At 41.7% G+C, this 57671-nt stretch carries 50 protein-coding genes, 1 other RNA gene and 1 pseudogene (2 of these 52 cut by a window edge); 15 read left to right on the top strand and 37 right to left on the bottom strand.

Going from position 1 to position 57671, the window contains the following annotated elements; translation table 11 throughout:
* From EKM82_RS00960 to EKM82_RS00940, 5 genes are all read left to right on the top strand, one after another.
* Window positions 1–654: the 3' portion of a manganese-dependent inorganic pyrophosphatase gene (locus EKM82_RS00960; RefSeq protein ID WP_125766463.1), read on the top strand. 276 nt of this gene lie to the left of the window's left edge; 654 of the gene's 930 nt are visible here — the last part of the coding sequence; the start codon falls outside the window, past its left edge; the stop codon is at window positions 652–654.
* A gap of 794 nt (window positions 655–1448) precedes the next feature.
* On the top strand, window positions 1449–2894 hold the full coding sequence (locus EKM82_RS00955) for a glycoside hydrolase family 1 protein (RefSeq protein WP_125766462.1): 1446 nt from the start codon (window positions 1449–1451) through the stop codon (window positions 2892–2894).
* 43 nt (window positions 2895–2937) lie between these two features.
* Window positions 2938–3384: a GNAT family N-acetyltransferase gene (locus EKM82_RS00950; protein WP_125766461.1), complete on the top strand. Its 447-nt coding sequence runs from the start codon at window positions 2938–2940 to the stop codon at window positions 3382–3384.
* A gap of 24 nt (window positions 3385–3408) precedes the next feature.
* Complete coding sequence (locus EKM82_RS00945) at window positions 3409–4293, top strand: metallophosphoesterase family protein (RefSeq protein WP_125766460.1); 885 nt, start codon at window positions 3409–3411, stop codon at window positions 4291–4293.
* A 298-nt stretch (window positions 4294–4591) separates the two neighbouring features.
* On the top strand, window positions 4592–4876 hold the full coding sequence (locus tag EKM82_RS00940; RefSeq protein WP_164508033.1) for a 2'-5' RNA ligase family protein: 285 nt from the start codon (window positions 4592–4594) through the stop codon (window positions 4874–4876).
* A gap of 298 nt (window positions 4877–5174) precedes the next feature.
* On the opposite strand, the gene EKM82_RS00935 is transcribed toward EKM82_RS00940, so the two are convergent.
* The 14 genes from EKM82_RS00935 to EKM82_RS00875 all read right to left on the bottom strand — a co-directional run bounded on the left by EKM82_RS00935 (window position 5175) and on the right by EKM82_RS00875 (window position 21116).
* A complete protein-coding gene (locus tag EKM82_RS00935) occupies window positions 5175–7304 on the bottom strand; it encodes a glycoside hydrolase family 65 protein (protein ID WP_164508032.1) in 2130 nt (709 codons plus the stop codon).
* Window positions 7305–7371: 67 nt separating this feature from the next.
* Window positions 7372–8193: a carbohydrate ABC transporter permease gene (locus EKM82_RS00930; RefSeq protein WP_125766457.1), complete on the bottom strand. Its 822-nt coding sequence runs from the start codon at window positions 8191–8193 to the stop codon at window positions 7372–7374.
* Window positions 8193–9053 carry a carbohydrate ABC transporter permease gene (locus EKM82_RS00925; RefSeq protein WP_125766456.1) on the bottom strand — a complete coding sequence of 287 codons (861 nt, stop codon included), beginning with the start codon at window positions 9051–9053 and terminating at the stop codon, window positions 8193–8195. Before EKM82_RS00925 ends, EKM82_RS00930 begins: the two co-directional genes overlap by 1 nt.
* Window positions 9054–9090: 37 nt before the next feature.
* The gene (locus tag EKM82_RS00920) at window positions 9091–10323 is read right to left on the bottom strand and encodes an ABC transporter substrate-binding protein (protein ID WP_125766455.1); all 1233 of its coding nucleotides are present in this window, start codon (window positions 10321–10323) and stop codon (window positions 9091–9093) included.
* A 12-nt stretch (window positions 10324–10335) separates the two neighbouring features.
* Window positions 10336–11355: a nucleoside hydrolase gene (locus tag EKM82_RS00915; protein ID WP_164508031.1), complete on the bottom strand. Its 1020-nt coding sequence runs from the start codon at window positions 11353–11355 to the stop codon at window positions 10336–10338.
* Window positions 11336–12241 carry a ribokinase gene (rbsK, locus tag EKM82_RS00910; RefSeq protein WP_125766453.1) on the bottom strand — a complete coding sequence of 302 codons (906 nt, stop codon included), beginning with the start codon at window positions 12239–12241 and terminating at the stop codon, window positions 11336–11338. Before rbsK ends, EKM82_RS00915 begins: the two co-directional genes overlap by 20 nt.
* Window positions 12242–12253: 12 nt before the next feature.
* A complete protein-coding gene (locus tag EKM82_RS00905; RefSeq protein WP_125766452.1) occupies window positions 12254–13228 on the bottom strand; it encodes a LacI family DNA-binding transcriptional regulator in 975 nt (324 codons plus the stop codon).
* A 318-nt stretch (window positions 13229–13546) separates the two neighbouring features.
* Complete coding sequence (locus tag EKM82_RS00900) at window positions 13547–14833, bottom strand: solute carrier family 23 protein (protein WP_125766451.1); 1287 nt, start codon at window positions 14831–14833, stop codon at window positions 13547–13549.
* Between the two features lie 471 nt (window positions 14834–15304).
* Window positions 15305–15976, bottom strand: coding sequence for an HAD family hydrolase (locus EKM82_RS00895; RefSeq protein WP_125766450.1), 672 nt, complete (start codon window positions 15974–15976; stop codon window positions 15305–15307).
* Between the two features lies 1 nt (window position 15977).
* Window positions 15978–16790: an aminoglycoside adenylyltransferase domain-containing protein gene (locus tag EKM82_RS00890; protein WP_125766449.1), complete on the bottom strand. Its 813-nt coding sequence runs from the start codon at window positions 16788–16790 to the stop codon at window positions 15978–15980.
* 258 nt (window positions 16791–17048) lie between these two features.
* Window positions 17049–17222 (bottom strand): hypothetical protein, encoded by a 174-nt coding sequence (locus EKM82_RS11180; RefSeq protein WP_164508030.1) that lies wholly within the window; start codon window positions 17220–17222, stop codon window positions 17049–17051.
* A 640-nt stretch (window positions 17223–17862) separates the two neighbouring features.
* Complete coding sequence (locus EKM82_RS00885) at window positions 17863–19554, bottom strand: oleate hydratase (protein WP_125766448.1); 1692 nt, start codon at window positions 19552–19554, stop codon at window positions 17863–17865.
* A 150-nt stretch (window positions 19555–19704) separates the two neighbouring features.
* Window positions 19705–20574 (bottom strand): DegV family protein, encoded by an 870-nt coding sequence (locus tag EKM82_RS00880; RefSeq protein WP_125766447.1) that lies wholly within the window; start codon window positions 20572–20574, stop codon window positions 19705–19707.
* 107 nt (window positions 20575–20681) lie between these two features.
* Complete coding sequence (locus EKM82_RS00875) at window positions 20682–21116, bottom strand: MarR family winged helix-turn-helix transcriptional regulator (protein WP_125766446.1); 435 nt, start codon at window positions 21114–21116, stop codon at window positions 20682–20684.
* Window positions 21117–21278: 162 nt separating this feature from the next.
* Here EKM82_RS00875 and EKM82_RS00870 point away from each other — a divergent pair, with 162 nt between their 5' ends.
* Both EKM82_RS00870 and EKM82_RS11930 read left to right on the top strand, forming a co-directional pair.
* Complete coding sequence (locus EKM82_RS00870) at window positions 21279–23000, top strand: Rqc2 family fibronectin-binding protein (RefSeq protein WP_125766445.1); 1722 nt, start codon at window positions 21279–21281, stop codon at window positions 22998–23000.
* Between the two features lie 327 nt (window positions 23001–23327).
* Window positions 23328–23429 (top strand): type I toxin-antitoxin system Fst family toxin, encoded by a 102-nt coding sequence (locus EKM82_RS11930; protein ID WP_164508055.1) that lies wholly within the window; start codon window positions 23328–23330, stop codon window positions 23427–23429.
* A 310-nt stretch (window positions 23430–23739) separates the two neighbouring features.
* Here the strand turns inward: EKM82_RS11930 and EKM82_RS00860 are convergent, their stop codons facing one another.
* The 5 genes from EKM82_RS00860 to lspA form a co-directional block, all read right to left on the bottom strand.
* Window positions 23740–26928, bottom strand: a complete 3189-nt coding sequence (locus tag EKM82_RS00860) for a carbamoyl phosphate synthase large subunit (RefSeq protein WP_125766443.1) — start codon at window positions 26926–26928, stop codon at window positions 23740–23742.
* Entirely contained in the window at window positions 26928–28010 is a 1083-nt protein-coding gene (locus tag EKM82_RS00855; RefSeq protein ID WP_125766442.1) for a carbamoyl phosphate synthase small subunit, read from the bottom strand. Before EKM82_RS00855 ends, EKM82_RS00860 begins: the two co-directional genes overlap by 1 nt.
* A 48-nt stretch (window positions 28011–28058) precedes the next feature.
* Window positions 28059–28571 carry a bifunctional pyr operon transcriptional regulator/uracil phosphoribosyltransferase PyrR gene (pyrR, locus tag EKM82_RS00850; protein ID WP_125766441.1) on the bottom strand — a complete coding sequence of 171 codons (513 nt, stop codon included), beginning with the start codon at window positions 28569–28571 and terminating at the stop codon, window positions 28059–28061.
* 290 nt (window positions 28572–28861) lie between these two features.
* Window positions 28862–29773, bottom strand: coding sequence for an RluA family pseudouridine synthase (locus EKM82_RS00845; RefSeq protein WP_125766440.1), 912 nt, complete (start codon window positions 29771–29773; stop codon window positions 28862–28864).
* Window positions 29770–30237, bottom strand: coding sequence for a signal peptidase II (gene lspA, locus EKM82_RS00840; RefSeq protein WP_125766439.1), 468 nt, complete (start codon window positions 30235–30237; stop codon window positions 29770–29772). Before lspA ends, EKM82_RS00845 begins: the two co-directional genes overlap by 4 nt.
* A gap of 547 nt (window positions 30238–30784) precedes the next feature.
* Between lspA and EKM82_RS11175 the strand changes: the two genes are divergently transcribed.
* Window positions 30785–31030 carry a hypothetical protein gene (locus EKM82_RS11175; protein WP_164508029.1) on the top strand — a complete coding sequence of 82 codons (246 nt, stop codon included), beginning with the start codon at window positions 30785–30787 and terminating at the stop codon, window positions 31028–31030.
* Here the strand turns inward: EKM82_RS11175 and EKM82_RS00835 are convergent.
* Both EKM82_RS00835 and EKM82_RS00830 read right to left on the bottom strand, forming a co-directional pair.
* Window positions 30962–32629: a formate--tetrahydrofolate ligase gene (locus tag EKM82_RS00835; RefSeq protein WP_125766438.1), complete on the bottom strand. Its 1668-nt coding sequence runs from the start codon at window positions 32627–32629 to the stop codon at window positions 30962–30964. The two genes, EKM82_RS11175 and EKM82_RS00835, sit on opposite strands and share 69 nt — an antisense overlap.
* Window position 32630: 1 nt before the next feature.
* Window positions 32631–33023 carry an EbsA family protein gene (locus tag EKM82_RS00830; RefSeq protein ID WP_125766437.1) on the bottom strand — a complete coding sequence of 131 codons (393 nt, stop codon included), beginning with the start codon at window positions 33021–33023 and terminating at the stop codon, window positions 32631–32633.
* Between the two features lie 248 nt (window positions 33024–33271).
* Between EKM82_RS00830 and EKM82_RS00825 the strand changes: the two genes are divergently transcribed.
* The gene (locus tag EKM82_RS00825) at window positions 33272–33673 is read left to right on the top strand and encodes a reverse transcriptase-like protein (RefSeq protein ID WP_125766436.1); all 402 of its coding nucleotides are present in this window, start codon (window positions 33272–33274) and stop codon (window positions 33671–33673) included.
* A 111-nt stretch (window positions 33674–33784) separates the two neighbouring features.
* Here the strand turns inward: EKM82_RS00825 and EKM82_RS11875 are convergent, their stop codons facing one another.
* Together EKM82_RS11875 and EKM82_RS00820 are read right to left on the bottom strand one after the other, a co-directional pair.
* Entirely contained in the window at window positions 33785–33910 is a 126-nt protein-coding gene (locus tag EKM82_RS11875; RefSeq protein WP_263853112.1) for a hypothetical protein, read from the bottom strand.
* Between the two features lie 239 nt (window positions 33911–34149).
* Window positions 34150–34752 carry a nitroreductase family protein gene (locus EKM82_RS00820; protein ID WP_125766435.1) on the bottom strand — a complete coding sequence of 201 codons (603 nt, stop codon included), beginning with the start codon at window positions 34750–34752 and terminating at the stop codon, window positions 34150–34152.
* A 267-nt stretch (window positions 34753–35019) separates the two neighbouring features.
* Here EKM82_RS00820 and EKM82_RS00815 point away from each other — a divergent pair, with 267 nt between their 5' ends.
* Window positions 35020–35895, top strand: a complete 876-nt coding sequence (locus EKM82_RS00815; RefSeq protein ID WP_125766434.1) for a DegV family protein — start codon at window positions 35020–35022, stop codon at window positions 35893–35895.
* A gap of 27 nt (window positions 35896–35922) precedes the next feature.
* On the opposite strand, the gene EKM82_RS00810 is transcribed toward EKM82_RS00815, so the two are convergent.
* Entirely contained in the window at window positions 35923–36210 is a 288-nt protein-coding gene (locus tag EKM82_RS00810) for a hypothetical protein (protein ID WP_125766433.1), read from the bottom strand.
* 199 nt (window positions 36211–36409) lie between these two features.
* Here EKM82_RS00810 and EKM82_RS11170 point away from each other — a divergent pair, with 199 nt between their 5' ends.
* The 3 genes from EKM82_RS11170 to EKM82_RS00800 all read left to right on the top strand — a co-directional run bounded on the left by EKM82_RS11170 (window position 36410) and on the right by EKM82_RS00800 (window position 38819).
* Window positions 36410–36622: a hypothetical protein gene (locus EKM82_RS11170; protein ID WP_164508028.1), complete on the top strand. Its 213-nt coding sequence runs from the start codon at window positions 36410–36412 to the stop codon at window positions 36620–36622.
* A 97-nt stretch (window positions 36623–36719) separates the two neighbouring features.
* Window positions 36720–37730: a lipoate--protein ligase gene (locus EKM82_RS00805; protein ID WP_125766432.1), complete on the top strand. Its 1011-nt coding sequence runs from the start codon at window positions 36720–36722 to the stop codon at window positions 37728–37730.
* A gap of 171 nt (window positions 37731–37901) precedes the next feature.
* Window positions 37902–38819, top strand: coding sequence for a magnesium transporter CorA family protein (locus EKM82_RS00800; protein ID WP_125766431.1), 918 nt, complete (start codon window positions 37902–37904; stop codon window positions 38817–38819).
* An 81-nt stretch (window positions 38820–38900) separates the two neighbouring features.
* On the opposite strand, the gene EKM82_RS00795 is transcribed toward EKM82_RS00800, so the two are convergent.
* The 5 genes and pseudogenes from EKM82_RS00795 to EKM82_RS00780 all read right to left on the bottom strand — a co-directional run bounded on the left by EKM82_RS00795 (window position 38901) and on the right by EKM82_RS00780 (window position 42303).
* Window positions 38901–40037: a THUMP domain-containing class I SAM-dependent RNA methyltransferase gene (locus EKM82_RS00795; protein ID WP_125766430.1), complete on the bottom strand. Its 1137-nt coding sequence runs from the start codon at window positions 40035–40037 to the stop codon at window positions 38901–38903.
* Window positions 40038–40124: 87 nt separating this feature from the next.
* An RNA gene (gene rnpB, locus EKM82_RS00790) (RNase P RNA component class B) lies at window positions 40125–40482 on the bottom strand.
* A gap of 124 nt (window positions 40483–40606) precedes the next feature.
* Window positions 40607–40918 (bottom strand): annotated as a pseudogene (gene gpsB, locus EKM82_RS00785) (cell division regulator GpsB); the annotation flags it as partial.
* Window positions 40919–41049: 131 nt separating this feature from the next.
* The gene (locus EKM82_RS11165) at window positions 41050–41256 is read right to left on the bottom strand and encodes a hypothetical protein (RefSeq protein WP_164508027.1); all 207 of its coding nucleotides are present in this window, start codon (window positions 41254–41256) and stop codon (window positions 41050–41052) included.
* 486 nt (window positions 41257–41742) lie between these two features.
* The gene (locus tag EKM82_RS00780; RefSeq protein WP_125766659.1) at window positions 41743–42303 is read right to left on the bottom strand and encodes a DUF1273 domain-containing protein; all 561 of its coding nucleotides are present in this window, start codon (window positions 42301–42303) and stop codon (window positions 41743–41745) included.
* A 71-nt stretch (window positions 42304–42374) separates the two neighbouring features.
* Here EKM82_RS00780 and recU point away from each other — a divergent pair, with 71 nt between their 5' ends.
* Both recU and EKM82_RS00770 read left to right on the top strand, forming a co-directional pair.
* Window positions 42375–43013 (top strand): Holliday junction resolvase RecU, encoded by a 639-nt coding sequence (gene recU, locus EKM82_RS00775; protein WP_125766428.1) that lies wholly within the window; start codon window positions 42375–42377, stop codon window positions 43011–43013.
* 8 nt (window positions 43014–43021) lie between these two features.
* A complete protein-coding gene (locus EKM82_RS00770) occupies window positions 43022–45313 on the top strand; it encodes a PBP1A family penicillin-binding protein (RefSeq protein WP_125766427.1) in 2292 nt (763 codons plus the stop codon).
* Window positions 45314–45475: 162 nt separating this feature from the next.
* On the opposite strand, the gene EKM82_RS00765 is transcribed toward EKM82_RS00770, so the two are convergent.
* The 8 genes from EKM82_RS00765 to EKM82_RS00730 form a co-directional block, all read right to left on the bottom strand.
* Entirely contained in the window at window positions 45476–46000 is a 525-nt protein-coding gene (locus EKM82_RS00765; protein ID WP_125766426.1) for a hypothetical protein, read from the bottom strand.
* A gap of 45 nt (window positions 46001–46045) precedes the next feature.
* Window positions 46046–46693 carry an endonuclease III gene (gene nth / locus EKM82_RS00760; protein ID WP_125766425.1) on the bottom strand — a complete coding sequence of 216 codons (648 nt, stop codon included), beginning with the start codon at window positions 46691–46693 and terminating at the stop codon, window positions 46046–46048.
* A 254-nt stretch (window positions 46694–46947) separates the two neighbouring features.
* Window positions 46948–47565, bottom strand: coding sequence for a DnaD domain-containing protein (locus EKM82_RS00755; RefSeq protein ID WP_125766424.1), 618 nt, complete (start codon window positions 47563–47565; stop codon window positions 46948–46950).
* 87 nt (window positions 47566–47652) lie between these two features.
* On the bottom strand, window positions 47653–48951 hold the full coding sequence (gene asnS / locus EKM82_RS00750) for an asparagine--tRNA ligase (protein ID WP_125766423.1): 1299 nt from the start codon (window positions 48949–48951) through the stop codon (window positions 47653–47655).
* Between the two features lie 18 nt (window positions 48952–48969).
* Window positions 48970–49443 carry a cell wall elongation regulator TseB-like domain-containing protein gene (locus EKM82_RS00745; RefSeq protein WP_125766422.1) on the bottom strand — a complete coding sequence of 158 codons (474 nt, stop codon included), beginning with the start codon at window positions 49441–49443 and terminating at the stop codon, window positions 48970–48972.
* Between the two features lie 836 nt (window positions 49444–50279).
* On the bottom strand, window positions 50280–53045 hold the full coding sequence (locus EKM82_RS00740) for a helicase C-terminal domain-containing protein (RefSeq protein WP_164508026.1): 2766 nt from the start codon (window positions 53043–53045) through the stop codon (window positions 50280–50282).
* Window positions 53046–53081: 36 nt separating this feature from the next.
* Window positions 53082–56873: a helicase-exonuclease AddAB subunit AddA gene (addA, locus tag EKM82_RS00735; protein WP_125766420.1), complete on the bottom strand. Its 3792-nt coding sequence runs from the start codon at window positions 56871–56873 to the stop codon at window positions 53082–53084.
* Window positions 56866–57671, bottom strand: partial view of a PD-(D/E)XK nuclease family protein gene (locus EKM82_RS00730; RefSeq protein ID WP_225419632.1) — the end only. 2764 nt of this gene lie beyond the right edge of the window; only the last 806 of its 3570 coding nucleotides appear in the window; its start codon lies beyond the right edge, outside the window; the stop codon is at window positions 56866–56868. The genes addA and EKM82_RS00730 overlap by 8 nt, the downstream gene beginning before the upstream one ends.

Below are 57671 nucleotides of genomic sequence, written 5' to 3'. Positions count from 1 at the left end.
CACGTGGTTGATCATCACCGGATCAGTAACTTTAATACGGCTAATCCGTTATACTATCGTGCTGAACCAGTTGGTTGTACCAGCACAATTTTATGGGAAATGTACAATGAAAAAGAAATTGCGATCCCAACTAAAATTGCTGGTTTAATGTTGTCAGCAATTATCTCTGACACATTACTGTTGAAGTCACCAACAACAACTGATGTTGATCGCCAAGCAGTTGAAGCCTTAGCTAAAATTGCGGGTGTTGACTATCAAAGTTATGGCCTTGATTTATTGAAGGCTGGTACTAATCTTGATAGCAAGTCCGAAGCAGAATTGATCGATATGGATGCTAAGAGTTTTGACATGAACGGCAAGTCAGTTCGCATCGCTCAAGTGAACACCGTTGATATCGACAGTGTGCTGGCTCGCAAGGCGGCTTTTGAGAAAGTGATCAACCAAGAAATTGCTGACAAGAACTATGATCTGTTTGTTTTGATCATTACCAATATTCTGAACAGTGATTCTGAAGGCTTGATTTTAGGTTCAGCTACTGGCCAAGCAACTTTTGAAAAAGCTTTCGGCAAGAAATTAGCTGATAACTTGGTTGCTTTACCAGGCGTGGTTTCCCGGAAGAAACAAGTTGTCCCACCACTAACTGAAGCATATTAATAAAAGATTATTTTTCCAACATTACAAGCGAACGCTGAATCTAGAATTGATCTAGATTCAGCGTTCTTTTTTGTTTTTTGTTGCTGATTTGGTCGCGCCATATTTGAGAACGGCAGGGGCCCAGCGATTTTATGGGCGTGGAACATGGTGGACATCGATCTGAGCTTATTGCTAACGCAACAATCTCAGATACGAGTCTTATTCTAACCGCTGAAGCGGCAAGAATAATTTCACCATTGACGCCAATCGCTGGGCCCCTGCCTGGATTAAACTAACAGAATTGAGCACCACTACTTGGCCGAACCAAATTGTGGTGATATAAAACCGGTGTGACAATCTTTACTGAGAAGAGAGTTGTCACGCCGTTTTTATGTCACCGTTCAACTATTACTATTGATTGAAATGAGCTACTGGATCTCGCAACACTGTCTTAAGCACTAACAATTATTAAATGCACTACCTCAACTCCAGACGGAATGGAGGAATCTTGGCGTCAGCCGCCAAATTATCGTTGGTGCTTTAGCACTTACGATAAGACCTGTATTGAAGACTTTTGAAAAAAGGCTTCAATCAGCGTCGGCCGCGTTCCACGCCAAGCAGCCCGGAATGCAGTCAGACTCAATTCCGTTTCAACAGCTTCATTAATGTTCCAACGTTTTTGAACTTTACCTGACGTAGTAGATCGAAAGGCCCTAAATCAATTTGGTCGAAGTCAAAAAGCGTGTTAAGATTAAGCATAGCTTATCGTGATGATTATCAAATAAGCCGTGATCGAATCGAAGGGAGTTAGTTTGATGACAACAGAATTTCCGAAGAACTTTTTATGGGGCGGGGCGACCGCTGCGAATCAATTAGAAGGTGGCTATCAGGAAGGTGGTCGTGGTTTATCGATCGCCGATGCCTTACCAGGCGGGCCTGATCGGTTTAAAATCGTTCAACAACCCGATTTTGATTGGACAATTGATGAGACGAAATATCGCTATCCTAATCATTTAGGCATCGATCATTTCCATCATTTTCGTGAAGACATTGCCTTGTTTGCCAAAATGGGGTTCAAATGTTATCGCTTCTCGATTTCCTGGTCACGGATCTTCCCACAAGGTGACGAAACAACACCTAACGAAGCAGGCTTGCAGTTTTATGATGCTGTCATTGCTGAATGCCTGAAGTATCAAATTGAGCCAGTGATTACGATTTCTCATTATGAAATGCCGCTTAATTTAGCTAAAAAGTATGGTGGTTGGAAGAACAAAGCTTTAATCAAATTCTACCAACGTTTTGCGGAAACTGTCCTGACACGTTACCACCAGCAAGTGAAGTATTGGCTGACTTTCAACGAAATTAATAGTGCCGCTCATTTTCCAGTCATGGGCCAAGGTTTAGTGCCAGCTAATGGTGCCAATGAGCAGCGGAATATTTTTCAAGCTTGGCATAATCAATTTGTTAGCAGCGCGCTAGCTGTTAAAATTGGCCATCAATTAGATCCTAATTTAAAAATTGGCTGTATGATTCTTTATGCCACCAGTTATGGCTATGATGCCAATCCGGTCAATCAACTGGCAACACTACAGCAGAATCAAGATTTTAATTTCTTCTGTGGTGATGTTCAAGTGCGTGGCCAGTATCCAGCCTATACGAAGCGCTTATTAGCTGAGTACAATTTAAAGTTCAGTGATCTCGATTGGACTGATGAAGAATTGGCATTGTTGAAGGCTTATCCAGTTGATTACATCGGTTTCAGTTATTATATGTCGACGACGATCGAAGTCACGCAGCAGGATCATGCTACTGCTAACGGTAATTTAGTTGGTGGCGTTAAGAATCCTTTCTTGAAAGCAAGCGACTGGGGTTGGCAGATTGATCCAATGGGTCTCCGAATTGCTTTGAATCAGCTATACGATCGTTACCAGAAGCCATTATTCGTCGTTGAAAATGGTTTAGGTGCTGTGGATCAACCTGATGCGAAAATGCAGATCAATGATGATTATCGCATCGATTATTTACAGGCGCATATTAAAGCTATGGCTGGGGCCATCGATGATGGCGTTGACTTAATGGGCTACACACCCTGGGGTTGTATCGACCTAGTCAGTGCCTCGACGGGGCAAATGTCCAAGCGCTACGGCTTCATTTATGTGGATTTAGATGACGCTGGTCAAGGCTCTTTGAAACGTTATCCCAAGAAATCATTTTATTGGTATCAAAAAGTGATTCAATCAAACGGTCAAAATTGCTTATAAACTAAACAAACAGTGATACTGGTGATTTATAGGAGGTTCATTGATGGTCGAAATTGTTAGTTTAACCACACCAACAGCAAAAGAATTAGATCAACTGATGCAAATTTGGTTGTCGGGGAATTTAACGGCTCATGATTTTGTGTCCCGAGATTATTGGTTGAGTCATCAAGATCAGGTCCGTGAATTATTACCAACCAGTCAATTAATCGTGGCTAAAAATAATCAAGTAATCGTTGGCTTCTTAGGTTATGTGGCTGAAAGTCATGAGATTGCTGGTTTATTCGTCGCACATGATTGGCAACATCAAGGTATTGGCCGGCAGCTAATGGCTGCCCTTAAGGCTGAGAAACCGGTTTTGGTTTTATACGCATATGAGCGCAATCAAGCGGCTTGTCAATTTTATCAGCAACAGGATTTTAAAATTACTCGCCGTCAATTAGATGAAACAGTTGGTCAGGTTGAACTAGAATTTAGTTGGTCAGCTAAGTAAATCAACAGAAGGAAGTTGACCATAATGCAACAACGAATTGCTTTAATTTCTGATGTTCATGGTAATCAAACTGCTTTAGCGGCAGTATTGGCTGATGCCGAACGTCAAGGTGCTACTGAATACTGGTACTTAGGTGATTTATTAATGCCAGGTCCGGGCACCAATTCATTATTTGAATTATTAGATCAGGTTAATTTAACGGTTTTGATCAGAGGCAATTGGGATAATTTTGTTTTTCAAATGACTGATTTAGGCAGTGCCACAGTTGATTTAACCAACACTCAAGATGTTTACATTGCCGCCTTGGTCCAATATGTTAAGCAAACGCTGAAGCCGGCTTACTATCGCCGATTATCACAAGCGCCTATTCAGCGAACCGTTCAACGTGCCGGTCTAACTTTTTCATTGACACATAATTTGCCCTTGCGGAATTACGGTCATCAGTTGTTGCCATTTCAGGAGCAGGCGAACTTTGACCGCTTATTTAGTGAAGCGCCTAAGACAAAAAATAGGGTGGATATTGCGATTTATGGTCATACTCACCATCAAATTATGCGAACTAGTCATTCAGATCAACTGGTAATCAACCCAGGTTCGATTGGTCAGCCATACAGTGCTTGGTCTCACTTATTTACAGATCATCGTTCACAATATGCGTTGCTAAGTCTGGATGAACATGGTTATGATGGTCTTGAGTTTAGAAAAGTCAGCTATGATTTAGCGGCTGAGTTGGCAATCGCTCGGCGGCAACAGTTACCGTATTTTGAGTTGTATCAGCAAGTCTGTGAAACTGGTTTGGCTAGTACTCATAATCCAGTCGCCTTAGATCAACTGAATCAACGGTATGGTTATGTGGCCCAAGTTCATCAGTTTTTGCAGCAATTGGATCAGCAACTAAAAAATAATTAGTGGCCCAATAGTACTTTTGTGAGCAATTAAAAGGTTAGAGTTGGTGCTTAAAATGGCGCAGTCATATTCAATTATTATTTTCCCGTAACTGCAACAAGCGCAACGCGTTGCTAAGATTCGCCGGCAATACGATCCCTTAGCAACTAAATTCGACCGCATATTTCTTTGGTATTTCCATTTGCACCAACTGATTTAACTGCAGGTGCCTTAACACAATTGGTTGCCGATAAAATTGCGAATACAGCGTCCTTTAATATCCGCTTGGCTAAGTAAGCTCAGTTGGCAGGCAGATTCGTATTTGTATTGGCAATTGACGACTGGTTGTCAGGCGATTCAACGATTACATGATCAGTTGTATGCTGGAACGTTGGCATCATACGAGCAAAAGCAATATCCATATCAGCCACATTTAACATTGGGTCATTTAAGTTCCAGCGCTGGCGCAACGTTAAATAAAACAGCTGTTATTAATCAGTTAAACCAACAATTACAACCAGAAACAGTTTTGGTCGATCGAATTACCATTGAAGCGATTCAACCTGATGAAAGTAGTCAAGTTATTGCTGAATTTAATTTAAAATGAAAATTAGCCACCAAAAACAAAATTAATTGTTTGAGGGGGCTTTTTTGTCGAAAAATGACTTATTTGAAGTAGATTTAAAAAAATCAGGGCGGTTTTAAACGACTAGTAAATTTAAACCCTTCTTACGATAATATATATTATGTTAACTTGCGTTAACATAATATAATTTCAGCTTGTAGCTCGGCCATATATCGTGGTTAATGCTGCTACTCTCTTCTCTTCAGTTGTTTCTCAAAAAAATTTAGGTTTGATTGCAAAAAAACTTCCTGAAATGATTTCTTCAGGAAGTTTTTTTAAATTAATTGCTGATTAATTTAAGTTCAGCATGCTGATGATCAACGTCGATTTGATATTGGCGTTGCTGAAAATGAATTTGAAACGACAACTTAGTGATTGCTTTTGGTAAGTGTGGCTGAACTGTTAAATGCTGGCCGTTGATTTCAAGACCGCAGAAACCAAATAAGATCGTCATAAAAGTGCCGCCCATAGAGGCTGTGTGAATTCCATCTTTGGTATTATGATGTGAATCATCAAGATCAATTCGAGCATTTTTTTGGAAATAATCATAGGCTTTTTCAGTTTGTCCTAATCTGGCGTAAACAATCGAGTATGCGGAATACGACAAAGTTGAATCATGAGTGGTAATTTGGTCATAGTATTTTGTAGAGGCTGTGACGATTGGTTCAGGCTGCTCATGTGGATATAACATTAACGCCAGTACTGCGTCAGCTTGTTTAGTGATTTGGTAGCGATAAATGGTTAACGGATGGTAGTTTAATAACAGTGGATATTTTGTTTCCGCTTTGCTATACGGCCAAGGTGCTTTTTGGAGAAAATCCCGGTCTTGAGCAATGATGCCTAGTTCTTTGTTAAATGGTTTATTTATTAACTGACCAAACTGGGCCATTTTTTCAATTTCGTCTGGTGCTATTTGTAGTCTTTCAACTAATTGTTGCCAAGCTGCTGGTTGTTCTTGTGCTAGCTGCTTGGCTAGGCGATTGACCCAAGCAAACTGATGCTGAACCATGCGATTGGTATAATAATTGTCATTAACCAGCACGGTGTACTCATCAGGTCCTGTTACTTCGTCGATGTGGAATTTCCCTGCCTTAATATAACCGATTTCTGCAAAAACTCGAGCTGTCTCTAGTAGTACCTCAAAGCCATAATCCCGGATGAAATCAAGGTCGCCGGTATTTTGATAATATGAAATAAACGCAAAAGCAATATCTGCATTGATGTGATGCTGCGCGGAACCGGCCTCAAAGAATGCTGATGATTCTGAACCAGTAATCGTTCGCCAGGGATAAAGTGCCCCAGTTTGATATCCAAGTAAGGCACGATTTTCTTTGGCCTTAGTCAAAGTTTGATAACGGAAAAGCAGAATTTTTTTAGCTAAGTCTGGCTGCATGTAAAGGAAAAATGGAAAGATATACATTTCCGTATCCCAGAAATAGTGGCCTTCATACCCGCTCCCACTCAACCCTTTTGCTGCAATACTGGTGGTTGTGTCAGTACCTAATGATTGTAGCAAGGCATAAGAACTGTAATTGATGCTTTCTTCTAGTTGATCTTGACTACTGATCGTAATTTTAGTCGTTCGCCAGAAATCTGCCAGATAATCATGTTGTTCCTCAAGTAGCTGCTGAAATGATAACGCTAACGCATCGTGGTGATATTCTTTGAAAGCATAACTAAGTCGTTTTTCAAAACAACCTTCTTTTACCTCAGAGGTGATAACAATCCTGTTGTCTTCTTGTTTGGTGTTAACAACGTCAGATAGTTGCCATTTCAGTTCAGCTTGCAGATGTGAATTTTTGGTGCCAAAACGACAGCACTGATCACTCAGATCGACATTTTCAATTTGAATGGTCGATTTATTATGATTTAGACGTGGATCATTTTGATCACTGATACTAGTTGGCGGTGCGAAGTTTAAGTGTGTTTCAACAGTGATTGGTTCTTGATGATGCTCACGTTGAAAAGTGATCTGTGTGGCAAAAAGATTTTTGTGGACAAATGAAGTTAATCGCGTAATTTTAATTGTGGTAATCTTACCAGTTGGTGATTGCCAACGAATTTCACGAACGGTGATACCAGCATCTAAATCAACAAATCGTTTGTTTTGTAAAACTGTCCCCTGATCAATCCGGAAGGTTTCATTACCGATTTTAATGATTGAGGTTTGACCGTCGATGACGCTGATCATGGTATCTGCCGTATCTGTGAAGCCATACATTTTCTCGGGATAATTGACGGGGATTTTTTCATAAAAACCATTAATATATGTTTCACGGGTACTTGTATAAAAGTCGTAAGGCCATTCCTCAAGATTACCTCGCACCCCAATGAAGCCATTGCCATTGAACAATAAACTTTCTGCTTTGGCTAAGGTTGCTGCTGTGTTGTCGTTAAGTTCGATTTTCACCCTGATCACTCTCCTACTCTTTTAAAAAACATCACGGCTCTCGGCAAGACAACCGTGATGTTTATTATTACTTAATTGATCCACGCATAACGCCGCTAATAATCCATTTCTGGGAGAACATATAAACAATCAACATTGGTGCTAGTGCCATTAAATATGAGGCAAAAGCTAAAGTATAATTTGTGCTGAATTGTGATTGGAAAATATATTGAGCAAGCGGCAAAGTAGCCATATCTGGATTACTTAATAAAACTAAAGGTAATAAAAAGTCGTTCCACGCATAAAGACAAGATAAGATGGCCACGGTTGCATTCATTGGTCCCAATAATGGGAAAATTATTTTCCAGAATACTCGCCAAGTGCTGGCACCATCAACAATTGCGGCCTCTTCCAGTTCGACTGGGATTGTACGAATATAACCGACATAAATGAAAGTGTTTAGTGCTAAGTTAAATACAACGTATAGTAGAATTAAACCAAATAAATTATCTAGATGCCAAGTACTTGTTTGCCGAACTAAAGGCAACATAATGATTGGAAATGGGATAAACATGGCACTAACGAAGAAATAATACAATAATTTGTAGAACTTTTTGTCCATATTACGAGCGATTGCGTAAGCAACCATTGAATTAGTTAGCACTGTTAAAATAACAGAAAAGAATGAAACGAAAATACTGTTTTTAAGAGCTACAAAGAAGTTAGTTGTTTTGATTGCATTAGTAAAATTGCTGACCATCCAGTGTTTAGGTAAATTGAATAAATTGCTACTCAATTCTTCTGGCGTCTTAAAAGCAATCGTAATCGTTAAATATAGTGGAATTAACACAGCCAAAGCACCTATCGCTAGGAGAATCGTTGCGGCCCAGTTGATTTTTTTATTCGTCATTAGTATTGTTCTCCTCTCTTTTGAAGAACTTTAATTTGGAAGATTGAAATAGCTGCAATGACAATGAAGTAGATCACCGCATTTGCTGACTGATAGGCAAATTGACCACCTTCAAAACCGCCTTTATAGATGACGTAGGAAATAGATTCAGTGGCGCGGCCTGGACCACCGCCAGTTAAGGCAACGATTTGATCGAAGGCCATTAAGAATGTCCGCATCGCCAAGACCATGTTGATGGTAAAGAACGGCATAATCATTGGGAACGTGATCCGCCAAAATTTTGTCCAACTGTTGGCGCCATCTAAACCAGCAGCCTCATATAGCTCACCGGGAATTGTGACTAAACCAGATAGATAAAGAATGGTATTAAAGGCGGTTGATTGCCAAACAGAGACAATCACGATACCTAACCACGCCGTTGACGTTTTACCAAGGATGTTACTGGATAGCCATTGGATATGCAAAGTTTGACCAATGTCAGGTAAAACCTTGGAAAAAATAAAGCTGAAAATGAAACTAATGATTAACATACCTAAAATATAAGGAATGAAGTATAAAGCTCGCAAAGTTTTTTGAAATTTGACTTTGGCATTAAGCCCTAGGGCAATGAGCAAGCTTAATACGTTAGTTAGGATCGTTGCAACAATCGCAAATTTGAAAGTAAAGAGATATGAATCAAGAACCTGTTGATCTTTGAAGACATTAATAAAGTTTTTGAAACCGACAAACTGCCAATCCCCATAGCCATGCCAATTAGTAAAGCTGTAAAAAATCCCCTGAATTGCTGGAAATGTATGAAAAACTAAAAATATCAGGAGTGCCGGAATAGTCATTACTAAAAAAACATTTTTTCTACTCATTTTTCTTCCCCATCCTTTTCTATATGAAAAAAATCTATTATTGATGGTCGAGCGTTTTGGCCCATTCACTATCCAACTTCTTCAGAAAAGCGTTGGTGTTCTTCTTCTGAAGAAACTCCTGAATTAAGCTAGCTGTTCCCATTCCTTGTGGGTAGTAAGAGTCCATGACCGCAGTAATGCGATCGTCGGCAAAGTAAGGCTTGATACCTGATAAGATCTCATTGTTTTGATCAACACCCTTAATTGTTGAGAAAGCTAATTGATCATCAATGAAGGTTTGCGCATTTTCCTTTCTCATCATAAAATTGATAAATTTTTTGACTTCTTTTTCATGTTTCGTTTTAACACTCATTGTTAAAACAATGTCTACGGCCGAAGCTAGTTTGGTTTTACCAGGCACATTGCTAGTTGGTAATGGGAAGACTCCAATATTCGCCTTCGGAGTTGCTTTTAGAACTTCTGGAATTGCCCAATTACCCTGAAAATAGAATAAACTGTCGCCTTTACCAATCGCAGTATTACCATCCGAGTATCCTTTACCGAAGTTATCTGAATGGCCATAGTTGATTAACGTTAGCATTTTCTTGGCAACTTTTTGATGCGTTTTAACAAATGAAGTTTTACCTTCATTTTCGAGTTTGGCAAAATTTTGACTAACGAGGTTTGCCTCAAGACTATTCCAAGGGCTCTGATCGGTCCAAGGTTCATTTAAAGTCCAATAAATTGGCGTAATTTTTGCGGCTTTAGCTTTTTTTAATAAGGCTACGAATTCATTCCAAGTTTGGGGCACAGTCCCATTTAGTTCCTTTAACCGATCTTTGTTATAGATTACAATATTGGCGTTTGGTGTATATGGAATCCCATAAGTCCCTTTTTTAGTAGGGCCAACAACTTTTTCTAAAGAATCGATGTAGACTGGACGTACTTTTTCCAAATTTTGATTACCACTAAAGTCCGCGAAAACTCCGGCTCGAGCTAATTCGCCAAAGGTCCCATTGCCACTCATGGCAAACATATCGGGGATGTCATTTTTGGTCAAGCGAGTCTTCATCACAGTTTCTGCATCAGGAGGTGTCGTTAATTTAACCTCGATATCTGGGTTCTCTTGTTCAAATTCCTTAATTAGTTTTTGATAAGTGCCAACTGCTTCCGACTTATTTGAAAACAATTCCAAGGTTACTTTTTTATTATTGGCATTTTTACTACAACCGCTTAATAGTAAAGCAGTAAATACGCTCATGACTAAGCCCCAAAATAGCCGTTTCTTCATTTGAATTCCCTCCTACTTTGTTCTTGGTAATTGACTAATCTGATAAAATAAATCTCCAAAAATACCATCACGATCAACATGCGTGATCACCCTGATTAAATGCCGATTACTTGTTAATTGCCATGTATCATCAGCATTGATTATTGGCGCGGAAACTAACTTACTCGTTGTCCAACGAGGATTAATTAAGAAAGCTAGTGGTGCTAGATCCCAAATCACTTTACTACGAGCAATTACCGCAGTAGTTGCGGGAAAGTTTTCAGTGTCGAGATCGGTCATACCACGTAAATAAGGATCAGGTTCGTGGGTTAATTTGCTAAGGCCAGCGTCTCCTTCCCGATCTATTTTGTTTAAGTAATCAGTCGTTTCTTGAGCAAGATAATTCCCACTATCACTAGTATTGGCTAAATAATGATTGATTTCGTATTGTGTCGTACAAAGATTAGATGCAACGCCCATTGCCGGTGTCAGGATAAATGGTACTTTTGAATTAAGAACCGTGTTGGCGGCAAACCGGTCTTCACTTAAATTGAACTCAAAAGCACTAGTCCAATATAAAGCCTGTCCACCGAGCCAAATGACAACAAGTTTATCAATCAGTTGTGGCTCTTTAAGAATAGCCGAGGCAATATTAGTCAGTGCGCCAGTCGCAACAACATAGATTCGCTCGTCTACGGCCAACTTTCCACAACGATGAATTAGGTCGTCAACCGCTTCAGAATCAACATAATGTTCATGTTCAATGAAATTTGTTGAACCATGATAGACGGGATATTTATTGGTCATACCGGCTAAACTTAATAACTTTTTAATTTCATCATAGCTTTTGTTCATGCCATCTTCAGGGCTCTTTGAACGTCCATTTAAAAATGGTGCTGCATAAAAAGCTTGAATTGACAGACGATCTTCGTGACACAGCGCCCAGGTGATTTCAAATTGATCATCTGATTCATTGTAGGCATCGCTGTCCAAGATAACTTTCATTGGTTTGATCGTGGGTTGTAACCATTGATTATTCAACTTCTGTGACATCAGAATTCTCCTTTTCTTGAATAGCATTTAGTGTGGGCATGCCTGTTTGAGCACCCTTTGCTTGAACTGATAAAGCTGCTGCCTGATTACCTCTTTTGATTGCTGTTTCTAAATCAGTTTGAGTGATAATACTGGCTGCAAAAGCACCATTAAAAGTATCACCAGCACCAGTGGTATCCACTGGCTGGACCTGATTAGCTGGAATAAGTTGATTCTTAGAACCGTCATTATAGATAACCCCACGCTCGCCCAGAGTAACAATGAGTTTATTGGGATAATGTGGTAGGATCTGTTCCAGTGTTTGATTGGGGAATAATTGCTTAAATTCATGTTCATTAGGCGTCAGATAAGTGATTTGCTTTAAAACATTAGTAGAGATCTTTTTTGCTGGTGCTGGATTATATAGTACCGAGATTTTTTGTTGCTCACAGAATTTGATAATTGCTAAATTGGTTTCCAATGGGATTTCGTTTTGTAAAATAACCAAGTCGTTGGCGATAGCTATCTTCTTCAAGCTTGGCGCTACTTTTTCCCAAGTTAGTTCGGCATTAGCACCAGGAACGACGATGATTTGATTGTCTTGATTATTTAAAATGACAAAAGCTGTGCCTGCTGTTGATTGTGTAACCCGTTCCATATAGTCAACATTAATCTGATTATTAGCGAGATTACTATTAATAGCATCTGAAAAGTGATCTGTACCAACACAGCCAATCATTGTTACAGAGGCCCCCATTCTGGCTGCGGCAACGGCTTGATTAGCCCCTTTCCCTCCCATCGAGGTATTGAATCGCTTTCCTAACACTGTTTTTCCTCTGGTTGGTAGTTCGTTTGTTTCAATCATAAAATCAATTGCAGCACTACCAATGACAATTATTTTGCCCACGAACAAAACCTCCTATTTTCTTATCGTATCGCCAGCAACTAAACGAACTGGTAACATGATTTTTTTATCAGAAATATTTCGATCCTCGATTAAATCAATCAACAACTTCGCACCTAACCACCCTAAGCGATAAGTCGATTGGTGGATGGTGGACAAGGTAGGACTTGATAGCCTAGTCATTGGAATATCATCATAGCCAATAACTTGTAATTCTTGAGGGATCTTTTTACCTAAAAGCAAGCCTTGTTTCAAAATGGCTAGGGCATGAATATCATTTGGGGCAATAACACTGTCGATTTCTGGATAGTCCTCAAAAATTTTAAAGGCCATCTTTTCTGCATCAGCAATCTGAAAGGAATTAGTGTGGATGATCTTATAAGCAATCGGCTGACGACTAAGAATTGATTCAATTCCAGCGATACGATCCTGCGAGCGCTTAATTGCTTGAGGCCCGGCGACAACTAAAATGTTTTTAGGACGACCTTGTAAAATTGCTTTTGCGGCCAACATGCCACCTTGATAATCGTTTGAGAAAACCGAATATTCAGTTTTATCAGTCACACGATCAACGATAACTAAAGGTTCAGCATAATCACTAATTGCTGGGGTATTGACTGCTGATAAAACGCCGGCAACGTTATTTTTATTGAAGGTTTTCAAATATTCACTAAATATTTCTGGATCTTCCTGAACGTTACCTAGAATTGCTTGATAACCGCGCGAGCGCATATGATCTTCGGCGCCACGTGCCAAGAGTGGGAAAAAGGGATTGGAAATATCAGGAATCAATAAACCAATCAATTTGGATTTACGCTGATATAAAGAGCGGGCGACCTCATTCGGTGAGTAATTCAGTTCCTCAATTGCTTGCTTAACCTTTTTGCGAGTATCCTGCCCCACATAACCACTGTCGTTAATTACCCGTGAAACTGTGGCCACGGAAACGCCAGCTTTTTTCGCTACATCTCTAATTGTTGCTAATGTCATTTTTATCATTCCTTAATGTGTATCCGGTTACATGTTGAATAATAATGTATACCAATTATTAATGCAAGCGTTTTATACTACTCTTTATCTTTGCTAGTTAACGTTATACTAATATTATATAAGGTTTCACATCGAGATTACTCATTGGCAAAATCTGATTGCTCAAAAATAATTGTTCAATAATACGATTAAGTCACTCTTTTGCAGAACATAAATTTATAGTGCACAAAAAAATAGCTATCGTTTTTTAACGATAGCTATTAGAAATAATATTTTATAATTTTTTAGTTATCCACAGTTAAAAATGCATACCAATGTCTAGTTTGCTGCTGAAGGTTTTTCATCTGGTAAGATTAAATTCAAAATAATCGCAATAATAGTTGAAAAAGCCACACTGGTTAATTGGAAAGCGCCGACTTGTAAATATGCGCCGCCAATGCCGATAACCATGACGACTGCCGCAATAATAAGATTCTTTTTATTATCAAGGTCGACGTGTTTTTCGACCATGATGCGCATGCCGTTATTGGCGATGACACCGAACAGCAGGAAGCTAATCCCGCCGATAACTGGGCTGGGAATGCTCATGATCAAGGCGCTTAATTTACCAATAAAACTGAAAACAATTGCTAAAACGCCGGCACCGCCAATGACGTAAACACTATAAACTTTGGTAATGGCCAGCACACCGATGTTTTCACCGTAGCTAGTTACTGGTGGTCCACCAATGAAACCGGCAATAATTGACGCCAGGCCATCACCAGTCATTGTATGATCCAAGCCAGGATCGCGGAGGAAATCATTATCGGTTAACTGATCAAGGACCATAATGTGACCTAAATGTTCCGTCATCGTAACGAAGGCAATTGGCGTCATGCCAATAATGGCACTCCAGTAAACTTTCGGCTGATAACTAGCAAACGGAAATTCGAAGTTGGGCATTTTAAACCATGGTGCCGCAATGACACCACTAAAATCGACCAAACCGAAAATCACAGCAATCAGATAGCCACTGATAATCCCCAATAGAATTGGAATTAAGCTGAGGAATCCTTTGCAATAAGTATTGAAAAAGATGGTGACAGCTAAGGTTAACAAGGCAACTGCGAAAAATTTGAGGTCATAATGGTTATTATTCATCATGGCGTCTTTAGCCGCATTACCGGCAAGTGATAAACCAATCACCATAATCACCGGCCCAACCACAATTGGCGGCAGCAATTTATCGATCCAGCTGGAACCAATTTTGTGAACCAATAATGCCACTAATAAATAAATTAAACCCACTGAGATACTACCTTGAGCAATCGCGGGATAGCCATCAGATTTCATCAAGGCTTGCATGGCAACAATGAAAGCAAAGCTCGACCCCAGATATGCGGGAATTTTGCCTTTAGTGACAAATAAATGAACCAGCGTACCAACACCAGAACTTAAAATTGCGATGCCAGGATCTAACCCGACTAAAATCGGTACTAAAACTGTGGCGCCAAACATGGCGAATAAATGCTGTAATGATAAGCCAAACCACTGAATTGGTTGTGGTTTTTCATGAATATCTAGAACTGGTTTGCTAGCATGATGTTGCGTTGACTCAGACTTCAAATTAATACTCCTCCTCAAAAGAAATGCATTTAATTCGTTAGTACTCTGAACAGTGAACCTCCTGCCCGCACCTCACCTCTCCAACGATTTAATCATGGCATAAAAAAAATCCCCTTGCCCGTCAAGTAACGAGTAAGAGGATAAGTTGAATTTAGGTCCAGTTGTGGTGTATTTAAACTACAGTACGACCTGATTCGCGTGCTCCGTCTCCTTGTTAGCCTCACAGGACTAAAATTAAAGGACTGATTTAATTATTGTTACCAGCATACATAACTTATTGTTCCCTGTCAAGCTTAATTTAAAAAAACGACGGTCGATTCAATTCGCAAACTACCGGCGCACACACATTTAAAGAATGCTTGTCTCCTCAAATAGCCGGTGAATTTTCAGAACAATTCACTCATACACAGCTACGCTACCTGTACACCAAATTATATACATTGAATACCCACAGGCATTGCTTAACTGCGATTACTTGGCCAAATTAGCAATAAACTCAGGCGCGGTTTTTAAATCAGGTAATTGAGGAATCTTACCGAAACTACTTGCTGCTTGCCACTGGTGCCGGTTGATCCACAGATAAGGCCAATTCAACTCCTGACAGGGCAACACGTCCCACCAGAAACCATTAGCCAGATGATAATGTGGCTGATTGGCGAAATCCAAGGTTTCCGCTACGGTTGTGAAGAATTGCCGGTCAGGTTTATAGCAACCAGTTTCTTCTGGAAGAAAAATATGGGTAAATAAATCACCAAATTTCTCCAAATGGGCGCTCATGAGCATTTCTGAGGAATTGGACATTAAATACAATTGATTACCAGCTCGCTTTAATTGACGTAAAGCGGGTAAGACATCTGGATGTGGTTCTAAATCGCGATATGCTTGAATAATTGTGTCCAAATGATCTTGGAAAACCTGGCCGCTGCCTAATTCCAAGTCCATAAAACGAACAATTTGGGCCAATAAATCTTGATAAGGAATTATTTTTTCAACATACATTAACCGATCTTCGTAACTATTAAAACAAGTCTGTGCTTGCTCGGCCGTCGTCGTTAAATGAGCAGCCTGGGAAATCTCCCCCAGTTTATCCTGAATCGGCTGCATATTTAGCAGTGTGCCATAACAATCAAAAGTAATAATCATGTTAGTGAGCCTCTTTTTCTGTAATCATTTTAGTTTGGTGATGAATCGCTGTGAGCAATTGTTGCGCGTAACCTTGGCAAACCGCGGTCGTGACTGGCAATTCCCCCACTGCTGTCGCCTCATATTGTGCTAAACACCAACTAATGAGTTGACGTTGATCATGATTGAGGATATTTTGCTCCAATAACCAGCGCCCACCAGCAGCCTTAGAGAGAACCTGGTCAGTTTGTAAATAAGCTAACACCCGGGCTAAGTTTAAGCAAACATAAACAGGATTAGTTAACACCGCTTGTTCAGCATTACTGATATCGGCGAGAATACTATTGAGGTAAGCGCTCCGAGGTACCGGCGCAAATACTTGCTCAATAGCCGGACCACTAATGACTTGGCCATAATGGGTTAGTATCGTTAAGTGCGCAGCCAAATCGGGATCAGTCCCCTGCATTTCTTGAACATACTGTAGAGGATTTTCTTGATAGTCGGGCCAATGCATCGGTGAGAAATGGAAGTCAAATGGTAACGGCTGAATGAAGTGCTGGGTCCATTTTTCCAACAGGACATGGAATTCAAGCCCTTTTTTTGGTGCAAATTGCCAGCCAGTGGTTACGGTCCAAGTCATTAAAGTAAGTTTTTGTTGATCAGTTAGTGGTTCTTTGACGACGATAATGTAATCTAAATCACTGACGTTTTCATGGTAGGACTTCAAGACATATGAGCCATGAAGATAAACGCCCACTAAGTTATCCCCTAGCAATGCCGGCAAGTCTTGTTGTAAATGGCTGAGTAACTGCGTCGTTTTACTGTTCTGTGACATTGAGCATCACTCCTAAATAATTACTGAATAATTTTTAACTATTCATTATAACACAAGCATTAGACTTGATTTTCAGAAAATAAGGAAAACTTTACAAAAAGTTCCATTCATTTCGACTTTGCTTGCGTTAAAGTTCTAAACGTTAATAAAGATGTTTAGGCAGAATCGGTTCTGACTGCATTCCGGGCTTACTGGGTGTGGAACGCGGCCGGCATCGATTTGAACCAATTAAAGACCAAAATTCAAAACCATTAAAATCTAATACCAGTGTTGAAACAGAGTTGTGTCTGACTGCATTGCGGGCTGCTTAACGTGGAACGCGGCCAACACTGATTGATGCCAATTACAAACCAAATTGTCATCAATACAGGTCTTATTGTAGGTGCTAAAGCACCAACAATAATTTGGCGGCTGACGACAAGATCCCTCCATTCCGTCCAGAGTTGAGTTAGAACATTGCACATTTGTCAGTACTTAAGTAAATGGCCGTGGGATTCATCAACTTAATTCAATCAGTAAAAATAGTTAAATGGTAACAAAAAAGCGGTGTGACAACGCCATTTTCAGTAGAAATTGTCATATCACTTTTGTTTTACCACATTATGGTTCGGCCAAGTAGTGGTGATCAATTTTGTTAGTTTCATCTGGTGGTGGCGGCACAATTGGCGTCAGCCATGAAATTATTCTTAGAGTGTGAGGAGCAGCGGTTTTTCGGCGTAGAGTAACTGCAAATAATTGATTGAGCTGGTGCAACCAGATCGAGCAATTATTTCAGTTAATCATAGCCGTTTGCTGCTTTGAACACGTTTGCCGCTTCAGCGGTTAGAATAAGGCTTGTATCTGAGATTGTTGCGGAGCAATAAGCTTAGATCAATGCCCATGGCGTTCCACGCCCCTCAAATTGCGCCGTCACCACCTCTTCGGATTGGGAAAGACTTAATCAATGTCCAGAAGTTGCCAAATCAGGATAGTTTTAAACAAAAAAAATTCTCACACCTCAGGGAAAAGGTGTGAGAATCTTGCAGGAAGTTGCATCATGATGCTTGTGTGAATTAATAAGTTGAAACCAAGATTAACGGAACATCGTCTTCGTTGCCCGAGCTAAGATACGAGGATCTTTCTCGTAATGATGCATCTTAGTTAAGCGACTTTCAGGAATGCCTAAGAAATGATAAACAGCTGTTTGAGCAGCACGGAATGAATACTGTTCAGTAAAGACCATATCAAATGGCATTTCAACGAATTGGCTAATGAAGGCCAAGTTAGTTGAACCCTTAGGTACAACCGCTGGCCGATCGCCAACTGCTCGTTGGTTAAATAAGGCACTGGCATATGGCATGTAAACAGGAATGACATTGACAATGCTGTCCATGATTTTATCCATATGGTTACGAATGTTATCAGAACTTGGATCAATTGCTGCCAATTGGCCAATAAATTCTTCAAGCATTTCCCGGCCAGTCATTTCGATGAATGGCTTATCAACGTAATCACCGACTTGACGAGGATACAAGCTGTAACCCCAGAAAATTGTCTCGTTTTCCTTTTGGGCATGGAAATGTGGTTGATGATGAACAACGATTGATAATAATTCATTACTATCAACGAAAGTATTCAACGCATTACCTGGTTGTTGTTCAGTGATCCGGGCAATTTCATTCAACAAATAATGGTTTTTAGCAGTGACCGTGAAACTGCACCATTCAGATTGTTCTCGATCGTTAAAGAATTTGTCAGGTTGACCTAATTGGAAGAAATGGTTAGCGGCTTGTTTCCACAATTGAGCAGATGCAGCGTATTCCATATTTTCCTTAATAGGTGTGTCCATGTCACCAATTGAACTGCTGTCAGTGATTGAACCGTTAGTGTCGAAGACAAAGTCATCAGGATCAATCTTGATTTCACCAGTATGATCCTTGTCACCAGGCTTCTTATCAACCCGTTCGTACTTCAAGCCAGTAACGGTAATTTCATCACGTAATGGCGTGTCTTTAAAGACAAAATCAGTAATCTTGCAGTTGTCTACGAAAGTAACGCCTTGCTTCTCCAAGAAATGACGCATTGGTAAAATCATACTTTCGTATTGATTATATGGTGTCCGGGTAACCCCTTCAAGGGTATTGATCCGACTGAATTCGAGAATCATCCGGTTCATATAGCGCCGTAATTCCATGGCAGAACTTTGCCGTTTGAAAGCAAAAGTTGTTTCCCACATGTACCAGAAGTTTGTGGTGAACATATGAGGACTGCTTTGGAACCATTCTTCAATACTAATGTTATTTAATTCTGGTTCCTTAGATTCAGGCATCATCATTAATTTAGTTAATAATTTCCGGTCGCGGTTATTAAATTGCATATGACGATAATCATTCTTACCACCATTGATCCGCAAACCCTCAGTTTTATCCATTAACCGACCCACATCATGAGTTGGGTGATCATGGTCGAAATTCAAGATATCATCAGTGACACTCCAGCCAGGATGATCTTCTGAAGGAACTGAGGCCAAAAGGTCCCACAGGTTCTCATAAGTTTCTTCATTTAACATCCGGCCACCCTTAGCCAAGTAACCTTTGTTATTACCTAAAGGGCTATTGCTATATTCGTGTTCATAGTCGCTAACTGCGGCGCCATCATTAGCACCGTGAGTTTCTAGGCCAAACATGGTAATTTGCTTACCTTGCCAATGACCATCGCGAATTAAATAAAGTCCAGCTGCCAGATTACCAACTCCGGCACCAATCATATATGCTTTACGAGTCATATCCGAATCACTCCTTATCTAATACCTTGTACAACCCTCATTATAAACACCTAGCTAATAATACCAATAGTCAAACACTTTTCATTGTAAAAAAAAAAGACACTTATCATAAAGTGTCAAAAAAATAATAGCGTTTTCTTTACTGCTAATTCAACTTATTTGATAAACATCAGGCAACCAGGCCAAGGCAATTGCTCGCTCACCAAGATGAGTACCAATGACTGGCCCAAAATAAGAAATTTCGGTGGTTAAATCAGGATGTTTAGCTAAAATAGTTTGTTGCCAGGCCAAGGCAGCTGCTTCATCATTGGCATGAATAATAATTAAGCGTAACGGCTGAGTACTTTTATCCAGATCAGCCTCAAAAATTTCTTCGGCGCGATGATAGGCTCGCTTTAGTGAACGAATTTTTTCAAACAGGATAATTTGATTGGTATGTTCATCAAAGGTCAGCAGTGGCTTGACTTTGAGCATGGAGCCAATTACTGCAGAAGTATTAGATAAGCGACCACCGCGGACAAGATTCTTTAAATCATTGACAATAAAAACTTCATTGATTTGTTGTTTTAGTTGATCCAGACGTGACAACACCTCATCAATGTCAACACCGGCGCTGACTAACCTAGCAGCATAAATCGCCAAGTAACCCATTAGTTTAACCGTAATACCAGAGTCATAGGGAATGACTTTGGTATTCTTAATTTGACTGGCAGCCGATTTCAAAGTGCCATAAAGGCCAGATAACGTACTGGCCAAATGAATTGATAAGACAATATCATAACCATCATTGCCTAAATTCTCATATAAACGTAACAGTTCACCGATTGGTGGCTGCGAAGTGCTCGGCAAGCTAGGTTCAGTGCGTAGACGTTGATAGAATTCCGTGGTGCTTAGGTTGACGCCCTCTTGATAAACTTGGTCGGCCATAATCACTGGCATGGGAACGATTGTGATCTGATTTTGCTTAGCTTCTGCTGGCGTTAAATAAGCTGTACTGTCGGTAACAATGGCAATTTTCAAGATGAATCCCTCCCCGTAGTTATTCCGGAACTAACTTATTGTTAGTAGTCGAATCAAGGCTGTATTTATGTTAAAATAAACACGCTAGACTATTGTATTGCTTCGGTTTAAAGCGGATTTTCTGCGCTTAAATCTAAACGATGAGTACTCTTGGTTAATCGATTTAACAGGGTGGTCAGTAACTGCACCTCTTCAGGCGCCCAGTTAGCCACTAGTTCTTGCTCCAATTTAGCTAATTGCTGGATCAGCTCCTGATGTTTGGCCCAACCCGCTGCAGTCAAAGCATAATCACGTTGGCGCTTATCAGCTTTGGTGGCAGTTTGGGTGTACCCTTTTTTCGTTAAACCTGCCAATTGTCGACTTAACGTTGAAGGATCTAAAGCTAATTCTTGATTGAGAAAACGTAAATTTACAAATTCTTGATCCATTTTTAGAAGCAAACGCATTTGCGAAATTGGCAGTTGGTTCTGTAAACTTAGTTGCTGTTCAATTAAGCGTAACTGTTTAATAAATTCTAAGGTGACTTCGGTAAAATTTAGCATAAACGACCTCACTTTTCTAAAGCCTTGTTTAATCAGCGTTTATCGCATTACATGTATTATACAATAGTTTTGATGTAACTTACAATGATAGCCAATAACTTAGTTTTTACTTATTTTAAGAAAATAAATATCAGCCTAGTTATTTAAGAAAGGATGATTTCGATGTCATTTGATGGTGTATTCCTTCACGCAATGACTGCCGAATTAAAGAATCAATTAGAAGGCGGCAAGATTGTCAAAGTGCAACAACCTTATCCCCATGAAGTGGTTCTAGTTATTCGCAGCCATCGCCATAACTACCCCCTGCTACTTTCGGCCAACCCGCAATTAGCCCGCGCCCAAATTACGACAATTCCCTATGCCAATCCAAAAACCGCACCAACGTTTGTCATGACCCTGCGGAAATATTTAGAAAATGCCAGTTTAGTCAGCTTAGAACAAGTTGCCAACGATCGAATCCTGACGCTGCAAATTCGTTCTCGGGATGAATTAGGTGACCAAGAAAATCTGCAATTAATTGTTGAAATTATGGGTCGCCACAGTAATGTCATTTTAGTTGATACGGCGACAAATAAGATTCTTGATTTGATCAAACACGTCTCCCCTGACCAAAACCGTTATCGATTATTGATGCCCGGGGCCCAGTATGTTCAGCCTGAACGCCAAACTGGTTGGGAACCTTTCAGTAGTCAATTGACTGAAACTGACTGGGATCAGCTACTATTAAAGTTACGTGATTTAAAGAATCGGCCCGTATCAGTTTTACAACAGTCATTCCAAGGTTTGGGCAAAGATACTGCTCAGGAATTAGCAACTCGTTTGCAACGGGTCACAAGTGTAGCTGAATTGCAGCAAATTGTGACGACTTTTTGGGCCGACTTTGAGCACTTACAACCAACTATTGGTAAAAATGAAAAAGGTCAGCTCCAATTTAGCGCAATTCCGTATCAAAGTTTGACTGACCAGCGTTCTGATTTTGCCAGTCTCAGTGCGATGTTGGACGCCTTCTACGGAACTAAAGCGGAGTCCGATCGGAAGCATCAACTGGCTAGTGCCATGTTGCAGCGTTTGAATAATGTGATCAAGCGGAATGAAAACAAACTGAAGAAATTAGCTAAGACGATTGATCGCGCCCATAATGCTGATGAAGATCGGGTTAAAGGTGAAATTTTAACAACTTATTTACATCAAGTGCCAGAACATGGCACTCAAGTTACCTTACCCAACTTCTATGATGATGAAAAACCAATAAGCATTCAGTTGGCCCCTGATTTAACACCTGCGAAAAACGCTCAAAAGTATTTCACTCGTTATAATAAAGCTAAAACTGCTTTGACGGTGGTGCAAGAACAAATCGAAGAAACTCAAGCCGAGTTGGATTACCTACTTGGTGTGCAAGCGCAAGTTGAAGTCGGTGAGCCCAAAGATATTGAGGATATTCGCGTTGAGCTAGAACAACAAGGCGTTTTGCGGCGGACTCAGAAGCGGAAGAAATTACGAGTTAAAATCAATCCGGCGGAACAATTCTATGCCAGCGACGGCACTTCAATTCTAGTTGGGAAGAATAATTTGCAGAACGATCAGTTAACCTTGAAAAAAGCGCGGAAAACCGATACGTGGTTGCATACCAAAAATATGCCTGGCTCCCACGTGATTATTCAAAGTGATCAACCAACTGACGAAACAATTAAAGAAGCAGCGATGTTAGCAGCTTATTTCTCCAAAGCACGACAATCCAGCCAAGTGCCAGTTGATTACGTTCAAGTTAAAGCCATTCATAAACCTAACGGTGCTAAACCTGGTTTCGTGATTTATACTGGCCAACAAACAATTTATGTCACGCCAACTCAAGAATTAGTCACGCAATTACGCCACAAAAAGTAGCGTTATTGCAATCATGATTAAAATGACGATAAAATCAGTCCCTTGCGAGATTGAATCAACAGATTATCGTCAACTAAAAGTCTGATTGACAAGTTTTCTGGATAAAACCAGCGACTGTCATTCAGACTTTTTTGGTGCCATTCAAAAAATGATTGCTGCCGCTACTTTTATTTTACCTTTTAACAACTGTGAACTTCGGAGACTGTCCATCAGTGCATTCAAATGATGGGACAGATTCATTTTTAAATCGGCCTATCTAATTAATTTTGCTTATGGCATAATAAGCTTGTTGCCTTGTCACCCTGTTGGCAAATTCGCTTTAACGGGATGGAGGTGATGAAATTGTTCGCTGCGTTTTGGGCGCCGCTTCTTGTTGGTCTGATCCTGGCCTTATTCAATTATTGGCTAAATAATCGAAACAAGAAGTAAAATTACAAGGCAATTTAGCCTCACCCTAACGATTAACTAAAAATTGTTCGAAAAAAAAGCCCTCAACTATAGCAGTAGTTGAGGGCTTTGGTGATGTAAATTGTTCGATACGTTTTGTATCTATAATATAACATAACTCAATTCATTATTCAACAAGGTGAAGCGCGTGCGGGACAATGACTTGGGCCAATTTCAAATAATTATTTGTACGCATGCCAAAACTAAGTAGCAAGCAGCTTTATTTACGGCTTGGCAAAGTTTTTATCATCAGGCAAGCACACGACCGCCAAATTAATTACTGGCAACCAATTTATAGTGGCTCAATGGCGAATGCTCGTGACTCAAGCACTGTCAGAATGGCCTCGGCTTCATCGAGAGTCGTAATCAGAGGCACGTTATGCATTACAGATAGTTCTCGTAAAAGTGCACCGGACATGCTGACCGGTCCGCGCCATTCCGTGGTATTGATCACCATTTGGATTTTGCCTTGGCTAATTTCTGTGGCAATATCCGGCTGGCGTTGGCCAATATCATGAACAAAATCAGTCGCTAGTCCGGAACGCTGAAATTTCGTCGCGGTATGGGCAGTGGCAACAATTTGGTAACCCAGCCGCTTAAAGCGTTGGGCCATTTCCAAACCGCGGCTTAAATCATGGGAAGCAACTGAGAAGAGGATGCGGCCATAAGCAGGTAATGGTTGCCGCGCAGCTTCCAAAGCTTTGTACAAAGCTTTTTCAAAAGTTAAATCAGAACCAATTGCCTCACCCGTCGTTTTCATCTGGGCCTTGGCTAACTTCTGTCGTTGATTGATCTTGGTAAATGAATAAACCGGAATGCGCACATGGACATTAGCGGTCGTCAGCACGGGGTTATTCTGATAACCTAAAGCAGTCAAACGGCTCCCCATCAGGACTTTAACCCCTAGAGCAATGATTGATTCCCTAGTCATTTTATTGATGAAGGCTAAGTTACGGCTCCCTTTTAAATCAATTGCCAAAACATACAGCAAATCATCCTTGACCAGGAATCGAATGTTCATAAAACCGCGCATCCCTAATTGCTGGCCAACTGCCAGAAAGACTTGTTTGATTTGGCTCAACATTGAATCGCTTAAATTACGAGCTGGGCTAATCGTCATCGCATCCCCAGAATGCAGGCTAGAATGCTCCAAATGCTCCATAATACCAGTAATCAAGACTTGCTCGCCATCATAAATGCCATCGACTTCATATTTATCACCACTGAGAAATTCCCGAATCGTAAAGGGATAATTGGCCAAGTCACGATTAAATCGCGTTAAATAGTGTTGCAAATCGGCCGCACTCTTCAGAATCTCGGTTGGTGAAAAACGGTGTTCTGGATTGGGATGAATCAGAATTGGATACGGTAATTGCCGGGCCCATTCCTGACTAGTCGCATCAGCTAAAGGTTCAGTAATTTGGCGAATTCGCGGTCCTAACAGATGTAAATCAGCTAACAGTCGTTGCATCTTCTCAGGTTCATGAACCTGATTCAAAGCAGCGCCTGAAGCACCAAGAATTTTTAGACCGGCCCGTTCTAAAGCGGCCGTCAACTTGCTGGCGGACTTACCGCCTAATTGGGTAATCACATAAGTCGGCTGCTCGATCGCCGCAATATTCAAGACCGCCTCGGCGTTGATGGGCGCATAGTACAAGTGGTCGGCTAAGTTCACACTAGTTGAATAGGCATCGGGATTATTGTTTAACAAAATCGTTTCGTAACCAAGCCGGCGCAACTCTTCTAAACCATGGACAGTTTCGTAATCAACCTCACTACCCTGGCCAACTTTGGTGGGACCAGAGCCAATGACTAGGACTTTTTCTTTACTTTCGCTGGCAGTCATTTCATTTTCAGTGGCATAGGTAATAAAAAATTGTTGTGAATGGACTAAAGGATTGCTAGCAATGCTATTGATTTCTTGAAAACCAGGTTCAATTTTGGCTTCTTGACGGAAAATTCGCAGTTGGTCAGTGGTAATCTCCCAAAGCCGACTAATTTCTAAATCTGAGAAGCCATAATATTTGGCCCGCTTCAAGACATCAATTTCCGCCTTGTGGTCAACCAACTCCTGCTCCAACTGAACAATATTTTTGATTTTTTGAATGAAGAAAGCGTCAATTTTAGAAATATGACTGAGGTCGGTTACGGAATAGCCACGCCGTAAAGCCTCGGCCAAGCAAAAAATTTCTTCATCAGTGGGGTGAATTAAATAAGCCGTCAATTGATCGTCATCTAAAGCTGCAATTTCGGCTTTCCAGAGATGGTCGATGCGTAAATTATACGAGCGAACCCCTTTTAAAATGGCGGCTTCCACATTACGATCAAAAACCATGACTTCCCCGGTAGCTTTCATTTCGGCTCCTAAAGTGCGATCAGCACCGGAAACCCGGTCAAAGGACCAACCAGGGAATTTACAAACTAAGTAATCAAAAGCTGGCTCCACTAGTGCCGTGCTACCTTGTTCATAAGGATGATCGATTTCGTCTAAGCGCAGGCCAACTGCTAATAAGGCGGCCACTTTGGCTAACGGATAGCCTAATGCTTTTGCAGCAAAGGCACTTGTTCGGCCCAGACGTGCAGTCGCTTTTAAAATCCAGACTTGGTTGGTCTTCGTGTCCACGGCAAATTGAATATTGCAGGAACCAATCACGTTTAATTGGCGGGTAATATTAATCGCCATTTCCCGTAAGGATTGGACCTGACGATCAGTTAGCGTTTGGATCGGCGCTAAGGCAATTGAATCGCCAGAATGAATTCCCACTTGGTTTAACTGTTCGCAATTAAAAATGGCCGCCACTTGATCGGCGTGATCGCGCAGCACTTCAAACTCAATTTCCTTGGCGCCCAGCACACTTTGACTTAAGGCGACTTGATGAAATGGTGAAATCGCTGTTGCCTGATTAAAGACTTTTTCCAGTTGGGCCCGATTCTCGGCTAGGCCACCACCAGTGCCACCAATTGAATTCACTGGCCGGACCATGATCGGCCAACCTAATCGTTCAATTGCTTGGGGAATTTGTCCTTGATCATTAATCAATAATGAGTTCAGTAATGGTAATTGTAGCTGGGCCATTAAATCTTGAAATTGATCCACGTCCGTGGCTGGATTCTGATGAGTTAAATCGGTACCGATCGTTTGAATGTTCAGTTGGTCCAACAAGCCTGATTGACGTAATTGGAGCACTAAATTAATCGTGGTTTGCCCACCAACATTGGCTAAAATGGCGTCTGGTAATTCTTTCCGAATAATTTCGGTTAAAAATTTTAAAGTGATTGGTTCCAAATAGACACTCACATTAGGATAACGGTCGGTCATATTAGTGGCCGGGTTTGAATTGACTAAAATCACGTGGTAACCAGCTTGGGCCAAGGTAACCACTGTTTCAGTTCCCAAGTAATCAAACTCAGTTGACTGGCCGACCACATAAGGTCCCGAGCCAATAACTAGAATTTTATTTAAATCAGTCCGTTTACTCATTATTCTAGCCTCTGCTTTCGACTAATATTGGCATCCATCAAATCAATAAAATCATCAAAGAAATGCAAGGTGTCCCGCGGACCTGCTGCCGCCTCGGGATCAAAATTGATCGCGAAATTGGGCAAATAACGATGGCGATAGCCTAGGACTTCTTGGTGGTTCACTGCCACATGGGTCACAAATAAATCAGAATTAGCTGGTAATTCTGGTAAATAAAAACTACTATTTTGAGCGGCAAAGTTGGTGTTTTGGGTGATTTTCTCACGGACGGCTAAATTAATACGATGCTGACTCACCTTCCGTGGCAGCACTGGCACATCATTAACTAAAGCCATGACCGCAAAACCTAAGCCAATTCCAAAAATCGGATAACGTTCTTGAACTGTTTTTAAGGTGGCAATCGTTTTGGTTAAGGCTTCTGGTTTCCCAGGGCCATTGCTGACGAGAATTCCATCAGGGGCAATCGTATTGATCATGCCACTATCCGTATCAAAGGGTAAGACGGTCACGTTGCATTGGCGCTTGGATAACTCCCGCAGCACGGTATTCTTTAAGCCTAAGTCGATCACCACCACATTTTTGCCAATATTGGGGCTGGGAAATGGCTGTTTAGTGGAAACTTGATTAACTTGGTTATTGGCAATCACCAAGGCCTTGATCTGATCGTGAGCGTGGGCATCATGAGTATCCATAAAGCTGGCCTTCATATTACCGTATTTAGCAATATGCCGGGCTAACCGCCGGGTGTCAACATTCATCAAACCAGGAATGCGTTGGGCTTGCAAAAATAAATCTAAAGTCATTTGGGCCTGCCAATGACTAGGCAATTGGTAATTCTCACCAATCACCATGCCCTTGATCGTTGGTTGAATCGCTTCATAATCATCACGATTAATACCAGTGGCCCCTTGTTGCGGATAAGTAAAGGCGACGATTTGGCCAGTATAATTATCATTAGTAATTGTTTCTTGATAGCCAGTTGCGCCAGTGTATAAAGCCAATTCGCCGGTGGTATTTATCCGAGCGCCAAAGGCATTACCGGGGAAAACTGTGCCATCTTCAAGAATCAGGTATCGTTTCAAAAAAATCGACCTTCCATCTGGCTGGATTTCTGCTAGTTAAGTAAGACGTTAAGCGAGAAGCACTTGTTCTTGGTGGTCAATTTCTTCAACTTGAACTTGGACCTTTTCTGAACGCGCGGTGGGAATATTCTTGCCCACAAAATCAGGCCGAATTGGTAATTCCCGATGACCACGATCAACAAGAACGGCTAAAGCAATTTTTTGCGGCCGACCGGCGGCCATTAAGGCATCCAAACCAGCGCGAATGGTGCGGCCAGTATAAAGCACGTCGTCAACTAAGACCACGTTTTTACCAGTGATCGATAAGCCAAGATTAACTGGTTGCTTGTCAGCTTGGGGCCGATCATCACGATAATCAGTAATGTCTAAAGTAACAATGGGAACTTTAGTGCCTTCTAGTTGGGCAATCCGTTCACCAATTCGTTGGGCCAAAATCGCACCACGAGTTTTGATGCCCACAATGACCAGATCATTCAAACCACGATTCTGTTCAATGATTTCATATGTGATCCGAGTGAGCGCACGTTGCATTGCTGTTTTATCCAAGATAACTTTTGCCATAATATCCTCCTGATAAAAAACACCCCATGGCCTGATAACCTTGGGGTGAGTTAATGACTGCCGTTGTAGTTGGCGCCTAACTAACCTTGTAGCCTCACAGGACTAATTAAAGGATGTTGAATTTATTATTAGTGTAGTGGTTAACTTACTGGCTGTCAAGTGACGCTAAGCCCGCGTGTGAGCAGCGACGCACTTTGGACGTCGCCTAATTTCAATTATTTGATTAGGCACCGTAAATGACCGAACAAATAATTAAATTAGGCAAAGCCATTTGTCACTCCGAACACGTTTCAAACATCAGTCTGCCGCCGTAACTTCGCCAGAGTCGTCGCAAAAATTTCCGGCACTGGGGCAGAGAACTCCAGCCACTCACCAGTTGTTGGATGCGTAAAGCCTAATTTGGCCGCATGTAAAAACTGGCCGTGTCCTGGCAGCGTCTTCTTGGGGCCATAAACTGGATCACCAGCCAAGGGATGCCCAATATACTGAAAATGAACCCGAATTTGGTGAGTGCGCCCCGTCTCCAAACGGCAACTGACTAAGGTATAACCTGGGAAACGTTCCAATACCTTGAAATGAGTAACCGCGTGACGGCCACCAGCAACAACCGCCTGCCGTTGCCGATTGCGCGGGTCACGAGCTAATGGGGCATCGATCGTCCCTTGCTCTTCCTGAATCACGCCATGAACAATCGCCAAATATTCGCGTAAATTTGTTTTGGCTTTCAATTGTTGGCTTAATGATTGTTGGGCTAAATCAGTTTTAGCGACCATTAATAGTCCTGAAGTATCCTTATCAATTCGATGCACGATCCCCGGCCGAATTTTGCCATTGATGCTGGCTAGTTGCCCGTGAGCCAGAAGGCCATTGACCAAGGTGCCATGTAAATGACCAGGCGCGGGATGAACCACCATTCCTTGCGGCTTATTGACCACAATCACTTGGTCATCCTCATAGACAATATCTAGATCCATTGGCTCAGGCACTGCTTCAATTGGTTCTGGGTCAGGGACCGTCAATTGAATCTGATCACCAGTTTGGACCGCATATTTAGTTTTTGCTTCGACAACTTGATTAACGGTGACGCGTTGTGCTTTAATTGCCGCTTGAATTTGACTGCGACTTAAATCAGCAATTAACTCGCTCAAGACCTTGTCCAACCGACCAGTTTCAGTCGTGATCGTCAATGCGTAAGTCTTCATTTAGAATCCGTGTCCTTATCTAGAAAAATAACAAAAATGAACAATAAGATGACGCCAACAGTCAAAGCCATATCAGCAATATTGAAAATTGGAAAATTAACAAAATCTAGTTGAAACATATCGACCACATAGCCTTGTGTGGCCCGATCAATGAAATTACCGATCGTCCCGGCAATGATCAAAACTAAACCGGTAAAGTAAGTATAGCTACTTTTTTTGCGGTAAGCCTTGACGAGTAAAGGAATCACCACGGCTAAAGCAATGATTGTGATCAAATAGAAGAACCAAGTTTGTCCTTCAAAGCTACTCCAAGCTGCCCCAGTATTACGAATGTTGGTAAAGGATAACCAACCAGGAATCAAAGTTACTTGTTGTTGCAAGGCCAAACTACTGCTGATCCAGCTCTTTAACCACTGATCAGCACCAATTACTAAAATTCCCAAAAATAAAATGAGCAATTGCATAATTTTCACCTGTATTATCTTTATTTATTCTGAATGACATTTTACTTGAATGTGCACGAATTGATTCTTGATTAAGTCGATTCCTAGTTTGGTAACGGCCGAGGCCAAACGATTAAACAATGTAAAACCCGATACTTCCCCAATTTGGCGTTGGTGGTGGCTGGGCGATTTAGAGGGCGTGGAACATGGTGGGCATTGATCTGAGATTGTTGCTAAAAGCAATAATCTCAGATACAAGCCTTATTCTAACCGCTAAAGCGGCAAGAATAATTTCACCATTGACGCCAATCGCCCAGCCACCACCGGTATAAACTAACTGAACTGCTTACCTTTATTTGGAAAAAAAGTTTGGCGTGAACTAATAGTTTGATTGACAAGCTTTATGGAGTTCAAGGAATCGGCATGTTACGTAACTGGCGACTTTCAGCCAGACTATTTCGGTTTTACTGTTCAGAGTTTAACACCAGTTTAGTTGAGTTGATTAGCTCAACAATGACTGCCTTAACCACTAACAATAGTAAAGTGAATCACACTAACTCCGGACAGAATGGAGGGCGTGGTTGTCAGCCGCCAAATTATTCTTAGTAATTTATCACTTAGAATAAGGCTTGTATCTAAGACAATTTGGTTTGTAATTGGCGTAGATCAATGCCGGCAGCGTTCCACAACCGAAACGCCTGGAATGGCGTCAGACTCAATTCTGTTTCAAAACTCCATAAATGTTTTAAAACAACCCCGTGATTTTACCTTGAGCGTCAATATCGATTTGTTCAGCAGCGGGATGCTTAGGTAGTCCAGGCATGGTCAAAATATTACCGGCCATTGCCACAATAAAACCAGCCCCTAACTTCGGTACTAAATCGCGAATTGTTAAGGTGAAATCACTAGGCGCACCCAATAACTTCGCTTGATCTGAGAAAGAATATTGGGTTTTAGCAATACAAATTGGTAAGTTGGTCCAACCATGATGTTTAAGTAAGCGTAACTGACGCTGGGCCGTGGCAGTCAACTCAATATCTTTGGCTCCATAAATCTCCCGGGCAATCGTGGTGATTTTCCCAATGATGTCGGCGTCATCTTGATACAGCCGTTGGTAATGAGCCGGCTGTTGACTGGCAGTCATCACTAATTTAGCCAAATCAAGGCCACCATTGCCACCTTTGGCGAAAACTTCGGTTAAGGCACTGTCGACGCCATCAGCCTTGATCAAGGCTTGTAACAGGTCAAGTTCAGCATCACTATCTTGGGCAAAACGATTAATGCTGGCAACCACCGGCATGCCGTATTTTTGCATGTTGCGCAGGTGACGTTGTAAGTTAACGTAGCCCTGGCGCAACGCGGTTAAATCTTCGTTATCTAAATCGGCTAAAGCCTGACCGCCGTTGTATTTAAGGGCCCGAACTGTGGCCACTACCACGATCACGTCAGGCGCTTTTGGCAATTGTGGGGTGACGATATCGAGAAATTTCTCAGCCCCTAAATCAGCACCGAAGCCAGCTTCAGTAATCGCATAATTTCCAGCATGTAAAGCCGCTTCAGTTGCCAAAATGCTATTACAACCATGGGCAATATTTGCAAAAGGACCACCATGGATGATTGCTGGCGTTTGGGCCAGAGTTTGGACCAAGTTCGGCTGAATCGCATCTTTTAAGAGGACGGTCAAAGCGCCGGCCACCCCTAAATCCTGCACATAAACCGGTTGACGATCATAAGTGTAGCCAATCAAAATGCGATTTAACCGAGCTTTCAAGTCAGTTAAATCAGTTGCTAAACAAAGAATTGCCATTAATTCACTTGCCACGGTAATATCGAAACCATCACTGCGCATTTGTCCGTTAGCTGGCTTGCCTAAACCAATAATCGTTTCGCGTAATGCCCGATCATTAATATCTAAGGCCCGTTTCCAAACAATCCGTTTTGGATCGAGATTTAATTGATTGCCTTGATGTAAATGATTGTCGATCAAGGCCGCTAAGGTATTATTAGCTGCCGTTAAAGCATGCATGTCACCAGTAAAATGCAAGTTAATATCAGCCATCGGGATGACTTGAGCATAACCACCACCAGTGGCGCCACCTTTCATACCCATGACTGGTCCTAATGATGGTTCTCGTAGAGCAATCACTGCTTTTTGGTCCAGTTGGTTTAAAGCATCAGCTAGGCCAATCGTAACAGTTGATTTCCCCTCACCGGCTGGCGTGGGATTGATCGAGGTGACTAGAACTAACTTACCTAAAGGCCGTTTCCGTAACTTAGCCAGCGTTGCTAAAGGTAACTTGGCCTTGTCGTGGCCATATGGTGAAATGTCGGCCGCATTTAAATCAATTTTTGTGGCAATTTGATTAATATCGGCTGCCTGAGCAGCTTGAGCAATTTCAATATCTGCTTTCAAATTATAATGCCTCCCAATATTTTAAAACTTGTTGCGTTTGTTTCTTGCCTAACCAGAAACGATATTGGCTGGTGCCTTTACTTTTAATGGTAATGATTTGTGGGTTGGTGCTGGTGATCGTAAATTGCGCTGGTTTGATGACTAACCCTTGCCGACTAAAAGGGTAGTGTAAACTCAGCTGGTGTTCAGTTGATTCAATTCTGACATAAGAACTTAAAATCACATAAACGGCTAATAGGATAAAGATTATCGCTAGCACAATTGCGACCGGACTAACCGCGTCGGTCATTTCTAATTGAAAAATAATCCCTAAAAATAAAATACAGCTGAGCCAGAGCCACAAATTAAGGCGGTTCAAACTGACTGGCTGACAATATAATTTCGTTTTCTGCAAGCGACACCCTTCATTCTTAGGTCAATCATGGTACAGCTAGGTACCGTAACTAACTTGGTCATAATACCTTACCATTTTAGCATAGTCTGCCCACAACTCGGAAAAAAAGACCAACGATTAGTGGATTCTTAAGCAGATTTATTTTTTTAAATATTGATTTAAATAAATCACGGTTTACAAGTAACTAGTAATTGGCTAAGCTTAAACCGATTCATCAAATTTATTTATTAGTTGCGGGAGGGACATTGATGTTATGGCTTAATACTGATGCGGCCGTTGATCAGGCCCGTCACTTAACCGGAATCGGTTTTTATTTAACCGACGATTCGCACAAAATTCAGATTGAACAGCGACAGCAAATTGATTTTTGTGATAATCATCAGGCTGAATGGCAGGCAGCGCTTTGGGCGTTGACTTATTTAGCTGATCATGACTTGTTAACAACGAATACGATTGTCTTGCAAACTGATAGTCAATTATTAGTCGACAGTTTCGATAAACGCTACAGTAAGCATTATGGTGCGCAATTGGCGGCATTATTGGCGTTGACTGATCAAGCGCCCCTATTCTTTGTCAAGAAAGTTGGCGATCACCATAATCGCGCCGCCCATCAATTAGCCAGAGCGGCGATTTATCAAAATGATGATTAGCGTTAATCAACGTTCGGAACCAAAAAATTGAGAAAGTTTTAAAACAGAATGGCGGCTGACTCTGTTCCGGGCTGCTTGGCGTGGAACGCGGCCGACATTGATCTGAGCCAATTAAAAATCAAATTGTCTCAGATACAAGTCTTGTACTAAGCGGTAAACCGCTAAGAACAATTTGGCTGCTTCTCGCAAGCTCCTACGCAAATAAAACCCGATTGGCTGACGCCAAGATCCCTCCACGCCGTCTGGAGTTAATTTGGTACACTGAACTTTTGTTATCATTCAAGGCAGTATTTGCTGATTGCCCATACTTATTTGAAAAATCATTTTTTTGTAAATTAATAGCCTGATTGATCAGTTTTCTGGATAAAACCAGACGCTATCAATCAGGCTATCTTTTTGCATTCTTAATTCAAGCTATAATCATTATTTAAATTTTCGAGCAGTTAGACGCAGAAATAAGTCAGCCTGGCTGCTTTTTATTTAATTACTCGGAAGCGTTCGTCGGCTGACATATAGTCCTTGCCGGCAGCTGGTGCTTCAATGGAGCCAAATGGCATTTCTGCACGCAAGCGCCAGTTAGCCGGAATGTTGAAAGCTTTGGCCACTTCTTCGTCAATTAGTGGGTTGTAATGTTGCAAACTAGCGCCAATCCCATTATTTGCCAAAGTTGTCCAAACACCCATCGTCATAATACCTTGAGCCTGTTCTGACCAATCATAGAAATTATCCTTATACAAGACAAAATCTTTTTCTAACTGATGAACAGCGGCCATATCAGTAAAGTACATGATGGTACCGTGGCCAGCTTTGAAGGTGTTCAATTTAGCAACTGTTTTAGCGTAAGCCTCTTCATTAGGCACTTCTGACTTCAAACGGGCAATGACGATATCCCACAATTGGTCATGAGCTTGGCCGAATAAGAAGACGGCCCGAGTTGTCTGGCTGTTAAAAGCAGTTGGTGATTCTGAAATCACTGGTTCCAATAAATCAACAATTTCTTGATCAGATAATTTGATATCCTTACCTAAAGCGTAAATTGACCGCCGCTGTTTAATTAAATTTAAATATTCCTGATTCATAATTGACACTCCCTTAATAATTTTAAAGCTTAAATTCATCATATCAGCTGATTTTAAGTAAGTAAAGTTTTTGTTCTCGCTAATTCTCTGAAATAACTAATTCAGCATATTTCTTATTTGGGGCGGTCATCGGCGCCTGCCATTAAGTTGTTTTTGCTTCATCTAATACTGAATATTTTCAAACTGGATTTTCCGAACAGTGAAAAAAGTCCGGGGATATGGTAAAATTTATTCAATCTTATATCTTATTTGTAAAGGGGTCTCATGATGAAAGTTGCAGTAATGACAGATAGTGCAGCCTATCTGAAACCAGCGGAAGTTCAACGCTATCATATTAATATTTTACCCATTCCTATTATTTGGGGCGATGAAACCCTACTTGATATGGTCGATATCGGCCAGGAACAATTCTACGATCGTCTGCGGACTGATCCAGTATTACCAACAAGTTCGCAGCCGTCAATTGGCCAAGTTGAAGCTATCGTGACGAAGTTAGTCGCTGCTGGCTACGAAGCTTTAATTGCGCCCGTGATTTCTAGCGGGATCAGTTCATTTTATGACAATTTAAAGGCCTATGCTGATCGTGAAACTCGGTTAAAAATTTATCCGTTTGACACGCATATTACTTGTGCCGGGACTGCATATAGTGCCATGTTAGCTGGCAAAATGGCCCAAGCTGGTGAACAACCAGAAAAGATTTTGGCCGCATTGGCTGAATTACGGGAAACCACCGGCGTTTACTTTGAAGTTGATGACCTCTCCCACTTGCGGCGGACTGGACGTTTAAGCAACGCTTCAAGTTTTGTTGCCGGTTTATTGAAAATCAAACCGATCTTGACGATTGATATTAATGCCAAGGGTAAAGGTCAAATCACCGCCATCGCTAAGGAGCGTCAGGCTAAACGGGCTTTTGAATGGATTTCTGCGCATTTTGCTGAAGCAATTGCTGATAAGGATTATCCAATTCGTTGCACGATTTTTGATGCCAATGCGCCGGAAGTTAAGGCTGAATGGCTAGCCGAATTTACCAAACGCTTCCCTCAAGTTAAATTCGAAACCAGCATCATCGGTCCAGTCATCGGCGTGCATACCGGTGAAAAGGCCATGTCAATGATTTGGGCCCGCGATTGGGAAACAATCTAGATTGTTTAAATAGATTACCTTAAGTAATCATAAAATTAAAACACCACGCTGATAGTTGATTTTAACAGTGTGGTGTTTTTTTGTTACATAATTCGCAGTTTTTTCAAAAAATGAACGATATTCCTTTGATAAAGGTCTTCCCCAATTGATTAGGTGGTGGCGGCGCAATTTGAGTGGCGTGGAACGCCATGGGCATTGATTTAAGCTTTTGTTGCGCAAAATCTTAAATACAAGCCTTATACTAAGTGCTAAAGCACTAAGTATAATTTCATGGCTGACGCCAATTGCGCCGCCACCACTTGATGAAACTAACAAAACTGAGCACCACTATTTGGCCGAATCAGATTGTGGTAGTACAAAAAATCGGTGTGACAATCGTTACTGAAAATAAAGTTACCCTACCGATTTTTTTAGTGTTCAACTATTACTACTGTTTGAAAAGAGTTAATGAATCCCACTACCATTGCCTTAAGCGCTAACTATAATGAAATGCACCATCTTAACTCCAGACGGAATGGAGGGCGTGGTTGTCAGCCGCCAAATTATCGTTAGTGCTTTAGCGCTTACGATAAGACCTGTATTGAAGACTTTTGAAAAAAGGCTTCAATCAGTGTCGGCAGCGTTCCACAACCAGCAAGCCCGTAATGCAGTCAGAACTAGATCTGTTTTAGCATCCCCATACGGTTTTACCTTTTTTAAACTTTTCAAAGCAATACCAGCAACTTAGCAAGTCCCCACGTAAAAGCAGACAAGTTTAATGCGCTTTCGAACAGAATAGCTTATAATTAGTACGCAATTAAAAAGTCATTGGGTGGAGGGATACCATGTACTATGTAGTCATGCCAAAGAATGATATTCGCGATAATTTAGCAACGGAACAATATTTGATGAATCAGAAGGATTTTGACGAACCACTGCTGTTATTTTATATTGAGAAACCTTGTATTATTGTTGGTCGTAATCAAAATACCTTTGAAGAAATCAATCAGGATTACGTTGATGAACATGGCATTACAGTTACACGGCGCTTGTCAGGTGGCGGTGCCGTTTATCAGGATTTAGGCAATCTCTGTTTCAGTTTCGTGGTCAATGCCAATGATCAGCAATTTGGTGATTTTAAGGCGATGGTGGCGCCAATCGTGACTGCCTTACACAAAATGGGTGCGACCTCCGTTGAAGTCAGTGGCCGTAACGACATTTTAGTTGATGGCAAGAAATTCTCCGGCAACGCCATGTATACTAAAAATGGCAAGACTTTCAGTCATGGTACCCTCTCCTATGATGTGGATCTGGATGTGCTGACGAAAGCCTTGAATGTTCCGGCTGATAAAATTGCTTCCAAGGGCATCAAGTCCGTTCGTTCGCGAGTCACTAATTTAAAACCCTATTTGCAGCCCCAGTATCAAAATTTAACGACTGGGGAATTTCGTGATGAATTATTGAAAGAGATTTACGATGTGACCGATTTGGCCGAAATTGCCACACATCAATACCAAATTACGGCTGACGATCAAGCTGAAATCGATCAGATTGCGGCCGCCACCTATCGCAATTGGCAATGGGTTTATGGCAAGAATCCCCAATTCAGTATTCAACGCCGCAAACATTTCAACTACGGCACAATTGATGCCCGCTTGTTAGTTGAAAATGGCCGTCTCACTGCCATTACTTTCTTCGGTGATTTCTTCGGTCCTCGCGATGTGCATGAATTGGCCGATTCGTTGACTAACGTAATCTATGATCGTGGCCACATTACTAGTGTTCTGGATAAAATCGAAGTCAGCAACTACTTCACCGGGATTAGTCGCGACGAACTGATTAATCTACTGGTTTAAAAAAATAATTAAGCCCCATAATTAAGTTCAGTCGCCCAGAGAGGCAGCTGAACTTTTTAATTTGCGGGCTATGATCGTAATGACCGCACTAATATTTTTCTAATCATTACTTGTTTATTCAGGTTATTTGCTTTACGCTTATTGGTATGACTAGATCAAAGGAGTAAGTTGATGTTAAGAGTTGGACCAGTTACTAAAGCAAATAATCAGATTATTGCCGTCGTCGATGAAACGGCTGCTGATCGGCAACAACTGATGCAAAAATATCATTTAACAGCCGAATTTTTACGGTACGCCACTGACCCTTTGGAACGGGCGCGAGTTGAATATAATCCCTTCACCAGTACTTGGCTGATTGTTTATAATGTTCCTGTTGATGCCAATGAAACTGATAAACGGGTCATTAAGCCAATTAGTTTCATTCTTAAGGGAAATCAGCTGTTTGTTTTCGTCACGGCCCAAACCAGCCATATTCTCTCAGCAGTTGATGCGGTTAACCAGGCAGATGAAACCCGCGGTATGTGGGATTCCTTGTTAGCCATTCTTTACGATATTAGTACGACTTACTTTGATTATATTCAGAAAATGACTGAGAGTCGTTTAAAGATTGAAGAGCATTTACATCAGCGAAGTTCTTCGCAACACATTTTCGAGCTGGCCGATTTAAGTACCGCCCTCACCTACTTTCTTACTGGTGCCAATGGTAATTTAGTTGCCATTGGTCAATTACGGTTGATTGCCAAGCGCGGAGAAAATGTCAATCTCAGTCCCCAAAATATTGCCCAACTGGAAGATATTGAAGTCGAAGCACATCAGGCCCAAGAAATGTTGGAGTTGAACAGTGATATCGTCGATAAGCTGTCCAACACTTTCAATAATTTATTAAATAATAATCTGAACCAAGTCATGAAATTGTTGACGATTTATTCGGTGGTATTAATGATTCCACCAATTATTTTTGGTTTCTATGGCATGAATATGTGGCTCCCGCTAGCTGATAAACAATGGAGTTGGGTTTTCTCAGTGATTATTTCTGCGGCACCAATTGTTTGGGTCATGTACCGTTTGAAGCGCGACCATTTCATTTAACCAATAAATTAACCACAAAAAAGCTGACCGACTGTTGCTAGTCGATCAGCTTTTTGAATCTTATTAATACTTAATAGCAGCTTAATGCTTTTTATAGGTTGGTTTACCCCAGAATTGGAAGAGGTCGGTCCGCAAATAACCGTTGTATAACTTACGACGTTTAGTTGCTTTAGCACCATAATAATGTTCGAAATCCAGATCGCTAGTCAGAATATATTTACTCCAAGTGGTCATTGGATTGAAGACTTCACCCATTTCACGATAAATTTGCCGTGCTTGAGTTTGATCATTCAGTCGTTTCCCATAAGGTGGGTTAGCGACTATGATGCCATTTTGCAAATCAGTCGTAAAGTCTTTCACAGCCACTTGCTTGAATTGAATGTCATGTAGAACACCGGCCTGATCGGCATTTACTTTGGCCAAATCGATCATGCTACCATCAATATCATTGGCCATAATTGTCAATTCCAAATCTTGTTTGATGGCAGCTTGAGCGGCCATGCGGGCTTCTTTAAGCAGTTCTGGTTTGAATTCGGTGAATTGCTCAAAAGCAAAATGCCGACTAATTCCGGGAGCAATGTTACGCGCTTTTAAGGCGGCTTCAATGGCAATGGTGCCAGAACCAGTCATTGGATCAAGGAAGGGATCATTATCACGCCATGGTGTTAAAGCAATTAAACCAGCTGCAAAATTTTCCTTCAATGGTGCGCCACCATGTTCCTGCCGATAGCCTCGTTTAAACAAGCTATCACCAGTGGTATCGATTAAAATTTCAGCAATATCTTTATGCAAGCGCACATCGATTTTCACTTTGGCACCAGTTTCTGGCAAGCGTGTCGTACGATGATAAGCTGTTTGAAGACGTTGAACGATTGCTTTTTTGGCAATGGATTGGACATCAGGCACACTATGTAACTTCGATTGGACTGAACGACCAGTCACTGGGAATTCGGCGTCCATTGGTAATTGTTGTTCCCAAGGCAAGGCCACCACTTGATCGAACAACTCGGTGAAGCTGGTACACTTGAAGGTCTTCATCACGATCATCACCCGATCAGCAGTCCGTAACCACAGATTGGTTTTAATGATATCGCTGAGATCGCCTTTGAAGAAAATCTTGCCATTGTCCACTTTAGTTTGATAACCGAGGGCCTGCATTTCCTTATTCACGATTGCTTCGAATCCGGCGGCCATAGTCACCATTAATTGATATGTCATACTTTAGCTCCTATTTTTAAAGTTCCTAATTTGTCTAAAAAAATTGACGCAAAATTATAAAATTCTGCGTCAACACCCTTGGTAAGTCTCTATAAGCCACGTTTTGTTCCAATGACAACTAGGTCCATTGCCATCTTCAGTAATCATCTATCTGCTAACGCTCCAACTTTAGGTTCATTTCCCGCCATTGGACTCTTCTACCAAAAAATTTGAATTGCTCGCTCGTGGGGTTTACCCGTTCCATCGATTAACTTTCACTAACCGTTCGTTTCTGTGGCACTTTCAAGCTCGCCGCCATAATCCGGAGACCTTAGGCATTGAGCTGCCGTTACTTCAAAGAAGTACCTTGGCTTATTGGGCCAAGCGCGAACACTACAAGCATCGCAGCTTGTGCGAGCGTGGACTTTCCTCAGTCTATTAAAATAGACCGCGATTACTCGAGACTTACCAATTATTTAATTCACTTAAAACCGATTAATTGTTGACCCCTGATTATTATTAATATTCAGATGATCACTAGACTGGGCCGCTGAACTAGCAGCCGGTTTGTTAGCAATCTTAGCAGCTTCCTTCTCACCGAAGACATGCCGTTCCAAATTACTAATCCGCCGTAAAATATCATAGTTAGTGGTGTTGGTCGTCACACTAGGACCAGCAGCCACGAAACTATTCGTACTTGGCGCCGTCTCACCATGTTGAGAAAGTTCATCAACCTTAGTTACTAAGCGCTGATTTTCTTGTTCTAATGTTTTGATCCGATTGCTGAAAGCTTCATAGTCTTGAATGACTTGATCCAAGAATGGATCTACTTCCGCAACATCATAGCCACGATATTTTTGTTTAAAATCTTTATTAACAATTTCTTCTGGAGAAAAATTGATTTTAAATTCGCGGGAATCGTCTGATTTTGCCACCAATATTCACACCTCACGTATTACTAGTCAAGCATCTTATTAAGTATAGCAAAAAAACTGGAAAAAGAGAACCAAAACTAATCAATTTCTCAGATTAATTAATGATTCATTGAAAAATAACCCTCAAGATCCCGTGAAAAATGGTGAGGCAAAACTGGCGGCGACTCCATTGCGGGCTTGCTGGTTGTGGAACGCTGCCGGCATCGATTGATGCCAATTACAAACCAAATTGTCATCAATACGAGCCTTTGTCTAACCGTTAAAGCGGCAAGACAAATTTGGCAGCTGACAACCACGCCCTCCATTCCGTCTGGAGTTGAGGTGGTTCATTTCACGTTTGTTAGTTTTTAAGGCAGTGACAGTAGAATCCATTAGTTCAATTCAATTAATAATAATAGTTGAAGGGTAACCCCAAAATTGTTTAACAACATCTTCTGATTAGAGATTGTCACACCGATTCGGTATCACCACAATCTGGTCTGGCCAAATAGTGGTAATCAGTTTCGTTAGTTTAATTAGGTGGTGGCGGCGCAATTGGCGTCAGACATGAAATTATACTTAGTGCTTTAGCACTTAGCATAAGGTTTGTATTTAAGATTTTGCGCAGCAAAAGCTTAAATCAATGCCCATGGCGTTCCACGCCCAAAAAATTGCGCCGCCACCACCTTGCCAAATTGGGGAAGACTTAACGCTAATTTAATTCTGAACTAATTGGTTCAAATCGCTCGGCCCCTGCCGTCACTAATCTAAGGAGCGACTTTAACTAATTTAAAGGGAGACTGACAGCCAACTTAGAAATCTCCGGCTTGTTCTTCCTGATAATTTTCCGCTTCATCTTGTAATTGATAAAAATCAATTAATTGTAGCGGATAATCATGGTCAGCCAGTCGTTCAGTGATATATTGGTAGTCATAACTGGCCTTACCAGGTGATTCTGGATCGTACAGCATTAACGCCCCGTCAGTATGCTGACCCATGAAAGTTTGATAATTTTTTAATTGACTGGGATTTTGGTAGCCTTGCTTGGACACGTAGCCGACAAAATCAGCTTGGCTTAAAATTTGACTTAGTTGGGCCTGGTTGTTTTCGTTCCATTGTTGCCCGAAGTTTTGAAATGGTAGCATGATTGCTACTTTGAGTTCGGGATAGGTTTTTTTCAAATCTAAAGCGACTTCCACGCCCCACTGTTCAGTTCCCAGTTGGGCGCCAGTGATCACCCAGGTCAAACCATCTTCCAAATAAGCAGTTAAGGCTTTTTTTAAAGAATATTTAATGATTGTCAACTTCGGGTCGTTCTTCTGATAAACGTTAAGTTCGTAAGCCCGATAGCCAGTTAACCACAGTCTTTTTATCATGGCTAACAACCTTTCTACTAAAGTAACCAGCAAGAATCTGGTATAATATTGTCATTAGGAGTGAGGAAATGGTGATTAAATATCCCAATGGTGAACCATATCGATTGCCAGTTGATCATACTCAGTCTAACATAAAACGGCCGTTGCTTTCTTCAGAAAATGACGTGGTTTTTGGTAGTCGTGGCATGACGTTAGAGCAGACAATTAACGAAACGAATATTTATTATCGTCAGCAACAGCGGGCGGTGGTTTATAAAAAACCGACGCCAATTCAAATCGTTAAAGTTGACTACCCGCAACGAAGCAAGGCCGTCATTCGTGAAGCCTATTTCCGACAAGCTTCAACGACGGATTATAATGGCGTTTATCAAGGTCGCTATTTGGATTTTGAAGCTAAGGAAACCACGCATAAGAAGTCGTTTCCTTTGGCAAACTTCCATGAACACCAAGTGAAACACTTTCAGAATTGTTTAAACCAACAAGGCATTTGTTTTACCATTATGCGCTTTGCTAGCTTGGAACGTTACTTTTTAGTACCAGCAACTTTACTGTTGAAGTACTGGCAGCAACAAACGACTGGTCGCAAGTCAATTCCCTTAACGGAAATTATTGCTACTGGTTATGAATTACAAATCGGTTATCAACCACTGTTGGACTATCTCGGTGCAGTTGACCAATTGATTCAAAAAACACAACAAAAAAATTAGGTGGAAAAATGGCACAAAATCAAGCAATGACGCGGGAAGCACGTAAAGCTTCACAAACTCGCAGTCCCCAAAAAGGCGGTCGTGGGCGTGGTCAAGGACCAAAACGTCCGCTCTGGCGCCGAATTATTCGCTGGGCGTTACTCATTATTTTGGCGGGCATTGTTTTTGGCGGCGCCCTCTTCTTTTATTATGCAAAAGACGCGCCTAAACTAACGACTGAAGAATTAACCAAAGGTGGTTCTTCAGTGGTGCTAGCGTCAAATGATCATCAGATCACCCGCTTAGGCAGTGAAAACCGCAGTTACGTTAAAAGCTCAGAAATTCCGCAACAATTAAAAGACGCTGTGGTTTCAATTGAAGACAAACGTTTCTACTCAGAACCGCTCGGGATTGATCCAATTCGGATTGTTTCATCAGCTTTGCATAATGTGACCAATCCTAACAGTGCCCCTCAAGGTGGGAGTACTTTGACCCAACAGTTGATCAAACTTTCTTATTTCTCAACCAATAAATCCGACCAAACTTTAAAACGTAAGGCACAAGAAGCTTGGTTAGCAATGCAAGCACAACAGAAGTATTCTAAAGAACAAATTCTCGAGTATTATATCAACAAAGTTTTCATGTCCAATGGTGCTTATGGTATGGGCACAGCCGCAACCTTGTATTATGGCAAGAGTTTGAGTCAACTGACCTTGGCACAAACAGCTCTTTTAGCGGGGATTCCTAATGCCCCTTCTAGTTACGATCCTTTTGTCCATCCAGAGGCAGCTAAGGCACGCCGCGATTTGGTAATTCAAGCGATGTTAGCAAACAAAAAGATTACTTCAGCTCAGGCTCAAGAAGCCATCAACACGCCAATTGCTAGCGGCTTGAAGTCGCAAAGTGAAGTCACTGCTAGCGAAAACAATGCGATTATCGCCGATGCTTATTTACAAGAAGTGGTTAAACAAGTTAAGAAATTGGGCTATGACCCCTACCGTGACAACTTGACCATCAAAACAAATTTGAATTGGGACGCGCAACAACATCTCTACGATTTAGTCAATGGTGATGCGATTGCTTTCCCTGATGACAGCATGCAAACTGGTGTGACAGTCACTGATCCTAATAATGGTAATGTGATTGCCATGGTTGGTAATCGAAAAGTCGGTAAAGTACAGATGGCGTTAAATCATGCCACCCAAACTGATCGCAGTAATGGGTCAACAATGAAGCCCTTATTAGATTACGCACCAGCAATCGAATATTTGAACTGGGCTACTAATCATACAGTTGATGATTCGGCGTACACTTATCCTGGTACCAATATTCAGTTAAAAGACTGGGATTTACAGTACCAAGGTGAAATGACCATGCGGCAAGCGTTAGCTGTTTCCCGAAACATTCCAGCCGTTCGGACTTTGGAAACCGTTGGGATTAGTAAAGCCAGCAGTTTTGTCAGCAACTTAGGCATTAAAATCGCCAGTGATGCCGGTCTATCAGTCGGGATCGGCGCCAACCTATCGAGTTTGCAAGTTGCCTCAGCTTACAACGCTTTTGCGAATGGTGGCACCTACTACAAGCCGCAATATGTGGCTTCAATTACCACTGCCGATAAAGTTGTTCATCATTACAATGACAGTGAAGGTCAAACCGCAATGAAGTCTTCAACAGCCTATATGATCACTGATATGTTGAAAGATGTTATCACTAGCGGCAGTGGTACCGCAACCCAGATCAGCGGTCTCTATCAAGCTGGTAAAACTGGGACCACTGGTTATACTGATGAAGAATTAGCGAAGAATCCCGCCCTGAATAATACAGTTAAAGATTCATGGTTCGCCGGTTACACGAAACACTATTCCATTGCAGTTTGGACTGGCTATGATAAGTCGGCGCAACAAGGTGTCGCTAATCAAACGATTGCCCAACTGATTTATCGGAATATGATGAGCTACTTAAGTGCTAACGTCACTAACAGTGATTGGAGCAAGCCAAGCACGGTCGTTCGCGTTGGCAATGTCTTGTATGTTAAGGGTCATCAACCAGCAACAACTACCGAAAAGACCCCTTCATCAAGTTCGTCATCTAGCAGTTCAGAATCAAGTAGTTCCAGTGTTGAATCCAGCAGCTCGAGCATTGAGTCTTCAGAATCAAGTGAATCGTCTAGCGAAGAACCAACCACGCCTGATGAAAACAACACTAGCAGCGAAGATAATACTGGCTCAGGTGGTACCACAACACCGGGTACTGGTGGTAGCGAAGAGAATAACTCCTCCAGCGCCAGCACAAGTTCCAGTGTCCAACAACCAGCACAATAAATAATCAGCAAACAGAAAAGGTTCCAATTCGGCAGAATAATCCGAATTGGAACCTTTTTGATAGCTTTAGTACAGGGCTAACGTCAGGAAGAAGAAACCTAAAAAGCAGTTAGCCCGAAAAACATTAATAAAATTCAGCGGTTCAGAAATTGAATTGCTGCTTTAAATCGTCAACAACAATGCTGCCACCATTAAAAAGAACATGCTTAAAAAATAATAGCTCATATTATTGCTGGTTTTAGCGACAATCAACTGCTTGTCAGCAACAAATTTATCAGGAATCCCTGGATGCTCGGCTGGCACATGCTGAAGTAACTGGCGCCGAACTGTAAAATACTGCCGGTAAGTCACGATGTTTACTAAAGCTAGCAGACCAAAGGCAACGCAACTGAATTGGAAAAGGCCAAGATCGTCGTAACGTGAGGCAACGTAAAAGCTCGCAAACATCAAGACAATACTAGCAAGATAAAAGATTATCGAAGCTCCGAAGTGAATGTTCTTTTTCTTAGCTCGCTTGAATAACGCTGGTTGACTTTCCGCTAATAAAAGTTCCCAACGCGCCACAATCACAGGATCAGCGCGATTCTGGGCCTTTTGTACTTTCCGTGTACCACCTTTGGCGGCACCAAACACTAAGCCAACACAAATGACCAATGCTAAAATAGCAAACCAATAATTGATTGGCATCACTAAAACTTCCCTTCCAATCTTAACTTAACTTTTTTAAATGAGTTAATGAGTTTGCACGTACTCCTGACCAAAGACACACATCGGCAACAATGGACAAGTCTGGCAGGCTGGTTTTTGCGCGTGGCAAATATCGCGGCCGAAATTAATCATCGCATGATGACCATGAATCCATTCAGCTTCTGGAAGTGCCGTGGTAATCGCGGTTTCCACTTGGCGGACACTGGCTTTCTCGGCAGCAATTTGCAACCGTTTAGCAATCCGTGAAACATGGGTGTCCACTGCAAAAGCCGGAATCCCAAACGCATCACCTAAAACAACACTGGCCGATTTACGACCAACACCAGGCAATTGGGTTAATTCCGTCATGGTGTGCGGCACCACACCCCCGAAATCAGTTTGTAATTTTTGACCTAAAGCAACTAAATACTTCGCTTTATTGTGATAAAGACCGATTTGTTTAATGTATGGCTCCACTTCCGCAGGTGTGGCTGCCGCCAAAGCAGCTGGGTCCGGAAAACGTTCAAATAAGGCTGGCGTGGCCTTATTTACCGACACGTCAGTTGCTTGAGCGCTTAACAACACCGCCACCACAATCTCAAAAGGACTTCGGGCCGTTAAACTGCCCACGGCGTTAGGATAAAGATCGATAATCTTTTCAATCGCCACGCGACTTTTCGCAGGTGTTAACATATTTTCTAACCTCCTACTCAAACTTCAAGTTAAAATTCGGTTCTTGCCAATGCTGAATGTTTTCGATTAAACAGAATTACGTCTGACTCTGTTCCGGGCTGCTTGGCGTGGAACGCGGCTGACGCCAAGATTCCTCCACGCCGTCTGGAATTGAGTTACCACACTTTATTATGGTTAATCCTTAAGTCGAAGTTGGCGGGTTCAGTCAATTTGATTCGATTTTGTATTGAATTAAATAACTCGACTGAAACAGCCTAAAATTTCTGTTTATAGCGTTCTAAATCGGCACTGTTCTTAATATTCCGGCGTTGCCAATCCAGCAAGATTCGATCCAAATACTTAAAGGACCGCGCATCGCTTAAGACAGCTTCGCGCAATGCCAATCGAATGATTTCAACGCTGTAATGGTCCTGATTTAACCAGCTATCGATTGTTTCGAATTCAATTGGTGAGAGCGTCCGGCCAAATTCAACTTCAAATTCCTTATACAATTGACTGATCTGGGCCTGTTCAGTTTGAAATTGATCAACCCGATTTTGTTGCTGGTGTAATTCAGTTAATTTAGTGAAGAATGGCGTGACATCGTATTGATCATGATGTTGCCCGTCTTGTTCAAAAGCTGTGACTGCCAAAAAATTATTTTTAACTAATTCTTGCAAGGTTTGATACACTTGCGTTACTGGTCGCCGAACAACTTTGGCCAGTTGCTCGGGACTGGGAAATTTTTCATTTAACTGTCGAAACTTAATAATTTGCAAAAAAATTGCCAATTGATGATCGTCCATGCCCAATAAGGCGTAATGATCGAGAATCAAGTTGGCAATTGCTGTTTGCGGCGTTCCGACTAAATCATTCAAAGTGAATTCACTCATTAGTCGTCAGTCCTTTACTTCTTTGGTAACAATAGATTATTTAATTTAAGCTGCACAACCAGGACCACTATTCAATGGTAAAACCGATTATGGTTCAATCCGGTTGATCATTCGTGGGAATGGAATCGCTTCGCGCAAGTGATCTAAGTGACAGATCCACGTAATCGCCCGTTCGAAACCAAGGCCGAAGCCAGAATGTGGGGTGCTACCGAACTTACGCAAGTCAAGATACCAGTCATAGTCTTTTTCATCTAAGCCAGCATCTAAAATACGTTGTCGTAAAACGTCATAGTCAGTTTCCCGCTCAGAACCACCGATGATTTCACCATAGCCTTCTGGCGCTAACATATCGGCACAAAGATAAACATCATCACGATCTGGTGCTTTCTTCATATAGAATGGCTTGATCTTCGTTGGATAATTCATGACGAAAACTGGTTGTTCAAATTGATCAGAAATGTAAGTCTCTTCTGGTGCGCCGAAATCGTCGCCCCACTTCACATCAAAGTTGGCTTTTTGCAACATTTCAATAGCTTCATCATAAGAAATCCGCGGATATGGTGTCTTGGTGTATTTCTTCAATAACTCAACATCACGATCCAGGATACTCAATTCATAGGCACAATTGTCAATAACACTTTGCACCAAGTAAGCAATATATTTCTCTTGAACTTCGAGGCTTTCATCTTGATGAGTGAAGGCCATTTCTGGTTCAATCATCCAGAATTCCGTTAAATGACGACGCGTCTTTGATTTTTCAGCTCGGAAAGTTGGGCCGAAGGAGAAGACCCGACCAAAAGCTTGAGCGCCAGCTTCCATATATAATTGACCACTTTGGCTTAAATAAGCATCTTGGTCGAAATAATCAATATGGAATAATTCCGTGGTGCCTTCTGGGGCCGAACCAGTTAAAATTGGTGGATCAATCTTAATGAAATCTTCTTTGTTGAAGAATTCGTAAGTGGCGCGAATCATTTCATTACGGATTTGCATAATCGCAAATGGCCGCTTAGAACGTAACCATAAGTGACGATGATCCAATAAGAATTCGATTCCGTGATCTTTCGGAGTAATTGGGTATTCTTCACTACCACCAACTAATTCCAGATCACTCACTTCAATTTCATAACCGAAATGAGAACGGTCATCTTGATGAATCACCCCAGTAACCCAGAAACTGCTCTCTTGATGCAATTCTTTGGCTAAAGCAAAAACTTCTTCACTCACGTTATTTTTAACGACAACACCTTGGAAAAAGGCACTCCCATCACGTAATTGTAAGAAAGAAATTTTACCACTAGAACGTTTATCAGTTAACCAAACGCCAATTTTGACCTCTTCGTTAACATGATCTTTTGCTTGATTGATGCGAATTTGCTGTACCATTCCCACTGAACTCCCAACTTATAAATTATCAATTAAATCCACAGTCTTACCTGTATAAAAATCTAACAGCCGATAACTTAAATGACCGTTACTTTTCTTAACCGCAACTTCCCAAACCGGGTCGCCACCATCAAGGCCCAAACTAATCCCATAAATCTTAGCGGGTTGATACCGTTGTTTAACAATTGACCGCACTTGATTTTGACTCAAGCCTTTACTGCCAGACAACATTTTGATTTTACCAGTCTTGCCATTAACGATGACATAAGTCAGCTTTTGCTGCTTGTTATAACCATTAACCGCATAATAAGTCTGCTGGCGCTGATACATTGAAAAATTATCAACATCAGTTAAGCCAGCTTTTTTCGCAATAGCAACAGTTTGCTGGCGAGCACTAATTCGTGGCATTGACGCCATCAAATAGAAGCCGCAGAAAACCAAAACAACTGCTAAAATACTGAACCATATTATTCTTCTACGTCTACGCGTCATGTCTAACTCCTTATTAGTTCCCTATAAATTATACCGAAAAAACACCAAGTTGTGAAGAGCGGCGAGTTTGTGGATTTACTCAAAACCGGATAGCTCTTTTCAAGAACAATCTGTGAAGACTTTGAAAACAGAATTTGTTCTGACTCTGTTCCGGGCTGCTTGGCGTGGAACGCTGCCGGCATTGATTTGAGCTTATTGCTTTGCAACAATCTCAAATACAAGCCTTGTTCTAAGTGGCACAGCCACTAAGAACAATTTGGCGGCTGACGCCAAGATCCCTCCACGCCGTCTGGAATTGAGACGGTTCATTTCACAGTTGTTAGTGATAAGGGCAATTGTACTAGAACTAATCAACTTAACTTGAATTGCAGTAACAATTGAATAGTAGATGAAAAATTTATTTGCCATTTTCTAGTTTTAAATTCAGAAAGATTGTCAAACTAGCCTATGACTTTACATGAATCTGTTTTTCAAATTAGTGGTGCTGAATTCTGTTGGTTTAATCTCGGCAGGGGCCCAGCGATTGGCGTCAATGTAAGAGTGTGACGCAAGGTGGTTAGGCTCTGAGCATTAAGATATCACTAGTGATTGTCCGACAGACAATTGCTAGTGATACCTTAAGCGGAAGAGACTACCTTGCAGAACACGTTTGGTGAAATTATTCTTGCCGCTTTAGCGGTTAGAATAAGGCTTGTATTTGAGATTGTTGCGCTAGCAATAAGCTCAAATCAACGCCCACCATGTTCCACGTCCCCTAAATCGCTGGTCCCCTGCTGTCCTCAACTAGGGAGCGACTTAAACCCAATCCTCAAACACTAATTCAGGCCAATCTTAAATCATTTTTCTTGGTAAAAATCATGAATATGTTGTGGTAAAACTTGGTTGTCTAAAGTTAACAACGACAACTCCTGAGGAAAAGCCTGTTGGATTTCACTGGCGTAACTACTATGAGCCACACGTTCATCTAGCAGCAGCACAATACCTCGATCGGTCTCAGTCCGAATCAACCGACCAAAGCCTTGCTTCAACTTTAAAATGGCCCGCGGTAATGTATCCGCATAAAATGGTGATTGCCCACCAGCAGTCATTTGACTTTGGCGATAATTAGTCATCGGGTTTTTAGGTGACTCGAAAGGAATTCGCGTAATGATCAAGAGCGATAGTTGTTCTCCAGGAAAGTCGACCCCTTCCCAGAAACTTTGTGAGCCTAGTAGGACGCCGTGATGCGCGAAGCGGAACCGTTTCGCAATTTTATCATTACTACCAGTCACACCTTGAGCAAATAATTCGCGTTGATTACCTACTAGTGGTTGCAAAGCATAATAGACATTTTTAACACTGGCTAATGAATTAAAGAGAATCATCGTCTGCTGAGTGGTTGCTTGTAAAATTGGCAAGATTGTCTTGGCCAACCAGCGATCATAATCAGCCCCATTTTCAGATGGCGAATAAGTGGTTGTCGGCAATAATAATTCGGCTTTATTGGCATAATCAAATGGCGAAGCTAACTGCAACGTCGTCACTTGATCACTAGTCAAATTCAACTGGCGTAAAAAGTAGTCGAACTTCTGACCGACCGCCAATGAGGCTCCAGTATAGAGCTGGGCGGGAAATTGTTGATCAAGTTCCTCGCGCAACTGTTCATGAGTTTTTGCCAACCAATTAAAGCGATAAGAAATGCCATCATCATCAACATCCAAGTAAAAACCAAAACTGGCAAAAACAGGATTTTGTAGATGATCACGAGCGGCAATTAAATAACCTAAACTGGACTCCAGTTGATTATTTAATAACTGCCAATGATTCACCCGTTGCTGCGTAGGACCGCTCACTTGACCACGGTCAAAAGCTGATTCAACTGGCAAGCACCGCTCCAAATAATGATCTAATTGACTGATCGTCGCGGTTAGCGCTTGTTGCAATTTTTGCCGCGTTTGTTTGGGGGCCAAATCTAAATAGACTGGTTGGGTAATGAAATTCTGCCCCACTAATAAAATAATTTGATCGTTTAAATCTTGCAAAGCTTCCGTGAATTGGTCCAATTGATGCTGACAAGTACTGAGTTGATAATAATATGGCGTTAACGCTGGCTCAATATCAGCATTGTCCAACAAATAATGGCAGATTTCACTGACTTGGCGAGACCATTGAGCCAACTTCATGGTTGAGAAATAATGGCGGGAACTTCGGGTCAAATCATCGGCAAAATGCTGCGCCTCATCAATTACTAAAATCGACTGTTCCCGAGTAAAATCACTTAAATGTTGTGCCAAATAAGCATTATTAGTTAACACAATTGCTGCACTGGCCGCGTCTTCTTGCACCCGTCGCCAGAAATCAACTTGATAATAACGATTTCCTGGTGACAAGGTTGGCAAATGATTGATGCTTTGGAAAAAGGCCGTTTCATAATTGGTCAATTGTAATTCGTCTAAATCACCAGTTCTAGTCTGGGTCAACCAAACTAAAATTCGCATTTCATTAATGACGGTGCCACGATTTTGCTGGCCCACGCGTAAATAATTTGCAAAGCGACTTAAATCCAAATAATGGGTGGCACTTTTCAAGACCACGCTACTGAAATTGGTTGCTCGTAGATCATTTAACATTGGCAGTGCTTGCCGCTTTAACTGGCTTTGCAGCACTGTTGTCGGCGTAGTGATCACGATCCGTCTAGCCGGTGTGGCTGTCAATTGATAAGACAACGGCAATAAATAGCCTAATGATTTACCAATGCCCGTTGGTGCTTCAACAACTAACTTTTGTGATTGCGCCCCACGATCTTTCGTGGTCAACTGTTGCTCAATAAAGTCCATCATCTTAAACTGAGCTGCTCGTGGTTTCAGTAAATGGCCCCACCGCTGGGTTTTTTGGGCCGCGGTTTGCGGGTAAGCTTGTAATTGTCGATATTCCAAAGTTGCGTCGGCTCTGGGCTCGCGCCTTAAAACAAAGGGGCCAATTTGTTGCAAATAATTAGGTAAGCTTAACTGTTGATTCTGCTGATAGGCTTCTTGGAAAACTTGGCCAGTTTGCAAACTTAAGCTCTGACTTAAGCGAGCTAATTGCTTCAGTAACGGCCCCGGCATTTGTTTGACTCGTTTCAATAACAACCGCAGAATTTTGGCCGTGGCAATCGCATCACTGTCAGCTTGATGAGGATGGCGATGGACGATATTCAAATAAGTACTTAGATCCTGCAAACGATAACTAGGCGCTTGGGGCAACATAATCTGCGCTAGCTCCACAGTATCAATGGCCGCTACTGTTAATGGTGGCAAACCACAATTTTTGAATTCTTCATTGAGAAATGGCAAATCGAAATTGACGTTATGGGCCACGAAAATTTTATCGGATAATAAATCATGTAAGGTCGGTGCCACCTCAGCAAAAGTTGGTGATGTTTTCAGGATGGCCGGATCAATTTTTGTTAATTCAATAATTTCTTTGGGAACGGGACGTAAAGGATTGATCGTCAAGGAAATGTGCTCACTGATTTTTTGATCAGTAATAATGGCACAGCCAAACTGAATAATATGATGATTGGCATGACGCTGAGTGCCTGTCGTTTCTAAATCAACGACGGCATAAGTTTTTCCTGACAAAATACGCCACTCCTTTCTAGACCCGGTTTTAAATTTCTATAATTCGACCAATTGATTGGCACTCAGGAAATAAAGGAATTTATGGGTCACTGGTTGTTGCAAAATATTGCTTAGTGCTTGGCCATAAAGATTGATTTGACCACGGTAACGTTCAGTTAATTGGGCTAAACGTTGAGTTTTCTGAGCAGCGGAAATGCTGTCAGTTTTATAATCAAACAAAGTCACCCCGTTAGGCCCGATTAAGTACCCATCCATAATACCATGAACCAGTAAATTTGAAACGCTGGGCTCGTCCGGCATTTCGAAAATAGCTTGGGCAGGCAACAATAATGAAAATGGCACTTCGCGAGCAACTTGATTGACTGGATCCTGAAGCGCTTGTCCTAACTCACTGCCAAAGAAATTCTGAACCTCAGGCAAATCGATTTTGGCCGCCACCGCTGCTTCCAACAAACCTTGGTCAACTAAACTTTGCCGTAAAGCTGATAAGTAATCAATCGTCATCGCCTGACTTAAGTCAACGCGCTGCAACAGCAAATGCGTCGCCGTACCAATTTGGGCGCCAGTAATCGTTTGGTCTGCCATTAAAAACTTGGGTTTAGGTAAATCATCGTTCAAATAACGGCCATTGACCGTGGTTATTGCGGCGGCAGCTGAATCCCGCTTGACGTTACCAGTTGCTAACGGTAGAAAACTAAGCTGAAATTGATCAGGATCAGCAAAAGCTTGCTTAATTTCAGAAACAGACTGATAAGCCGTGGTTTGGGTGGCAGTCTGATAAGGATATTGAAAATTAAATAATTGCTCAATCGTCGTTTGTAACTTAGCATCAACCGCCGATGTTGGCTCGCTGGCCTTAGCCGCAGGTGGTGCTGCCACTGGTGCCTCAATTAAATCAGCTAACTGATAAAGATGAATCAAATACTGGGCTTGGTTGGTTTTGACTTGCTGAGTTGCTGCCACATCAGGAACAGTCTCAGTGCCAACTACTTTTAAAGCGGGCGACCGTAAAACTGCTGGCAAAATCATTTGCAGAAAACTGTTCAGTTTATCAGATTGCCGTAATCGCAATGGTAATAAAGTTGTAGGAGCATCCCCATCAGTCAGTTGATACTTGTCCAGATCTCGTTCCCAATCGCTTACCGCGCCGACTAACAGCAGTTTCTGCTTGGCTCGCGTCATCGCCACGTAAAGTTTCCGCATTTCTTCAGCAATTAACGCCTGCTGATGCTGACGCCGCACAAAACTATTGATCAGCGTCGGATATTTCACTCGCTGCTCTAGATCCAAATATTTCGTTCCCAGTCCATACTGACCGTCGAGAATTAATTTCCGCTGGGTTAAATCCAACATATTAAAACGATGATCAATATCGAAAATAAAGACAATCGGAAATTCCAATCCTTTACTACCATGAATCGTCATCAATTGCACTGCGTCCTGATCAGCGGTGCCGACCTGGGCTTGAGCCAAATCTTGGTCATGTTGTTGCATCTGCTCAATAAAATCAATAAATTGCGACAAGCCTTTAAAACTGGTTTGTTCATAACTAAAAGCCCGTTGATATAAGGCTTGCAAATTAAGCGAGCGCTGCAGACCGCCAGGCATCCCGCCAACATAATCCAAATAACCAGTGGTTTGATAAATATGCCAAATTAATTCCGCAATACTATGTTGAACCGCATATTCCCGCAGACCTTGGAGTTGGGCCAACAATTTAGTGACTTTATTTTGTAATTCTGGTGCCACTTCAACCTCAGTAGTGACAACTTGGCGTAAGGCATGATAAAAATTCCCGGTCTTAGTTAAACTGCGGACCGCCGCCAAATCATTTTCATCAAAGCTAGCAATTGGTGAGCGCAACACAGTGACCAGCGGAATATCCTGCTCGGGATTATTAATGATTCGTAATAAAGCCAGCATGATTTGAATTTCCGTCGTTTGAAAGAAGTCATTGGCATCTTTAACAAAAATCGGAATCTGCAAAGTTTGAAATTGACTGACAATTTCCAAATTATTCTGGCGTGTTGGCACTAAAATTGCGAAGTCGCTATACGTGGCCGGCCGCTTTTGCCCTTCACTGCCATGACTACCCCGCTGATAAACTTGATAACCCTGCTCAACCATTTGTTTGAGGCGCAAGCCCATTAGGCGAATCGTGGCTAATTTTTTATCCTGGCTAGCGGCTAATTCATTATTAGCAAACTCCGGCGTCTCTGTGGTTATGGCTGCCGCACTCTTTTGATCATAGAGTAATAACTCGGTAGTGGTTTCTAGATCGCTGGGATAATCAGTGGCCCCAGTGACGAGTTGGGCGTCTTGATCATAATCTAATTCGGCAAAGTCATGATGCATGATTTGTTGAAAAATAAAATTCGTACTGTGATTAATATTCGCCGTCGAACGGAAATTTTCGGCTAAAATAATCCGTTCCCCAGGATGGTCGGCGGCTTTAAACTGTTGATATTTTTCCAAAAACTTGCTGGGGTCGGCCTGCCGGAAACCGTAAATCGACTGTTTAACATCACCAACCATAAATAAGTTGCCTGGTTGACGCTGGGCCACGGCTTGTAAAATAGCCTCCTGCAAGGGATTAATATCCTGATATTCATCAACTAATACTTCATGAAATTGTTGCTGGTAATAATTGCGCACGGGATAACCCGTTTCATCTTGCCAAGTGAGTAATTGCCAAGTCAACTGTTCCAAGTCACTGAAATCTAGGGCTTTTAACCGTTGCTTCTCGGCTTGGTAAGCGGTCATGAATTCTTGGGTGATTCGGGTTAACGTGGCCAAAATTTTGGCCGTCGCTTGTTGACCGTGAATCAATAAGGCTTCATCAGCGAAGAAGAAATCATCAACCAATGGCTGCTGACATTCCTTTTTCAATCGCTCCAGCAAATCTTTAACAGCTTGACGTTGCGGTAATTCAGTGGCATATAATTCTTTGTTGGCCTTACTCCGCCCCTTAAGCTCGAACTGGGCTGGAAACGCCAAATCAGTTAGCACCGTTTTGAAATCGGCATAGCTAGCTGCTGGTAAATTCAAACAATGCTGGGTCAATTGTAAGTCTTGCTCAATCAGCGTCACTAATTGCTCAGCGTTACTAATTTGATCTGTGGCCGTCAGCAACGCCCGTAAATTATCCTGAATTTGTTGAACTTGTTCCCGAAAATAAGGCCGTAACCATTGTTGAAAATAATGATTGTCAGCTAACTGATCACCGGTTTGATAATCAGTGGCAATTTGCGCCAGCCAGGCCTGACTATTAGGCCGCGCCACCGCGAATTGGTACAACTGAAAAACTGTTTCCGCCAGTCCTTGATCAGACCGATCGCTACCAAATTGATCAGCCAACGCAAAGAAATCAGGATCATCTAAATCATAATAATGATCCCGAATATTCTGCCAAACTTTCTCCATTAATAATTCGTGTTCGGTTTGATCAGTTAACAAGCGAAAACTAGGATCTAGCTGTAGCACATAATAGAATTTACGAATAACTTGCAGACAGAAGGCATGCAGTGTGCTGATTTGGGCACTACCAAGTAAATTCAGCTGTTGCCGTAAAAATTGAATCTGTTGGGCTTCACTGGCGTTAGCCAGTTGATTTTCAATGGCTTGGCGAATCCGACCACGCATTTCAGCGGCAGCGGCGTCAGTAAAGGTCACCACTAACAGTCGATCTAGATTAATGCCAGCGAGAACTTCGTTAATGATCCGTTCAACCAAGACCGTGGTTTTGCCAGAGCCAGCCGATGCTGAAACCAGAATATCGTGGCCATGATGTTCAATTGCCGCCTGTTGCGCTGGTGTGAAATCAGTCATGCTGCTGTTCCTCCTCTAATTTATTGAAGACTTCTTTTTTATCTAAACTATTTAATTGACGATAACGATTCTCAGGGAGCATGGCATCAAACATCATGATCGTCTTGAAATCACTATACTGGAGGCCAGTTTCTTTACTGCTTAAGCGATATGGCGTCAAACTCAGCTTCCCAGAAAAAATTTCAGTAGCTGCTTGGGTCAATAAACGTTGATTATGTGCTAGAAGTTGCTGTAATTCCGTTGGCGTAATGCCCACATTATTAGTCGCCATTTTGTAAGTTTTCTTTGACTTCAAATAATTGATCGGATACAACCAGGACTTCTGTTCGATTGCCTGAGGATCAAGGGCGCCTAAATAATCAGAACTAGCCGCACTGTCAGCCGCATCAACCAATAAACCTTGATAACGATGTTGATCGAGAATTTCCTGCAATACATTCATTTGATTTTGATATTTAACCGGCGTGTCACCTAAATGCAGATAAAATGCGCCCGCTGGTTGGGTTTTCGTAAGTTGCAACTGTGGTAAATTGTTGGCGACACTTTGAAGATAAGTCAATAGCTGCAGTGACAAGCCATAATAAGCCATCGTGTAATCAAATTTCTTTTGGCCAGACTTGTAGTCAATCACTTGATAGTATTGCTCATCACCAATTTGGGCCAAATCAATCCGATCGATTTTCCCACGAACCGACAGTTTTTCTTGATCTGGCAATTGAATCTCGATTCCAGTCAAACCAGATTGGCCAGCAATCACCCCAAATTGAACCTCAGTTTTAAACGGCTGAAAAATCGTAT

Source organism: Lapidilactobacillus wuchangensis (assembly GCF_003946645.1).
Classification (GTDB): Bacteria; Bacillota; Bacilli; order Lactobacillales; family Lactobacillaceae; genus Lapidilactobacillus; species Lapidilactobacillus wuchangensis.
Note: the sequence above shows the minus strand (reverse complement) of the source record. Positions and strands in the feature narration are given on the sequence as shown.

Coding starts and splice junctions, on each gene's coding strand:
- EKM82_RS00955 (WP_125766462.1), top strand. CDS start 1,449: ATGACAACAGAATTTCCGAAGAACTTTTTATGGGGCGGGGCGACCGCT.
- EKM82_RS00950 (WP_125766461.1), top strand. CDS start 2,938: ATGGTCGAAATTGTTAGTTTAACCACACCAACAGCAAAAGAATTAGAT.
- EKM82_RS00945 (WP_125766460.1), top strand. CDS start 3,409: ATGCAACAACGAATTGCTTTAATTTCTGATGTTCATGGTAATCAAACT.
- EKM82_RS00930 (WP_125766457.1), bottom strand. CDS start 8,193: ATGACGAATAAAAAAATCAACTGGGCCGCAACGATTCTCCTAGCGATA.
- EKM82_RS00925 (WP_125766456.1), bottom strand. CDS start 9,053: ATGAGTAGAAAAAATGTTTTTTTAGTAATGACTATTCCGGCACTCCTG.
- EKM82_RS00920 (WP_125766455.1), bottom strand. CDS start 10,323: ATGAAGAAACGGCTATTTTGGGGCTTAGTCATGAGCGTATTTACTGCT.
- EKM82_RS00915 (WP_164508031.1), bottom strand. CDS start 11,355: ATGTCACAGAAGTTGAATAATCAATGGTTACAACCCACGATCAAACCA.
- EKM82_RS00905 (WP_125766452.1), bottom strand. CDS start 13,228: ATGACATTAGCAACAATTAGAGATGTAGCGAAAAAAGCTGGCGTTTCC.
- EKM82_RS00895 (WP_125766450.1), bottom strand. CDS start 15,976: ATGATTATTACTTTTGATTGTTATGGCACACTGCTAAATATGCAGCCG.
- EKM82_RS00890 (WP_125766449.1), bottom strand. CDS start 16,790: ATGTCACAGAACAGTAAAACGACGCAGTTACTCAGCCATTTACAACAA.
- EKM82_RS11180 (WP_164508030.1), bottom strand. CDS start 17,222: ATGGAGGGATCTTGTCGTCAGCCGCCAAATTATTGTTGGTGCTTTAGC.
- EKM82_RS00885 (WP_125766448.1), bottom strand. CDS start 19,554: ATGACTCGTAAAGCATATATGATTGGTGCCGGAGTTGGTAATCTGGCA.
- EKM82_RS00875 (WP_125766446.1), bottom strand. CDS start 21,116: ATGCTAAATTTTACCGAAGTCACCTTAGAATTTATTAAACAGTTACGC.
- EKM82_RS00870 (WP_125766445.1), top strand. CDS start 21,279: ATGTCATTTGATGGTGTATTCCTTCACGCAATGACTGCCGAATTAAAG.
- EKM82_RS11930 (WP_164508055.1), top strand. CDS start 23,328: ATGGAGGTGATGAAATTGTTCGCTGCGTTTTGGGCGCCGCTTCTTGTT.
- EKM82_RS00860 (WP_125766443.1), bottom strand. CDS start 26,928: ATGAGTAAACGGACTGATTTAAATAAAATTCTAGTTATTGGCTCGGGA.
- pyrR (WP_125766441.1), bottom strand. CDS start 28,571: ATGGCAAAAGTTATCTTGGATAAAACAGCAATGCAACGTGCGCTCACT.
- EKM82_RS00845 (WP_125766440.1), bottom strand. CDS start 29,773: ATGAAGACTTACGCATTGACGATCACGACTGAAACTGGTCGGTTGGAC.
- lspA (WP_125766439.1), bottom strand. CDS start 30,237: ATGCAATTGCTCATTTTATTTTTGGGAATTTTAGTAATTGGTGCTGAT.
- EKM82_RS11175 (WP_164508029.1), top strand. CDS start 30,785: ATGGAGGGCGTGGTTGTCAGCCGCCAAATTATTCTTAGTAATTTATCA.
- EKM82_RS00825 (WP_125766436.1), top strand. CDS start 33,272: ATGTTATGGCTTAATACTGATGCGGCCGTTGATCAGGCCCGTCACTTA.
- EKM82_RS00820 (WP_125766435.1), bottom strand. CDS start 34,752: ATGAATCAGGAATATTTAAATTTAATTAAACAGCGGCGGTCAATTTAC.
- EKM82_RS00815 (WP_125766434.1), top strand. CDS start 35,020: ATGAAAGTTGCAGTAATGACAGATAGTGCAGCCTATCTGAAACCAGCG.
- EKM82_RS11170 (WP_164508028.1), top strand. CDS start 36,410: ATGGAGGGCGTGGTTGTCAGCCGCCAAATTATCGTTAGTGCTTTAGCG.
- EKM82_RS00805 (WP_125766432.1), top strand. CDS start 36,720: ATGTACTATGTAGTCATGCCAAAGAATGATATTCGCGATAATTTAGCA.
- EKM82_RS00800 (WP_125766431.1), top strand. CDS start 37,902: ATGTTAAGAGTTGGACCAGTTACTAAAGCAAATAATCAGATTATTGCC.
- EKM82_RS00795 (WP_125766430.1), bottom strand. CDS start 40,037: ATGACATATCAATTAATGGTGACTATGGCCGCCGGATTCGAAGCAATC.
- EKM82_RS11165 (WP_164508027.1), bottom strand. CDS start 41,256: ATGGAGGGCGTGGTTGTCAGCTGCCAAATTTGTCTTGCCGCTTTAACG.
- recU (WP_125766428.1), top strand. CDS start 42,375: ATGGTGATTAAATATCCCAATGGTGAACCATATCGATTGCCAGTTGAT.
- EKM82_RS00770 (WP_125766427.1), top strand. CDS start 43,022: ATGGCACAAAATCAAGCAATGACGCGGGAAGCACGTAAAGCTTCACAA.
- EKM82_RS00765 (WP_125766426.1), bottom strand. CDS start 46,000: ATGCCAATCAATTATTGGTTTGCTATTTTAGCATTGGTCATTTGTGTT.
- nth (WP_125766425.1), bottom strand. CDS start 46,693: ATGTTAACACCTGCGAAAAGTCGCGTGGCGATTGAAAAGATTATCGAT.
- EKM82_RS00755 (WP_125766424.1), bottom strand. CDS start 47,565: ATGAGTGAATTCACTTTGAATGATTTAGTCGGAACGCCGCAAACAGCA.
- asnS (WP_125766423.1), bottom strand. CDS start 48,951: ATGGTACAGCAAATTCGCATCAATCAAGCAAAAGATCATGTTAACGAA.
- EKM82_RS00745 (WP_125766422.1), bottom strand. CDS start 49,443: ATGACGCGTAGACGTAGAAGAATAATATGGTTCAGTATTTTAGCAGTT.
- addA (WP_125766420.1), bottom strand. CDS start 56,873: ATGACTGATTTCACACCAGCGCAACAGGCGGCAATTGAACATCATGGC.